The sequence below is a fragment of the Ralstonia sp. SA306 genome (genome assembly GCF_054792405.1).
In genome coordinates this window covers 172,674-230,344 of the sequence record NZ_CP096452.1, presented here as the reverse complement: position 1 = coordinate 230,344, position 57,671 = coordinate 172,674, and the positions used below count along the sequence as shown (strand labels likewise).

The window sequence follows — 57,671 nt, the reverse complement described above, 5'->3', positions numbered from 1 at the left end:
GGCCACGACGACCACGCCAGCAGTTGCGGCAGGCACAGCGATGTGATCCCGAGCGCCGCAAACGCGCCCGTGTTGCCCAGACCCAGCGCCGTGCCAGCACGCTGCGCACCGGCCAAGGTGGCCAGTTCGGTATAGCCCACGCCATGCCACGCCGATACGCAGATGCCGCCCGCCACCACGGCCGCTACCAGCGCAACGCGCATGACCGACAGATCGATCGACAGTGCCGACGTCATCCACGCCACGCCGGCCAGCACGACAAACAGCCCGGCGCTCAACCGCGCGCAGGTAAGCAGATAGGCGCGGCGATTGCCGTGACGGTCGGTCCAGCGCCCGCTCCAAACGCGCATGACGGCCGCCCCGCCCTGCACTGCTGCCATGGTCAGGCTGAGCGTGAGCACATTGGCGTGCGCAAAGTCGCGCAGGAACACCGTGGCGAAGGCGACCACCGCCCCTTGCGGCACGCACAGCAGCCCAATGGCCAAGGCCATGCGCAACAGCGTCGGATCGCGCAGCGGGCCCGTACCGCCAGGCGCCGCTGTGTGTGCAACCGCATTCACCGTGTCCGGTGCGTCATGCACCCACAACCACGTCAGCGCCGCAGTCAACGCACACGCCGCCGCCAGTACCCCATACACGGCGGCAAACCCGGCGTGCGCGGCCAGGCTCGGCAGCACCAGGGCGCCAATGCCGCCGCCCAGCGGAACGGCGGTCTGGCGGATGCTCATGGCCAGCCCCCGCTCGCCTTCGCGAAACCAGCCCATGACGGCGCGCCCGCTTGATCCGTTCACGCTGCCACCCAAGAGGCCCACACTCAGCATGCCGCCCACCAGCCACGCCAGCGGCGGCACGTGGCCATGCAGCGGCGCCACGCAACATGCCATCACGAACAGCGCCAGCGCGGTCAACCCAAGCCCCGTCAGCAGCACCGTGCGGTCGCCCCAGCGGTCGGTCAGCAAGCCCCACGGCAACTCGCTGATGGCGATGCCCAGTCCCAACGCGCCCAGTGCCACGCCCAGCTCCGCATTGCCCAGGTGATACGCCGAGCGGATGAACACGGCAGTCGTCGGGATGCCTGAGAACGCTGCCGAAAAGCTCGCATTGGCCGCCACGCCCACACCCAGCACCTTCCAGCGGTGATGGCGCGACATGGGCGTCGAAGTGGCCGGTAAGCACATCGCGGTTGTCATGATCGTTTCTCCAGAAATGCGTTTGACAGCAGCAGTCTGGCGGAGCAACATCAGGCCTAAATGACGTTAATCCCTCATTTCAAGACATCATGCGCAGAATCGGCTTTTTGGTGTTTCCGGGCTGCAGCCTGCTCGATTTCACCGGCCCGCTGACGGCCTTTGACGTGGCGAATCGACTCGCGCCGCAGCCGGCATATCGCATCGACGTGCTGTCCGAAAGCGGCACGCTGGTGCAGAGCGCGCCCGGCCTCGTCATGCAGACGCAGGGCCTGGACGATCCGGTCTTCGATACGTTGATCATCTCGGGCGGCAACGGCCCGCGCGAAGACGCGTTCTCGCCGCGGCTGATCGCCTTCGTGCGGGAAGCGGCCGAGCATTCGCGACGCATGACAAGCGTGTGTTCCGGCGCCTTTGCGCTGGCGGCGGCGGGCCTGCTCGATGGCCGGCGCGCAACCACACACTGGCGCATGGCAGCGCTGCTGCAGCGGCGCTATCCGCGCGTGCAGGTGCAGAGCGATCACATCTTCATTCACGACGGGCCGGTCTGGACGTCGGCCGGCATCTCGTCGGGCATCGACCTGGCGCTGGCGCTCATTGAGGAAGACCTGGGGGTCGACGTATCGCGCGCCGTGGCCCGCGAGCTGGTGGTCTACCACCGGCGGCCCGGCGGGCAATCGCAGTTCTCGACCTTGCTGGAGCTGGACCCGGCATCGAGCCGCATTGCACGTGCGCTGGGCTATGCGCGCGAACACCTGCATGAAGCGCTGGACGTCGACCGCCTGGCCGAAGTCGCCCACCTGAGCCGCCGGCAGTTCGACCGCGCCTTTGTGGCAGAGACCGGCCAGACGCCGGCCAAGGCCATCGAAAAGCTCCGTGCAGAGATCGCCCGGCCGCGCGTGGAAGCCGGTGACGAATCGCTGGAACAGGTCGCGCGCGCCGTGGGCTTTGCCGATCCGGAACGCATGCGGCGCGCGTTCATCCGCGTGTTCGGGCAGCCGCCGCAATCGGTGCGGCGCTCGGGGCGGTCTGGACGATCGGGACGATCGGGCCACACACGCCTGGTGGCCTAGCACGCCGCGCCCATGCATCCGCTACCCTGACGCGCTTGAAATCCGTCACCTCGCATTCGCACCGATGTCCGACCATCAAGACTTGCCCCTGCTCTACAGCTATCGCCGCTGCCCCTACGCCATGCGTGCGCGCCTGGCGATGCTGCAGGCCAATCGGCGCTTCCGGACGTTTGAGATCGTCATGCGCGACAAGCCTGCCGAACTGCTGGCGCTGTCTCCCAAGGGCACTGTTCCTGTCTTGCATTTGACAGACGGCAGCGTGCTGGAAGAGAGCCTCGACATCATGCGCTGGGCCTTCAACGCACGCGACGCCGATGGCTGGTGGAGCCGCGCGCAATCCGATGACAACCTCGCCCTGCTGCGTACCAACGACGGCGAGTTCAAACGCCAGCTCGATCGCTACAAGTACCCCGACCGCTATCCGCACGAGACCACGCCCCGCGAGACGGCCCGTGCTCGGGCAACAGAAGCCCTGCTGATACCGCTGGAATCACGCTTGCTGGATCAACGCTATCTTGGCGGCTCGACACCGTGCGCAACGGATCTGGCGATCTTCCCGTTCGTGCGGCAGTTTGCTGCGGTAGAGCCGGACTGGTTTGCCGGTCAGCCTTTGCCGGCAGTGCGGGCCTGGCTGGCCGAGTGGCTCGGCAGCCGCCTGTTCGAGGTCTGCATGACGAAGCAGCCCGTGCAGGCCGTTGCTGTGTTTCCCGAGTATCAGCATCCGAATTGATCACCTGATCGACTGATCCATCGATGGAGGCGTGTGTGCAATGAACGAACCACAGACTGCATCCCCCGACAGCACCGCAGCGCGCGTCGCATTGTGGCGCGCCTTGCATGTGCACAGCGATGCACCGCCGCACGTGCTGGAAGACGAGGTGGGCTTGAAGTTGCTGGACCCAGAACCCGGCTGGCAACAACGCGGTGACATGGACCCGCAGTTCACGCGTCCGTTTCGCGCGTCCATTGTGGCGCGTGCGCGCTTTATCGAAGACCTCGTCATCGAGCAGGCAGTCCGTCGTTTGAGCCAGTACGTGATTCTCGGGGCGGGGCTGGACAGCTTTGCGCAGCGCCGGCCCGATGTGGCATCGCGCATGACGGTGTTTGAGGTCGATCAGCCGGGGCCGCAGGCCTGGAAGCGGCAGCGCCTGGAAGAACTGGGCTTCGGCGTTCCGCATTGGCTGCGCTTCGTTCCGGTGGATTTTGAGGCGCGCGAATCCTGGCAGGATGCGCTGGTCGCCGCCGGGTTTGATACGGGCAGGCCGGCCATTGTGGTGTCCACGGGCGTGAGCATGTATCTGTCGAAAGAAGCGAATGCGGCCACGCTGCGGCAGGTGGCGTCGCTTGCGCCGGGCTCGATGCTGGCGATGACGTTCCTGCTGCCGCTGGAGATGGCGGACCCGGACGTCCGGCCTGGCCTTGAGATGGCGGAGAAAGGTGCACGCGCGAGCGGCACGCCGTTCATCAGCTTCTTCACGCCGCCCGAAATATTCGCGCTGGCCCGCGAAAACGGCTTTCGCGATGCCCAGCACATTTCGGCAGACATGTTGACGGACCGCTATTTTGCAGGCCGCGCCGACGGCCTGCGCCCGCCGCGCAATGCCGAAGAGCTGCTCGTGGCCACGGTCTAGCCGCGCACGCGTCTACCGCTCGCGCAGCGGGCCGGGCAGTGCCTTCAGGCCAATCCACAGCACCCCAATGACTACGTTGACGGGCACGCTCAACGCGCTGGGCACGTAGAACAGCACCGACAGGCCCGGCGTGTTGAGCCCCAGTTCCAGCACGCCGCCCAGGGCGTAGAAAAGCAACCCGCACCAGAGCCAGCGCCGCATATAGGCCAGCAGCCAGTGCGCGTGCGCCTGGTTGAAACGCCACGCGGCCGAGCGCTCGAACAGGTTGCCGCGGCTGGCGTCTTTGAACAGCCAGCCGAAGAAGAAGTAGCGGTACAGCAGCGTGCGAAAGGCGAGCTCTTGCATGATGGCTCCCTCGGCCAAACCAGCTTCAGGCAAGCAAGTTTGGCTCCAAAATCGCGCGGGCGCCATGCCCTCCAGCGCCGGGTTGATCATGAAGCACCCGGCCGTGCCGCCCCGTCTTTCAGCTTGCCAACTTCTTGAAGGTCTCCAGCACTGCATCGCCTTTGAACGGCTTGACGATCCAGCCCTTCACGCCGGCGGCCTTGCCGCGGTCTTTCATGGCAGGGCTGCTTTCGGTGGTGAGCATGATGACGTTGACCGTCTTGTTGCCCAGCTCACCGCGCACCTTTTCGACCATAGTCAGGCCGTCCATGTTGGGCATGTTCACGTCACTGATGACGAGTCTGAGGCCGGGGTTGGCCTTGATCTTGGCCAGGCCGTCCTTGCCGTCCACGGCGGTGTCCACCGCCAGACCGTGCTTCTTCAGAAAACCGGCCACCTCATCGCGGACGGTGCTCGAATCGTCGACAACCAGAATCTTGCTCATGACGCTTTCCTCGTTCTCAATCTATCCAATCAAAACAATTCCAACTCGCCGCCGGATTCCACTTCGCCGCTCACATCGGCCACGAAATCCAGCGGTGCATGGGCACACACGCACACGGTAGCGTCCACCCGCACCGTGTCGTTGATGGTGACCGCATAGGCGGCCACGTAGCCTGGCTTGAGCACGTCCAGATACGGCAGGCAGCGCGCGCTCACCACATAGGGCGTGGACATGCCAAGGTCGGGAAACACCTGCAGCAGTTCCTGGTTGAGCGCGCCGCAGCACAGGTTACCGATCTCCAGACGCGCCTCTTCAAAAGAACGCCCCGTGCCTTCACCAGTGAAGTAGGCGCGCGTGGCGTCGGAGTCATCAAAGCGCAACACCAGCAGCAGGCGGAAGGCGATGGACGAGATGGTGAGGATGAGGGCGTCCTCGCCACTCAGGGTGTCACCTTCGGCCGCGGTGCTGATATGGCAGGTGTCTTCCAGCTGCCGCGTGAGCCGCGTACGTGCGGCCTTGCGGAAGATGCGATCGAAACTGTCTTGTGCGTTGCTGCGGATCACGTCGGGCCTGCCTAGTGAAGCTGGTGTTGAAACTGGCTGGCCAGCGCCTCGACGCTCGACAGCGACGCGGTGATCATCTTGCCGCCCGCCTGGATGTCCTGGAACGTGGCGGTGGTGGTCAGATCGTTCAGGTGCAGGCTGTTCCGGTAGCTCTTCGACAGTTCTTCCGAACGCGCAGCCAGCGCGCGCACCTCGCTGGCCACCACGGCAAAACCCCGGCCCGCCGTGCCCGCACGCGCCGCCTCGATGGATGCATTGAGCGAGACGATCACGACATGCCGCACGATGGACTGCAGCTCCTGGTTCTTCGCGTGCATGTCGTGGTTCTGCTCCATGAGCGAGATCATCTGCTCATGCCAGCGCTCGAACGTCAGCGCCAGGCCCCGCAGGCGTGCGGCTTCTTCAGCAATCTTCGTGGCGCGGCTCGCCCACTGTTCCTTCGCTGCCGTGGCCGACTGCAGTTCGGTACGCAGTTGCTCGATGACTTCCAGTTGATCGGAAGCGGCATCGCGCATCTGGGCGACGGTGGTTTCCAGTGCGGCAACCTCACGCATGCCCGTTTCCACCAGCGCGGCGTGCCTTGCAAGCTCGACCGACAGATCAGCGATGCGGCCATCGGCATCGCCCAAGGTGCGCGCCATCGCACTCACCTTTCGTTGCCGGATCAGCCACACCAGCACACCAGCCACGGAGCCGCCGGTGATTACGGCCAGAACAATCGCCCCCATCACGATGCTTCCTTATCCAGATCCATGCGCACTGCCGGTTGCGCGCCGAGCGCAGCGTTCACGCTGTCGACTGCAAAACGTTCGGGCAGGCACACCACCGTCTGGAACTGGCGAAACGCAGCACCCTTGTTGTCGTCGGTAAAGCGCAGTTCGATGCGGCCATGCTCGCGCTTAAGGAACTCCAGCACGGCGTCCATGCCGACGCCGCGTCCGGACACTTCTGTCACCTTGTCGGCGGTCGAGAAGCCCGGACGGAAGATGCACTGCGCGATGTCTTCGTCGGTCGCGTGTTGGCCTGCGCCGATCCAGCCGCGCTCCATGGCGATGGTGCGGATGCGGTCGAGCGCAAGGCCCCGGCCGTCGTCACACAGCGTGATCTGGAGCATGCCCTGGTCCACACCGACGTCGATGTCGATCGTACCGGCAGCCGGCTTGCCGTGGGCGATACGCTCTTCCGCCGGTTCGATGCCGTGGTCGATCGAGTTGCGAAGCAGGTGCATGAACACGTTCTGCAGGATGCCGCGCGCCTCGGTGCGCACGCGATAGCCGTTGTCGTCGATACGCACGGCCACAGGCTCCTTGCCCAGCTCTTGCGCCAGCGACGGCAGCGATTGCAACGCGCCGGACAACAGCGCGTCCACCGTCTCGCTGCCCAGCAGGCGCAGCAGTTGATAGACCGAATCGCGCATCGCCACGAGTTCGTGCAGGCTGCCCGGGTTGGCCGATTCCAGCAGGCGCAGGCTTTCTTGAATGCGCAGCATCGCGTCGGGAGCGGCTTGCGTGGCATGGCCTGACACCGCATCGCCCTTGCGGCCGAGCTTCACCTCATTGAGGCGGGCGTAGTTTTCGATGGCCTCGCGCACACGCGTCAGCTCTTCCATCAGCCAGTCCTGATCCCATGTGTGTTCGGTGTCAGGTTCGCGCAGCGCGTGGTAGGTCTGCTCGGTCTCGTGCACCACGTTGGTCAGATGCTGCAGGTTGTACGTGCGCGCATTGCCCTTGATGGTGTGCATGTTGCGGAACAGCGCCGCAATGGCCGCGCTGTCCGCCTGCGAATACTGACGGATGATCCGTTCGTTCTCGTGCACAAAGGTCGTGGAGCTGTCGATGAAGTGCTGGAACTTCTCCTGGCTCACCGCCAGGATCTCGCCGATCATCTCCAGGTTGCGGCGCTGCTCGCTGGCCTCGGCGGCCAGCTTGCGCAGCTCGGTTACATCGCGCACGCACAGCATCAGGCGCAGGATGGTGTCGCTCTCGTCGGTAATGGCCGACCACGTCAGGTCGAGCGTCTTCACGCGCCCATCCGGCATGCGCTTTTCCACCTCGCTCGCCAGCAAATGCTGGTTGAACGCGAAGTTGATGATGTCCTGCCCAAGGCAGGCATCGACCGCCGCCTCCACCTGCGACAGCGCATCGGCGCCCAGGCTGGTATCGGCAAAGATCAGCTCCATCAACTTGCGGCCGGCGATCTCCTGCGTCTCAAAAATCGATTCGAGGTAGATCGAGTATTCCTCGTGCACCACGCCGCCATCGACCACGGTCAGGATGCCCTGCTGCATGTTCTGCAGCATCGCCTGGATGTCGGCCGTCTTCTGCTTGAGCAGCGCGGCGTTCTCCTGGATCTTCTCGATCATCTGGTTGAACGCGACAACAGAATGGCCGATCTCGTCCATGCGGCCCACCGGCACACGGCGCGTGAAGTCCTGGCTGGTGGCGATCTCGCTCATCTCAGCCTGCATTCGCGTGAGCGGACGCGTGATCTGGCGATACAGCAGCATGCCGATGGCGGTGAGCAGCACGATGGCCACGCCGCTCACCACGCCGATGGTGGTGGCTGTGTTCGCAAGCTTGCCGTTCAGGCCGGCGATGGCCTCGTCCTTCTCACGGTTTTTCTCGATGCGCAGCGTTTCGACAATCTTTTCCAGCACGTCGCGGTAGCTGGCCACGTTGGCAAACAAGAAGGCCTGTGCCAGCTCGTCCTTGCCCGCGAGCTTCATGTCGGTGGTCTGCTGGATGGCCTCGACGTAGCTGTCGACGCTCTCCTTGGCCTGTGCAACCAGGCCTTCCTGCGCGTGGCTGTTGGCGCGCTTGGCTTGCACGTCCAACGCAGCGCGCAGCGCCGCTTCCTTGGCCTTCAGGTCGTCCCGGGCTTGCGCAACGATGTTGCCGTCGGGCGCATACACCAGCACCATCGTCGCAAGCTGGACATCCTTGACGAGCGATACAAGATCAGCCGATGCCAGCGCGCTTGGCACCACGCCCTCCGTCACCTGGCGGACTTCTGCCGCGCTGCCCCGGGTCTGGTAGACCGCGTATCCGCCGATGGCCGCCAGCGCGGCAAACATCAGCACCACCAGCAATGTAATGCGATGACGAATGGTCATTTGAAATTCTCTCGATTCAGCCACCCCCTGAAAGAAGGGTGCCTCAATATGTTTTCCTAAACTCCGGAGGCGCAATTATTGAAGTCGAAAGATGACCAATCGATGACTGTCGCATCAACCATCCGGGCATTGCGGCATTGAATTTTCGTGGCACAGGCATTGCGGCGCCTACCCTTGCTGCACTTGGATTCCCGGCGAAATCGTTTTACACCCCCACTCAAGTGGGGAATTGCGCAGAAACGCTCAAGTTATTTTTCTCATCGCCGTTAACTGAGCGCCGTTTTATTTTCTTTTTACCTCGCGAATTATTTTTTTGTTGATGCCAAAAGCAAAAAAAACGGCATTTATCGGTTTTTCAGCGCGCGGCCAGATGGGGCATCTCGCCCACCGTTGCCGAGTGGCTACCAGCCCATGTTCCTGCCAGAATGTTCTGCTTGGGCCCACCACGGAGGCAGACACATGAAGAAGAGCACGCAGGACACCGCCGCACCCGCATCCGAACTGATCGACGCACGCATTGCAGAGCTGGGCGACTGGCGCGGCGAGATGCTCGCCCGCCTGCGCGCCATCATCCGGGCAGCCGATCCCGACGTGGTGGAGGAATGGAAATGGAGCGTGCCCGTGTGGTCGCACCATGGCCTGATCTGCACCGGCGAGGCCTACAAGCAGACGGTGAAGATGACGTTTGCCAAGGGCGCCTCAGTGCCTGACCCTTCCGGCCTGTTCAATTCCAGCCTGGACGGCAACACTCGCCGCGCCATCGATTTCCGCGAGGGCGACAAGGTGAACGAGAAAGCGTTGAAGGCGCTCATCCAGGCAGCCATTGCCGTGAACAAGGCCGGCGCCAAACGCTGAAGAACGCGCAAGCTCGTGCGGGTCGGGCCGGAGCCGTTAACATACGGCCCGCCTGATCAACCAACGGAGCAACCGCAGTGATTCAACCGACCAGCGTATTCAAGGACAACCTCGCCCAACTGCCCGCCATTGACGGCATCGAACGCATCGATCTGGTCGACGGCCAGGGCGCAGTGGTGGCCGATATCGAAAACAAGCCGGGCAAGCAAGGTTCGGTGGCGGTGTATCACTACCTGCAGCAGACGTTCGGGCAGCTCGACGCCAAGGCCGCCGAGCACGGCCTGGCCGTGTTTGCCGAGCACACCATCGATGCACGCAACCGCCCCGGCGCCCACCCGAATGTGGACCGCCTGCTGGCCATCGCGGCGGGTGAGCCGGCCCTGCGCATCAACGTCGTAAAGGCTGGATGACGCATCGCTGATGCGCGCGGCAAGTAGCGAGTGAACCACCTGTTCTCTCGCTGCACTGCACACAGCGGCATCTGAAAAGCCGTGCGCCGCGCACGCTGATTGCCAGCCATGGGCACGCGGCGTAGCATGAGGCAGCCCTTCTTCGGGAGCCGCCTCATGCCTGCCCAGCACGAAGACAAGGTCCGCCAGCACATGGCGGATGCAGTGGCCCTGGCGCGCGAACGTGCGCCCGATATTGCCGACCTGTTCGAGCCGTTCCTGCGGCATTACTACGGTCTGGCAGACCCCGAAGACGTGATCTCGCGCAGCGTTGCCGACCTCTACGGCGCGGCGATGGCGCACTGGCAACTGGGCCAGAAATTCGTGTCGGGGCAACCGCGCGTGCGGGTCTACAACCCGAGCCTCGAACAGCACGGCTGGTACTGCGGTCACACGGTCGTTGAAATCGTCAACGACGACATGCCGTTCCTGTTCGACTCCGTGACCATGGAGATCAACCGGCAAGGGCTGGCGCTGCATTCCGCCTTCCACCCGGTCTACCGCGTACAGCGCGATGGCGCAGGCATGCGCGTGGCGGTCTCGGCCGGCGGCGGTGTCCAGCGCCCGGCGGCCCTTGCGGGCGACATGCCCGATACACCCGCCGATGCGGACAGGGAAACCCACGGCGTAGCCCGCTTCGAATCGACCATCCACATCGAGGTCGATCGGTTCTCCGAACCGGACCGCCTGCAGGCTTTGCACGACGGCCTCATGCGTGTACTTGGCGACGTGCGTGCCACGGTGGAAGACTGGAAGCCCATGCAAACGGCCGCCCAGGCCGCCATCGATGCGCTGGCCGTACGCGCCGCGCAGCCCTCCACCGGTGACGTGGAACGTGCCGAGATCGCCGAAACGCAGGCCTTCCTCACCTGGATGATCGAGCGGCATTTCACCTTCCTTGGTTATCGTGATTACGAACTGATCACGCAAGACGATGGCCATTACCTGCGCGGCATACCGGGCACCGGCCTGGGCGTGCTGCGTGAAGCGCTGCGCGACACCTCCACGCCGGACACGACGCGCCTGGCACCGGGCGCGGCCAAGTTCATCGACGCACCCGAGCCCATCTTCCTCACCAAGGCCAACTCGCGGGCCACCGTGCACCGGCCCGGGTATCTCGACTACATCGGCATCAAACTGTTTGACGCCGAGGGCCGTGTCTGTGGGCAGCGGCGTTTCCTGGGGATGTACACGTCGAACGTCTACATGGTGCCGGCTGAAGACATTCCGCTGGTGCGCCGCAAGGTGGCCGACGTCATCCGACGCACGGGCTTCCTTCCCGACGGGCATCTGGCCAAGACGCTCGTCACGATCCTGGAGCAATACCCGCGCGACGAGTTGTTCCAGATGGACGCCGAAGCGTTGCACGACATCGCACTCGGCATCCTGCGGTTGCAGGAGCGCCAGCGCACGCGCCTGTTCGTGCGCCGTGATCCGTTTGACCGCTTCGTGTCGTGCCTTGTGTTCGTGCCGCGCGAGAAGTTCAACACGGATCTGCGCGTGCGCATCCAGGGTCTGCTGCAGGCGGCGTATCACGGCACCGCAGTGGAGTTCACGCCATTGCTGTCGGAATCGATGCTGGCGCGCATCCACATCACCGTGCGCACGCAGCCAGGCAACGTGCCCGACGTGGACGTGGCCGAACTCGAAGACCGCATCGTGCAGGCCGCCCGGCGCTGGCAGGACGACCTGGCCGACGCGCTGCTCGAACGCGGCGGCGAAGAGCGCGGCAATCGCCTGCTGCGCCGCTATGCCGGCGCGTTTCCGGCAGGTTTTCGAGAGGACTACGCCGCACGCCTTGCCGTGCGCGACATCGAACTGATGGAGCCGCTGCTCGGCGCCAATGCCACGGACAACGTGCTGACCATGCAGCTCTACCGGCCGCTCGAAGCGCCACCCGGTGCGCTGCGTTTCAAGATCTACCGCGCCGGCCAGCCAACATCGCTGTCGCACAGCCTGCCGATGCTTGAACACTTGGGCGTGCGCGTCAACGAAGAGCGCCCCTACTGCATCGAACCTGCCGATGCCGCCCCCATCTGGATGCACGACTTCGGCATGGAGACCATCGACGGCAGCGAAGTCAATCTGGACGAAGCCCGCGCACGCTTTGAAGACGCCTTCGCGCGCATTTGGAGCGGCGAGCTGGAAAACGATGATCTCAACCGCCTCGTGCTGCAGGCCGGCCTGACCTGGCGCGAGGTCCGCATCCTGCGTGCATACGCGCGCTACATCCGCCAGATCGGTTCGACCTTCAGCAATACGTACATGGAAAGCGCGCTGAACGGCAACCCGTCGATTGCGCGGGCGCTGGTGCGGCTGTTCCTGGTGCGATTCGACCCTGCCCTTGCCGAGGCCGAACGTTCGCGCGCGAGCGAAACGCTGCGCAAGCAGATCGACGAGGCGCTCGAAGACGTGCCCAACCTGGATGAAGACCGCATCCTGCGGCAGTTCCTAGGCGTGCTGGAAGCCACGTTGCGCACGAACTATTTTCAGAGCCTGCCGGATGCCGGACAGGGGCAGCCCAAGCCCTATCTGTCGTTCAAGTTCGACCCAGCGCGCGTGCCGGGCCTGCCCGAGCCCAAGCCGATGTTCGAGATCTGGGTGTATTCGCCGCGCGTAGAAGGCGTGCACCTGCGCGGCGGCAAGGTTGCGCGGGGTGGTTTGCGCTGGTCTGACCGGCGCGAAGACTTCCGAACCGAGGTGCTCGGCTTGGTCAAGGCGCAAATGGTCAAGAACACCGTCATCGTGCCGGTGGGCTCCAAGGGCGGCTTTGTCGTCAAGCAACCGCCGCCGGCCAGCGACCGTGACGCGTATCTGGCCGAAGGCGTGGCGTGCTACCAGACCTTCCTGCGCGGGCTGCTCGACCTGACCGACAACTACGTCGACGGCCGCGTCGTGCCGCCGCGCGACGTCGTGCGCTATGACGAAGACGATCCCTACCTGGTCGTTGCCGCCGACAAGGGCACGGCCACGTTCTCCGACTACGCCAACGCCATCTCGGCCGAATATGGCTTCTGGCTCGGCGACGCCTTCGCTTCGGGCGGCTCGGTGGGCTACGACCACAAGAAGATGGCCATCACCGCGCGTGGCGCATGGGAATCGGTCAAGCGTCACTTCAGCGAGATGGGTGTCGATACGCAGACGCAGGACTTCACCGTCGTGGGCGTGGGCGACATGTCGGGCGATGTGTTCGGCAACGGCATGCTGCTCTCGCGCCATATCCGCCTGCTCGCGGCGTTTGACCATCGGCACATTTTTCTCGACCCGTCGCCCGATGCGGCCACGAGCTTTGCTGAGCGCGAGCGCCTGTTCAACCTGCCGCGTTCAAGCTGGGCCGATTACGACCGGGCACTGATCAGCCCCGGCGGCGGCATATTCCCGCGCACGGTCAAGTCGATCGCGCTCACGCCGGAGGTGCGCGCCATGCTGGATGTGACGGCCACCGAGATGGCGCCGAACGACCTGCTGCACGCCATCCTCAAGGCACCTGCTGATCTGCTCTACAACGGCGGCATTGGCACCTACATCAAGGCCAGTACCGAAACGCATGCACAGGTGGGCGACCGGGCCAATGATGGCCTGCGCGTGAACGGCGCCGAGCTGCGCTGCAAGGTCGTGGCCGAGGGCGGCAACCTGGGCTGCACGCAGCTCGGCCGCATCGAGTACGCGCAGCATGGCGGGCGCATCAACACCGATGCCATCGACAACTCCGCCGGCGTGGATTGCTCCGACCACGAGGTCAACATCAAGATCCTGCTGGGGCTGGTCGTGACCGACGGCGAGATGACACTCAAGCAGCGCAACACGCTGCTGGCCGAGATGACCGACGAGGTGGGCGAACTGGTGCTGCGCGACAACTACTTCCAGACGCAGGCGCTGTCACTTGCGCGCACGCGCACGGCGCTGTGGCTCGACCCCGAGGCGCGGCTGATGCGGTATCTGGAGCGCGGCGGGCGCCTGAATCGCGCAATCGAGTTCCTGCCTGCCGATGAAGAGATCGACGCCCGCCGGGCAAGCGGCGGCGGCCTGACCACGCCCGAACGCGCCGTGCTGATGGCCTACAGCAAGATGTGGCTGTACGACGTGCTGCTGGGCAGCGATCTGCCCGACCAGCCTTTCGTGGCCAATGGTCTGCCGGACTATTTTCCGCAGCCGCTGCACACGCGTTGCGCTACATCGATCCCCCGGCACACGCTACGTCGCGAGATTCTGGCGACGATGCACGCCAACGCGCTCGTCAACCGGGCCGGCGTGACCTTCGTGCACCGGATGGCCGAAGAAACCGGCGCAGAGCCGCTTGCCGTGGTGTGGGCAAGCCTCGTCGCACGCGCGGTCTACCGGCTCGACGCGCTCTGGCAACAAGTCGATGCCCTGGACGCCCAGGTGCCGCACGAAACGCAAACTGCCCTGTTCACGGCGCTCGCGCAGTTGCATGAGCGCGCGACGTTGTGGTTCCTGCGGCGGCGCGTGGCGGATGTACCAACCGCAGTCGAGCACTTCAGGTCTGCGGTCGATGCGCTCGCACCCGAGATTGACGCGCTGCAGCCTGAGGAATCTGCGCAAGCTGCGGTGCAGCAGCTGCAGGTCTTTACCGATGCCGGCGTGCCGGAAGCACTGGCGCGCGTGGCAACTGGCGTGCCGGCGCGTGTGTCATTGCTCGATATCGCCGAGGTTGCGACCGCCGGCGGCTGCGATGCACGGCTCGCCGCACGCGTGTACTTTGCCCTCGACCAACCGCTGGGTTACGGGTGGCTGCAAGGCGGCATCCTCGGCCTGCCGACGCAAACGCATTGGCAGATGCTGGCGCGCGCAACGCTGCTCGAAGAACTGGGGCAACTGCGGCGGCGGCTCACGCAATCCGTCTTGCAGGATGCGGCGCCCGGCACGAGCGCGGATGCCCTCATCGACACATGGCGCGGCACGCGACAGGAGGCGCTGGCGCGCTACAACCGCGTGATTGCCGATCAGGTCGCGGCCGGCTCGGCCGATCTGGCGATGCTGTCGGTAGGCCTCAAGGCACTGGCTGAGGTCGACGCCTGATGCAGGCCGCTGACGGGCACGCGCCAGTGCGGCGTTGACGCGCACTGGTGGCGTGTCGTGCGAGAACGGCGGCTGCACGACGAAGGCATCCACCACGCCGGGCTGGAAAAACATGCAGTACGTCGATCCTCCGTACTGGAAGTAGCCAAGCTCGCATCGGGTGCGCTTGGGCCACGAACAGCGCGTTTCTGTCTGTATCGATCGCAGGCACATCACTCGCCGTCCTGGACTTTGCGCCCAGGCAACGACTTGCTGCACCGCAATGAGGAAGGATCGTCTAGTGAGACGCGGCCATCGAACGGCGGCCGCTGGTGCGAACGTGTCCGGAAGCCTTGAGCAAAACGTAGCCCTGGAGGGTTACCCGGGCATAGCTGTGGTCGGGGCCACGGCGTTCCAGCGTCACGAGCTGTCGCTCGATGAGCGCTTCGACATCGGCGCGATCCAGGTCGTCGGATTCGGCGCCGTCGTTGACGAGAAGCAGGACGGCAAATTCATGGGGACTCAGCACAGTTGGCTCCAGCTTGTCTGTTGGCCACGGCATGCGTGACGGTGGGTGGGCTTGGTTTTCACTGACACCATGAGCACTGCAAGAGCCACCAAGAACACCGGGAGAGAGCAGCTGGGCTTGCAGGAGAAGCCAGCATAGGCACCCTCGCAGCGGCATTCAAGAGGGCAATTCCATCCTTCTTCCGTCGGCGCCCGCGGCCGCATGGGCGATGACGGTGCATCAACCGTTTGCCGTGCTGTATTGCGCACCGGCGGCAACGATTGCGCATCACAGAAAAGTCCGTCCTCCTCCGTTTGCGCTAAATCAATTGCCCAAAAGAACGCGCCCCGGTGACTCACATCACCGGGGCGCTGAGTGCTGCGCTGGGGGGCGACCTTACAGGTCGTCGTCGACGATGTTGGCACGGCGGCCGAAGCCGTGCAGCGGGTCAATGCGTTCGACGCGTTGGAGTCGCGCGTACGGATCATCCAGTTGTGCATGCGCACCAAATGCATGCAGCGCGCGATGGCGTTCAGTGGCTCGGTCCGCTGCGTGCACTGCAGCACGGCCATGCACCACGGCGGTCACGCTGCCGTAATGGCGGGCCATACCGGGCCGCATCGCGTACGTCTGGGCTGGCGATTGGGCCGATTGCGGCTCGATCCAATCGTTACGGCCCAGACGGCCGCGATAGCCAAAGCGATGAAAGCCGGCGGCATCGGCCGTCACCGCATCCACGGCCTTCACCACGTCGCGCGGTTGCTGTGCAGGTGCATCAACGCGTGCCAGCGAAGGCTCTTCGCGGTCGAGGTTCTCCAGCACGATCGCCTCGCTGACGGGGCGCATGCCCAGTACCGGCTCTTCCGGGTCGTATTCGGGGCTGCGGATGAACGGCGTGGGCGGTGTGGCGGTGCCGGCAGGTGCCGGGCGACCCGCCCACTCCTGCCACGAGCGCACGTGGGTGATATCGCCGTCATCGTCGTGGTCGACCACCAGCAGGCGCGTGTTGCGCGGACGCTGCCAGGCCGGTTGCTGCTGCCCATGCAACGCCCCCCGCGACGCGCGGGCGGAAGCCCCGACGGATGGAGCGGGCACCGCCGGCGCACGTGCAAGCTTGCGGCGAATGGCGCGGTCCAACCGCGACAGGATCATCCACACCACGAGCACCCCGCCCATGCCGGCGATGATGTTGCCGTACATGCGCAATTGCTCGAATGGCAGGCCGCTGGGGCCCACGCTGCTGATGGAGTACCCCACATACAGGCCCAGCAGGCCCCAGATCGAAATCACGAGCACCGGCCGGAAGATGCGGAACCAAAGCACGTGGTGCAAGGTGCCGACGACACCCTTGTCTGAGAACGACTGTCGGATCGAGTTTCGCGAAACATCAATGACAAGCATGGTCATGGCGAATTCCCCTGTTGTTGTTGGATGCCCCGGTCAGGGCTGGTCCAGCGGGCACGGGCACGCGTACGCTGGAAGGCGACGGCCGGAAAGCCGACCACCGTGGTGACAAGGTTCAGGATCCAGAACGCAACCGGATACCAGACAGTGTCGATGAAGTAGCGCAGGATGTTGTCGTCGTAGCGGCGATCAATAAAGCAGCCGATCAGCAACTGCAGCACGCATGTGATGAAAAGCAGCGTGCCGTGCCAGCGCGGGAAGGCTTCCATGCGCCATTCGGGTGGCAGGGTGATGAAGAAGCCGAGCACCGACCACGTGATGACGATCAGCATGTTGTACGCCCACACGACCGACAGTGCGTACTCGAAGAAGATCGGCCACATCATCGATTGCCGCAGGCTCACCATGGCCGGCGCGTACTTGATCAGCGCCTGGATGCCGCCCTTGGCCCAGCGCAGGCGCTGCTTGTACAGGCCGCGGAAGGTCTCGGGCATCAGGATCCATGACAGTGCGCGCGGCTCATAACGGATCATCCAGCCGCCCACCTGCAGCTTCCAGCTGATGTCGATGTCTTCGGTGAGCATGTCGTTGCTCCAGTAGCCGACATCTTCAATGGCGTGCTTGCGGAACATCACGACCACGCCCGACACCGTCAGCAGCCGGCCATAGACCTGCTGCGTGCGCTTGATGAGCCCCACGATCGACGAGAACTCGCCCACCTGCATGCGCCCCAGCAAGGTCGAGCGCGTGCGGATGCGTGGGTTGCCCGTCACCGCGCCAATGGTCGGGTTCTCCATCAGGTGGCGGATCATCCAGGCAATCGCATCCACATCCAGGATCGAATCGCCATCGATGCACATCAGGTACTCGGCGTCGGTCACCTGCGCCGCGGTGGTGAGGCCAATCGCCTTGCCCTGGTTGGACGACTGGTGGATCACCACGAGTTGCGGGTATTCCGCCGCCAGTTCGTTCAGGCGTTCACCGGTGCGGTCAGAACTGCCGTCGTTCACGGCGATGATGTCGTAGTTCGGATACCGCATGCGTGCGAGGTGGCTGATCACCTCGCGCACATTGGCCTCTTCGTTGTAGCAGGGCACGATGATCGACACCTTGGGATAGCTCTTCACCCCCAGGAGTGCCAGCGGATGCCGCACGTTCTGCGTACCCCGCTCGAGCAGGAAGTAATGCAGCAGCCCGCCGATCATCCAGAAATACGACATGAAGAACGGGTAGTAAAAGACAAAGCCCGAGATCCAGCGCTTAGCGGCGAGTGCGTCCACCATGTCAGCCTCCCGCCTTGTTGGTGTGGGACAGCGCTGCCGCTTCGGTCGTCCCGGGCTGCTTGTCTGCGCCCGTCGCGCTGGCCTTCGGCGGTTGGCTCTGCGGGGCAGCACTGCTGTCGAGCTTCTCGACGCTGCGCGTATTGCCGCCGGGCGGCTTGCGCGTCTCGATATACGTCTTGAGCGACATCACATCACGCAGCACCTCGGTATCGGGCCGGCCGGCAATGAAATCATCCGGGTAGTAGCCGTAATTCAGAGCACCTGCCGAGCGCAGCGCGCGCATCTGGTCACGCAGTTCGGTCGTCGGGATCGGCTTGTCCTGATTGCGCCAGTCCACCGCCTGCAGCTCGAAGATGGTCTTCTTCAGCCCACCCTTGTGTTTGGCCACGGCGGCGGTCAGCTTCTTCATCCAGTCCTTCGGGTCCTTGGCTTCCTCCATGTACGGCATGGCTTCGAGCGCCACGTAGTCGTACGCCTCCAGGAAGTCGTCATAGTTCTGCGCCGTCCAGGCCTCGGCCTTCGGATCAAGCACCGGCCCCGAAAAGATGTTGCGCGCGGTCAGCATGTCGCGGCCGTTCTGATAGCCCTGCGCCACCGCGATCAGCTCTTTCGAGAACGAGATCAGCGCAGCGGTCTTGGCCTTCGACCACTTCTGCATCAACTCCGGCGACTGGCGGATCTTGTTGATATCGCCGGGCAGGCCCATGGCCTCGTAGGCCTTGAGCGCGGCGGGGCTGGCATCTTCGTAGTCGTCGAGCACGCCGTCGTCGTGGAAGAGCACGCCGTCGATGATCGAGTTCTTGGCCAGGTCCTCATAGATGTCGCGGATCATCTGGCGTGCCTGCGGATCGAACGGCGACAGTCGCGGCGGCTTGACGGTGCCCGGCTTCTGCGGCGCGCCCGGCAACGACTGCACCAGGTGCGTGGCGGCCGGGTTGTTGGCCGGCAGCTTGTACGACAGCATCGGCAGCCAGGCGTACACCTCCACCTTTGCTCGCGTCTTCAACTGCCACGACACGCGCGAGAACAGGTCCGCACGCATCGGCATGTGCCGGTTCGGGAAGTACACAGCGTCCACGGCGCCGTTGCCCTTCGGATCGGCGAAGGCCTGCAGGTAGACCACACGCGGCGCCAAGTCCTTGATGCGGTCGATCAGCTTGCCGAGGTTCGCTTCCTGCTGCTTCGGGTCCGGGTCGTAGATGTAATCCATGTCGACCTGCACCACGCGCTGCACGGGGTTGATCTCGCCGTGATGAGTCACGGGCTCGCGCAGCGAACGCTCCAGATCGCCGGTGTTGGTGTCGTAGCCCATCAGGCTTCGGCGGATGGCGGTGAGCGGCACGTCCGGCGTGTTCGGACCCGGCTCCAGCGTGAGCATGTACTTCAGGCCCACGTTGGCGGCCTCCTGGTCGAGCATCTGGTTGTGGGCACCATACGGCCACACCACCGTCTGCACCTTGGTACCCGTGTTCTTCTGGATCAGGTCGATGCTGCGCTGCAGGTCAGCATGCACACGCTTGCGGTATTCGTCATCGGTCTCATAGCGGCCCAGATTGCGCAGATATTCATGCGTGGTCGCCGCCGGCATCTCGTTACCCTGGGGGTTGCCCAGCGCGCCGTGGTGCATATCTGCCGTGTGGGTGGCGAACTCTGCCAGGCCGGAGGCCTGCATCTCGCGGATCTGGTTCCAGTTCATGAAGAAGTCCCGCGGCACGATCTGCTTGTCCGACAGCTTGACCTTCGATCCCTGGGGTGCGTTGGTCCACTCCGTTACCAGCCCGAACACCGCCGGAAAGCGGAACTGCTTGAGCAGCGGGAAGACCTTTGTGTAGTGACTTTCATAGCCGTCATCGAACGTCAGCAGGAGCGGGCGCTTGGGCAGCGGCTTGCCGCCATGGCGCGCCTCGTCGATCTGCGCGAGCGTGACCGGGTGGTAGCCGTTGGCCTGGATCCAACTGAACATGTTCGTCAGCATCTTGGTGTCGACGGCAAACCCATCGGGCAACGTCTCGAAGCTGGCGCGCAGGTTGTCGCGGATGTCGTGAAAGCACAGCACGCGGAACGTCTTGCCATCGTCCGGATCGGGCTTGGGCAGGAAGTCCACCTGAACGGCGGCGGCAGACCGAACGGCAGCAAGGAAAGCCAACGTCAGGGCCAGCGCCAGTCTCGGTGCCATCCAGGCGAAGAATCGTCGCAATGACGGTTGTCGGAGAGCTTGCATGGGCATCACAGCGGAATGTTGAGGTTCAGGTACAGGAACTTGCGGTTCTCAGGCTGGCCGTCATAGCTATGGCGACCAAAGCCGATGCCGTAAGACACCTGCGTCTTGCGATTGATTTGCCACACGTGCTCCAGCCGCGCTTCGTACATCGGGCTGCTGCCGAACGACTGCTGGTTGTACATGCCGCCGGTCAGGTACACGCGCTGCGTGAACGACTTGTCGGCGTAGCGCCAGGGCGTCCACGACCAGATGGCCGTGGCCTGGCCGCTGTAGTCGCGCGATGGGCTGAAGTAGTTCAGGCCCGTCATCGTGTTGCGGCTGGTATCGGCCCCGAACAGCACGCCGATGGTGTGCCGCGGCGAGGTGAACACCTGCTGATAGAAGTTGGCTCCCACGCGCTGGCGCAGGTTGTCGTCGGTGTAGCGCGACACGCCATACGTGAGCGAGGCGTAGCGCGTTTCGTCCCAGGTGTAGCGCACGTTGCCGCTGACGGTCTTGCCGGTCACGCCCACCTGGTACGCCTTGTAGGGCACTTCCAGGTCGTCGTTGGTGACCATGCCCGACACCTTCCAGTGGTCGCTCGGAATCCACGCTGCATCCAGGGTGCCGCCGGTCTTGCCCACCGCGCCAACCGATTGGTGCACCTCGCCGTTCACCTCGACGCCGGTGTCGAACCACTGCAGGCCCGCGCCGTTGCGCACACGGCTCTGCGATGCGCCGTCAAACTGCGCGCGGCCGGCAAAGTTGTGGAAGAACAGTCGATAGTGATCGGCAAACGGGCCGCTGTAGGCCTTGGTGTCGATACCGTACTCGTTGTTGGCGAACGCCGAATTGCCCTTGTCCGCCGTTGACTGAATGATGAGCTGCGGGCTCTGATAGACGTCCAGATCCCTGCGCAGCGCACGCACGGAGCCGTTCTCCGGAAAGCGCTCGTCCAGCCCGTTGGCGACATCCTTCGCGGTCTTCAGGTCGTCCACTGCCAGCGATGCACGGCCATAGCCGGCCACCACGCTCAGGTCATCCGGATGCTCGGCCAGCGCGGTCTTGTACATGTCGCGCGAGCGGTACGGCTCGGTCTGCACCATCGCGCCGTCGGCACGTGCGCTGACGAGCGATGCGGCGAACGGTGCTTCGTGGCGCCACTTGTCCAGCTCGGCAATGCCCTGGTGGGTGCGGCCCGTCAGGATCAGGTACTGCGCTTCCAGACGCTTGATGCGCGAGTAATCGGGATTGGGCGTACCGGCTTCGGGCGCCAGGCGCACGTATTCCGGGTTGTCGGCCTTCATCTTGTCGAGCAGCGCGCGAGCCTCTTCAAAACGCCCGGTGTCGAGCATGGCGTAGAACAGGCCTTCCTGAACGTCGCCGGTTTCGATCTCGCCAGGGCTGGCATCCTTGAGCGCGCGGGCGTAGGCATCTGCGGCCTTGTCGGGCGTATCGAGATACGCATAGGCATCCCCCGCGGCCACGCGCGTGTAGGCGGGCACCTTGCCCGTCTGCGACATGGCTTCGTAGCGCTTGACGGCATCTTTCATGCGCCCGCGCGAAGCCAGTGCCACCACTTCGTCCGCCACGATCTGCTGGCGGAACTCTGCGTTTTCTGGCGTATCGGGCACCTTCTTGAGCAGCGCCTCGATCTCGGCTACAGCCTGATCGATGATGACGAAGCGTTCCGGCCCGTTGATGACCTTCAACTGCTGACGCCCCCAGCGGATGCGCTGCGCGGCGGCGGCATGGTCAACGTGCCACGATTCGCTTTCCTTGAACCAGTCCGGGTGCTGGCGCAGGTGCTCTTGCGCCAACGTGGCAGCGCCCTCGCGCGACTCGCGCATGACCTCATCGTGGAAGGCCTGGCGGTCGGTCGGCATCGGGCCGACGGGCGCATTGTCAGGCGCATTGCCGGCGGCGTGGGTCGCTGCTGCATTGGCCGCTTCTGGCGACACCGGCAGCGGTTCGAGCGCGCCGGGGCCTTGAGCGCTCGGGCCCGAAGGCACGGCGGGCGCCTGTGCAGCCGTATCCGGTGCGGGGGCGCCTGGCGGCAGGATCACCGTGGGCGACGGCGGCGCAGATGGTGGCGCCGGGGGCGCCGCCTCAACAGCAGGCATCGGCGACGTGGCAGCCGGCGCGGTTGCCGCGGGCGATGTCGTGACGGATGAATCCGCAGGCGGCACCGCCTGTTGCGCAACAAGGAGCGTGTTGGCCGGAGACGCCGGCACGCCATCACCGCCGGCGATGACGGTCGTGGATGCAAACGTGGCCGGGCCCTTGGCCGCGGCGTCGGTCAGTTGCGTATCGATCAAGCGGCGCGTGGCCGCGTTGGAAGCATCGTCGGTCGCGGCGTGCGCGATCATCGGCACCGTGCCGACCACCACAACGGTGGCGGCAGCAATCGCGCAGCGGCGAGGATGCCATGCCGCGGCCGCGCTGTTGCGCTCGGCCGGCAGGCTCCAGGAGATTGGCTCGTGGGTTGTCATTGTTGTCATGTCCAGTGGGCGGCGCGTGCGGGCGCACGCCATCCGCATTGCATGAAGAGTTGACCGGGCTGAGTCAGCCGAGGCGGGCCGTACCGTTGGCGGTGCGCACCGGGGCGCGCATCGGCTTGGCAGGCGTCACGCCCCCAAAGGCCCGTGTCATGGCGGCCCAGCGCGATTCGGCGCCCAGTTCAGCGCCCGAAGCAGTCACCGATGTGGTGGTCCGCTCGGACGCTCCCGGCTGGGGGGATGAAGACGCCATCACCGCGTCTCGGGCCGGTGCGCCGGCCTGGAGCGGAGTCGGTGTGCGTGCAGCGGTTTGCACGAACACATCTGCGTCTTGCGCATCTCCAGACACCTGGACCGATGTGTGCGCAGATGCAGCGCTGATGGTGGCGGCAGCCCCGCCCTGCAGTTCCAGTGGAATCCCCAGGCGCATGGCGGCGTACACCGCTTCGCTCTTGTTGCGCACGTTCAGGCGTCGATACAGCGTGCACGCGTGCGTCTTGACGGTGGCCTCCGAAATGCCCAGCAGGCGGCCGACACCCTTGACGGAGTGACCGCGCGACAGCAACACCAGCACTTCGTACTGTCGCAGCGAAACATTCAGCCGCTGCGCCGCTTCCGATGCATCCAGCGAGAGCATCGGCATGACTGCATTCGCCGCACGCGGCATCAACGCCGGATACGACTGGCCGCCGGCCAGCACCAGCCGCAGCGTGGCCAGCAAGACTTCGGGCGATTGCGATTTGGCGCAGTAGGCGTCCACACCGCACGTCATGGCGACGTGCGCTTCCTCAGCAGACAGGCTTGCGGCGAGCAGCACCACGCGGCTGGCCTCGCTGGCATCGATGGCCTCGCGCAATTGGGCAGCGAATTGACCAGCGTTGATCGGGCCCTCGGCCTCGTCCAGCCCGATGACGAGCAGATCGGCTCGCTCATCGAACGCGTGCAGTTCGCCGGGGATGCCCGCAGGCAATGCCGGGGCAACGACCTCCAGGCCAAGGGTGGGATGCGCGAGCAACTGCGCAAGTCCGGCTCGTAGCAACGGATGATTCTCCAGCAGGACTGCTTTCATGGTTTCCTCGTTTTCTTGTGAAGCGATTCCGGTCAGGCGCGCGCAGGCCAGCCGCTGCGGGCGAGCACGCATGTGACCGTCGAAACCCCGGGACCGTCCGAGAGAAGCGCCCTGCCACCGGCGATGTGCCGGATCTGGAGAAGCGAATTGCGAATGCCGTGGAAACCGTGGTGCCGTGGGGACCAATCCGGTTCCGGATTCGCTTATTGGAAGAACATGTTCTGCATGTGGCGGAAATGCCTTGCACATGCAGAGTGACCGCACGACATAGAGCAAGCATCGGGCCACCTACGTGCAGCGCAACATCTGCTTACACTTGCGGCACAAATGCGGTCATGAGGAAGGCGGTGAAAACCCACTGTGGCAAAGGATCGCTGGGCGGTGGCATCGATTGGTGCGACGCCGCAAATCCACTCCATTTCTGTAACGATTCAGTTACGAATTCGCGGCGTGTGACGGCAGGCCCGGTCATGCCGTCGGTTGTCCACTGAACGTTTTTACAACCTGTTTTAAAACTTACCGAGCGAGCGCGGCAGGCGCCACATTAGCGGCAGGCCGGCAGCGGATAGATGACCGATGCGCCCCTTCAGGGCTTATGGCGCATGGCAAAGAGGAACAGGCTGTCGATGGCGCCCACCATGAAGATGATGCCCGCCGCCATATGCAGCATCCAGGCACCGTCGGCAAACGGCAGTTGGATCGACGTGTGCGGAATGGCCGCCACCGCGCCGGCCGCCACCGACATGCGCAGCACCGGCACCCACCACGTGCGCTTGGCGGGCGGCAGATCGTCGCGATGGCGCGGCGCGGGGTCGGGTGTCGAAGAAGACATGCGGCAGGGACGAGATGTGATGGCCATGCTGCATTGTTGAACACAACCGATCGAAGCGAAACAGAAAACAGCGCTAGGGAAGACTCGCACTTCCCCTAATTAAAGCTGCCTAGGCCGGATGCGTAGCCAAGTGCGCGAGGTTCTGCAGCATGTCGGTCGTCATCTCCGCCACGCCGTATTCGGGCTTCCAGCCCCAATCGCGCCGGGCGACCGAATCGTCGATGGAATTCGGCCAACTGGCCGCAATCGCCTGGCGGAAATCCGGCGCGTACGCCACCTCGAACGACGGACGATGCCGGCGGATCTCGGCCGCCAGCTGCTCCGGCGTAAAGCTCACGCCTGCCAGGTTGTAGCTGCCGCGCTCGGTGATGCGCTCGGCCGGTGCCTCCATCAACTCGATGGTGGCGCGCACGGCATCTGGCATATACATCATGGGGAGCGCCTCGTCGTGATCAAGGAAGCACGTATAGCGCTCACCCTTCACGGCCGAATGGAAGATGTCGATGGCGTAGTCGGTCGTGCCGCCGCCCGGTGCGGTCTTGTACGAGATCAGGCCCGGATAACGCAGGCTGCGCACATCCACGCCGTAATGCTCGAAATACCAGCGGCACCAGCCCTCGCCCGCCAGCTTGGAAATGCCGTAGACGGTCTTGGGCTCCATGATCGTGCTCTGCGGCGTGTTGTCCGCAGGTGTGGTGGGCCCGAACGCGGCAATCGAGCTGGGCCAGAAGATGCGCTCAAGCTGATGATTGCGCGCGGCCTCCAGCACGTTCAGCAGGCCATTCATGTTGAGCGCCCAGCCCCACGTGGGCGATTGCTCTGCCGCGGCCGACAGCGCCGCCGCCAGGTGATAGATCTGGGTAATGCCGTGGCGCTCGATGATCTCGCGCAACTGGCCGCGATCGGTCACATCCAGTGTTTCGTGGCGGATCTGCGGGTGGCGGCCCCGGGGCACCATGTCGCTGGTCACGACGTTGCCAGTGCCGTAGCGTTCGGCCAGCGCGGCGGCCAGCTCCGTCCCCAATTGCCCGTTGGCGCCGATGATGAGAATGCGCGGCGCCGTTCCAAAATTCGCGCTGGTCCCGGTGCTCATCAGATGATCCCCAGTTCCTTGCCTGCGGTTTCAAACGCCTTGAGCGCCGCATCGAGTTGCGCGCGCTCGTGCACGGCGCTGATCTGCACGCGGATGCGCGCCTGCCCCTTGGGCACCACCGGGTAGAAAAAGCCGACCACGTACACGCCCAACTCCAGCAGGCGCTTGGACAGGGCCTGTGCCTTCTTGGCGTCGTACACCATGATCGGCACGATGGGATGGTCGCCCGGCTTGATATCGAAGCCCAGCTCGACGATCTTGCGGCGGAAATACAGCGCGCTGTCTTCAAGCTTGTCGCGCAGCGCGGTGTCGGCTTCCAGCAGATCGAGCACCTTGATGGTGGCCCCAACAATGGACGGCGCCACCGTGTTCGAGAACAGATACGGCCGCGAGCGCTGGCGCAGCAGTGCCACCACCTCCTTGCGCGCACTCGTAAAGCCGCCCGATGCACCGCCCAGGCCCTTGCCCAGCGTGCCGGTGATGATGTCGATCTTGCCGAACACGCCGCGGTGTTCGTGCGAGCCGCGCCCCCGCTTGCCGAGAAAGCCCGTGGCATGGCATTCGTCAATGCCCAGCAGCGCACCGAACTCATCGCAAATGGCGCGGATTTCATCCAGCCGCGCGATGGTGCCGTCCATCGAGAACACGCCGTCGGTAAAGACAAGCTTGAAGCGCGCGCCCGCCGCATCGGCCGCCTTCAGTTGCGCGCGCAGATCATCCAGATCGTTGTGCTTGTAGCGATAGCGCTGCGCCTTGCACAGGCGGATGCCATCGATGATGGACGCGTGGTTCAGCTCGTCGCTGATGACGGCGTCTTCCGCGCCCAGCAGCGTTTCGAACAAGCCACCGTTGGCATCGAACGCCGAACCGTAGAGGATGGTGTCTTCCGTGCCAAGAAACTTCGCCAGCCGCGCTTCCAGCGTCTTGTGCAGGTCTTGCGTGCCGCAAATGAAGCGCACCGAACTGAGGCCGAAACCGTGCGTGTCGAGCGCTTCGTGCGCAGCCTTGAGCACCTCCGGGTGCGACGACAAGCCCAGGTAGTTGTTGGCGCAGAGGTTGATGACCTCCTTGCCGTCAGCCGTGCGGATCACAGCGCCCTGCGGCGAGGTGATGATGCGCTCGGTCTTGTAGAGACCGGCTTCCTCGATCGCCTCCAGTTCGCGGCGGATGTGCGCGTAGAAGGCGTCGGTGGAAGCATTGGCTTGCGTTGTCCCCATGGTGCTGCTCCTGTAGACTGCGTTGATCGATAAATCGAACATGTTCGATATATCGAATAATTCGTTCAATTTACAAGATACCAACCGATGGCACAAGCCCCCGCCACCGATGTCCTTGCCGACGGCCCGCCCGCCGTTGGTGCCAAGCTGCAAGCGCTGCGCCAGGCGCGCAAGCTGTCGCTCGATGAACTGTCGCGGCGCGCGGGCGTGTCCAAATCCATGCTCTCGCAGGTCGAGCGCAATCTGGCCAACCCGACCGTCGCGGTGCTGTGGCGCCTGGCCAGCGCGCTTGGCGTAGGGCTGGCAGATTTTCTGTCGCCCGAAGGCGCGGCCGATGCGGCGCCCGCGGTGACGGTCATCCCCGCTCACTCCATCCCAGTCATCAAAAGCCCGGATGGCAAGTGCGAATTGAAGATTCTTGGCCCTGTGGACCTGGCGGCGCGCTTTGAATGGTATGAACTGGCGATCCAGCCCGGCGGCGTGCTCGCGTCAGAGCCGCACGAGCTGGGCTCGAAGGAGCACATCTCCGTGCTCAGCGGCACGGTGAACGTGCAATCCGGCCCGAGTGAGAAGAAGGTGCGGCACGGGGAATCGGCGCGCTACCCGGGGGATGTGCAGCACGCCATCTCAAACGCCGGCAAGACGATGGCGACGGCGTTGCTGGTGGTGGAATACGCGCAGTAGCCGCTGCAGCTTGATGCTGCCTAGGCTGCCTGCAGTTGAGGCGCCCGCCACACGCGCGGCAGCAGCACCCCGAGCATCAGCCCGCGCAACGCCATAAACCCCAGCATCGACAACCACAGCCCGTGGTTGCCCCACAGCGGCTGCAGCGTGACCGACAAGCCCCAGAACGCGGCAGCCGCCACGGCCATCGTCACCAGCAGTTCACGTGTGCGCGTCGCGCCGATGAACACCCCGTCAAACTGAAAGCCCCATACCGACACGATCGGCAGCAGTGCCGCCCACACCAGATAGTGGCGCGCGGCTTCGCGCACGGCGGCCTGATCGGTCAGCACGCCAATAATGCCGGCGCCCGCCAGCGCGTATGCGGCGGCAAAAAGCCCTGCGCCCAGCACCGACCAGAACGTCGACACGCGAATCGCCATGCGCAGCGCGGCGCGGTCCCGCGCGCCCATGGCGGCGCCCACCAGCGCTTCTGCGGCGTGCGCAAAGCCGTCCAGCCCGTAGGCCATGAAGGTCAGGAAGTTGAGCAGCAGCGCGTTGGCCGCCAGCACCACGTCGCCCTGCTTGGCGCCCGCGTGGGCGAACCAGCCGAAGGCTGCCAGGAGGCACAGCGTGCGCAGGAAGATGTCGGTGTTCAGGCCCATCAGGCGGCGCCAGGCGTCGCGAGCGAGCAATTCGGCGCGCGTGAGCGCCGGCAAACCCATCGGCCGTTGCAGCCAGAGCAGCAGCATGCCGAGCCCAAACCCGGCAATGTCAGCCAGCGCCGTTGCCGCGCCAATACCGCCCACGCCCATGCCAGCCCCCAGCACCAGGGTCAGCACTGCCACCATGTTCACGGTGTTGATGAACACCTGCAGCAGCAAAGCACGCCGCACCTGCTGGCGCCCGAGCAGCGTGCCGAGCACCACGTAGTTGGCCAGCGCAAACGGCGCCGACCAGATGCGCGTGTGGCAATACACCTCGGCCATGCGGGTGACGGATTCGCTCGCACCAAGCAGCGCCAGCGTGATGCGGATCGCCGGCACCTGCAGCACCAGCAATGCCGCTCCAATGGCGAATGCCAGCAGCAGCGCGCGCACCACGCTGGCCCGCAACGCTTGCGTGTCGCCCGCGCCGTGCGCCTGCGACACCAGCCCCGTGGTGCCCATGCGCAGGAAGCCAAACCCCCAGAACACGAAGTTGAAGAAGACCCCGCCCAGCGCCACGCCGCCAATGTATTCCGGCCCCGGCAGATGCCCGGCCACGGCGGTATCCACCGCCGAGAGGATCGGCTGCGTCAGGTTGGCCAGCACGATGGGAAACGCCAGCGTCAGCACGCGCCTGTGCCACTGCGCAGGTGACGCAGGTGCAACCGAAGTGGCGAAAGAGGACTCCATGCGGAGAAAAAACTGCGAGGAACGATGAAAAAGGCGGTGCAACCGCTCACGATTTCGCTATCATTGCGCCCCATTGCGGGCTCCGGAATCGGGCGGCAAGTGCGGCACCCCGCACAACGCCGTCGATGACTATACGCGAATCCCCCCGGAAGGCAGACACCGTGTTTTGCCTTTCATCGCGGCCGGACGGGTGCGGTTGATGCTACGCATCATCCGGCACACGCATGTCCCAGGCTGGTGACACCCACCACATGGGACGGCGGGCGGCGCCCAAACAGCGTCGCCTCGGTAGAACTAAGCGGACTGGTAAGCAACCGCGATGCCCTGTCGAACTTCCGACTCGCCGGGGCGGAGACTCCTCTTGGAAAAAAACGTACAACGCAATCTGGGCGCCTGGGCATTGATGCTGACCGGGCTGGGCTCGATCATCGGTTCCGGCTGGCTGTTCGGCGCCGGCCACGCTGCAAAGGTGGCGGGCCCCGCTGCCATCTTCACCTGGATCATCGGCGCAGTCGTCATCCTGGCCATTGCCCTGACGTATTCCGAACTGGGCGCGATGTTCCCGGAATCGGGCGGCATGGTGCGCTATGCGCGCTACTCGCATGGCTCACTGGTGGGCTTCGTGGCGGCATGGGCCAACTGGATCGCCATCGTCACCGTCATCCCCATCGAGGCCGAGGCCTCCATCCAGTACATGAGCAGTTGGCCGTGGCCCTGGGCGCAGTCGCTGTTCCAGCACGGTGAGCTCACGCCGCCGGGGCTTGTGTTGTCGGCGGTGCTCGTCGTCGTGTACTTCCTGCTGAACTACTGGGGTGTGAAGGTGTTTGCCAAGGCGAACAACGCCATCACGATCTTCAAGTTCATCATTCCGGCCGCAACTGCCGTGGCCCTGGTTGCAGCGGGCTTTCACCCGGGCAACTTTGGCACGGGCACGGGCACGGGCACGGGCGCGAACGTGGCAGGACAGGGCTTTGCCCCGTACGGCTGGTCTGCGGTGCTGACCGCCATTGCCACCAGCGGCATCGTGTTTGCATTCAACGGTTTCCAGAGCCCGATCAACCTTGCGGGCGAGGCACGCAACCCGGGCCGCAACGTGCCCATCGCGGTGATCGGTTCGATCCTGCTGGCCGCGGTGATCTACGTGGCGCTGCAGGTGGCCTTCCTGGGCGCGGTGCCGCCTGAGTCGCTCGTCAATGGCTGGCACGGCATTGATTACCACTCGCCGTTCGCCCAACTGGCGATTGCGCTGAACCTGAACTGGCTGGCCGTCGTGCTGTACGTCGACGCCTTCGTCAGCCCGTCGGGCACCGGCAGCACGTACATGGCCACCACCACACGCATGATCTACGCGATGGAGCGCAACAACACCATGCCGGCCATCTTCGGCCGCGTGCACCCGCTGTTTGGCGTGTCGCGTCCGGCCATGTGGTTCAACCTGGCGGTGTCGTTCATCTTCCTGTTCTTCTTCCGTGGCTGGGGCGCGCTGGCTGCCGTCATCTCGGTGGCAACGGTCATCTCTTACCTGACGGGCCCGATCAGCGTGATGTCGCTGCGCCGCACGTCGCCGCAACTGCATCGCCCGCTGCGTCTGCCGGGGCTGTCGCTCGTCGCGCCGTTCGCGTTTGTGTGCGCATCGCTCATCCTGTACTGGGCCAAGTGGCCGCTGACGGGCGAGATCATCGTGCTGATGCTGGTGGCGCTACCCGTGTACTTCTACTACCAGGCCAAGGCCGGCTGGCCCGACTTCAAGACGGAACTCAAGGGCGCGTGGTGGATGATCGCCTACCTGCCGACCATCGCCGCGCTGTCGTACTGCGGCAGCACGGAGTTCGGCGGCCACGGCTACATCCCCTACGGTTGGGACATGGGCATCGTGGCAGTGCTCTCACTGTTCTTCTACCACTGGGGCGTGGCCAGCGGCTGGCACACGCGCTATCTGGATGAAGTCGAACACGTACATGACGACGTGCAAGCGCACGACACCAAGCGTGCGCCGCGCGCCGTGCCGCAACGCGCCTGACACCGCTGTTGCTCGCAAGAAAAAACGCCCGACCGGTTCTGCCGGCGGGCGTTTTTTTCGTTGCAGCAGTGACGCCTTAGCGAGAGCCCCGGCTGCGAAAGCTCAGATCGCGTCTTTATCCGAACCGGCTTTGATGAAATCGATGAACGCCCGCAGCGGAGCCGGCACGAGCCGTCGCCCCGGATAGTAGAGATACGGCCCGGGAAACGGCCGCCACCAATCTTCGAGCACGGGCTCGAGCGCCCCGCTCGCAAGATGCGGGCGCAGCCAGTCTTCGTACAGATGCACGACGCCGACGCCGGCAACAGCGGCGTCCACGACAAGATCGGTCGCGCCGCCAATACGGACGAGCAGCGGGCCCGACGGGTCCACGTTGACCACTTCACCGTCACGCTCGAATTCCCACGGCGGCATCGCGCCGCTCGCAAACCGCCCGCGCATGCAGGCGTGGTCCAACAGGTCGCGCGGATGCGTGGGGCGGCCGCGTCGATCGAGATAGCCGGGTGCCGCCGCCGTCGCGAACCGCTGCGTTCGCGGCCCGATCGGAACGGCGATCATGTCCTGTTCGAGCCGCTCGTCATAACGGATGCCCGCGTCGCAGCCGGCGGCAAGAATGTCGACGAAGCTCTCTTCCGCCACGACCTCCAGCCGGATCTCGGGATAGGCCTCAAGAAAGCCCGGGATGATGGCAGGCAGCACGAGCCGCGCGGCGCTCATCGGCACATTGAGCTTCAGGGTGCCTGCCGGTCTTTCGCGGAAATTGTTGACGACGTCCAGCGCGGCTTCCACCTCGCTCAAGGCCGGCCGCAGGCGGGTAAGCAGGCGCTGCCCCGCTTCGGTTGGCGAGACGCTGCGCGTCGTGCGGTTCAGCAGGCGCACACCAAGCTGCGTCTCAAGCCGACGCACCGCCTCGCTCAGCCCCGATGCGCTCGCGCCCATCAGCCTTGCGCCCTCGCGAAAGCCCTTGGCTTGCGCCACCGCCACGAAGGCATTCAGATCACCCAGATCGACTTGCATTGTTCGCCTTTTCGCACAGCCCGTGCGGATTATGTCCCCTTATCGCGCACCGCGCTTGCGCCTAATCTGCCGTCACCTCGTCTTTCACACAGGAGTGTGACCATGTCTCCCATCATTCAGGCCGGCACGTTTTCCATCGGCAGCCATCGCGTGCATCGTCTCGGCTACGGCGCCATGCAGCTCGCCGGCCCCGGCGTCTTCGGCCCGCCCAAGGACCGCGACGCGGCGCTTGCGGTGTTGCGTGAAGCCGTTGCCTCGGGCGTCAATCACATCGACACCAGCGACTTCTACGGCCCGCACATCACGAATCAACTGATCCGCGAAGCCTTGCATCCCTATCGCGACGATCTGCTCATCGTCACCAAGATCGGCGCCAGGCGCGACGCCCAGGGCGCGTGGCTGCCGGCATTTTCAGCGCAGGCGCTGACCGAAGCCGTGCGCGACAACCTGCGCAACCTCGGTCTGGATGCTCTGGACGTGGTGAACTTGCGGGTCATGTTCGACACGCATGGCCCCGCCGAAGGATCGATCGAAGCGCCGCTCACGGCCCTGGCCGAACTGCAACGGCAGGGGCTGGTGCGGCACATCGGGCTGAGCAACGTCACGGCCAACCAGATCGCGGAAGGGCGGCGGATCTGCGAGATCGTCTGCGTGCAGAACCACTACAACCTCGCGCACCGAAACGACGACGGCCTGATCGACGCACTGGCCGCCGACGGCATCGCGTATGTCCCGTACTTTCCGCTAGGCGGGTTCAACCGGCTGCAATCGTCCACGCTCAACGATGTGGCGACGCGGCTCGGCGCGACTCCCATGCAGACGGCCCTCGCATGGCTGCTGCACCGGTCACCGAACATTCTGGTGATCCCGGGCACCTCGTCGGTCGCCCACCTGCGCGAGAACCTCGCTGCGGCAGCGATTGCGTTGCCGGAAGAGGCGATGCGCGAACTCGACGCCGTTGCACTTTCCACGGACGAGGCCGCCTGATCCCACGTCCTGCGTCCCGCGTATGGCGTCTGCGGCGCCCGGTCGATTCCGTCCGGGCGCTGCTCTATCATTGCCGACGACTTGACTGCGCGGGACGATCATGGAGCTTCGGCATCTTCGCTATTTCATCGCTGTTGCCGAGTTGCGCAGCGTGCGGGCTGCCTCGGAGCAGTTGCACGTCACGCAGCCGGCCATCTCGCGACAGATCCAGGACCTCGAAGACGCCATCGGCGCGGCACTGTTCGAGCGCACGCCGCGCGGCCTGAAGCTGACGGCCGCGGGCACGGCATACCTTGACGAAGCCCGCGACATTCTCACGCGCGTCGACGCGGCAAACCGTCTGGCGCGGCGTATTGCAGACGGCGTACACGGTCAACTGCGGATCGGCTTTGTCGAGAACGCCGCATGGATCGGCATCGTCTCGCAGGCCTTCAGCACCTTCCAGCAGACCGCACCCGACGTCGCGCTCGAACTCACCCCGATGAACACGCCGGAGCAATTCGACGCAATTGCGGCGGGCCAGCTCGACGGCGGCTTCTGTTACCGCCTCGGCACGTTGCCTCAGGGCATCACGGGCGTGCCCGTGCTGGAGCAGAACGTCGTGCTTGCGGTGCCGCAAGGTTGGCCTCTCGGCTGCAAAGACGCCGTGCTCGCCAGCGAGCTTGCTGGCAAGCCGTTCATCGCGTTTCCACGCCGGATCTATCCGGCCTATTACGACCGGCTGCTATCGGCCTGTGCCGAACGCGGGCTCACGCTGGATATCCGCCAGGAGGCCTCGACGGAAACGGCCATCCTGTCGCTGGTGTCTGCTGGCATGGGCGCGGCCATCGTCAATGCCGCCAACCGCCACCGGCCACCTGCGCGCGTGCGCTTTGTCGAACTGCGCGATCTCTCGGTACCGCTGCCGCTGGAATTCTGTTTCCTTTCGGCGCACACCAACGCGGCGCTCAATCGCTTCATCGCGCAATTGCAGTAGCCCCGGAGCGGATTCCAGATGCGATGCCTGCAAGGCATCGCCTGCCGCAGAAATCGGCATTGGCCGCGCTTTTCGGCGTCGGCGATAGTGAAGACACCCTTTCTTCACGCTTGCCGCCATGACAACTGCTGCTTCGCTCATCGCCACCAACATCGACTTCGAACGCATCGGCTTCCAGACCGGAACGCTGCGCCTGCCCTGGTCGCACGACCGCTCCGCGTATGGGCATATCCCGATCCCGATTGTGGTGTGCAACGCCGGCGCAGGTACGGGCCCGACCGTGCTGCTGACGGGCGGCAACCACGGAGACGAATACGAAGGCCCCGTCGCTCTGATGAAGCTGCTCCAGCGGCTGCCGTCGATGGCGATGCGCGGCCGGCTGATCGTGATTCCGGGCCTGAACTTCCCGGCCTTCATCAATGGCTCGCGTACCTCCCCGATCGACCGGGGCAACCTCAACCGCATGTTCCCGGGTGCGCGCAACGGGCAGCCGACCGAGATGATTGCCCACTATGTCGAAACCGAACTGCTGCCGCGTGCGGATGTCGTGATCGACCTTCATGCCGGCGGCGCATCGTTCGACCATCTTCCGACGCTGCTGGCGTCTCCGCCCGTACAAGCGGAACGACGCGCGCTGTATCTGGATCTGGTGCGCGAGTTCGGCGCGCCGCACACCATGATCATGGATCTGCTTGGCGAAGACCGGACCTTCGCCGCGGCCGCCGAGCGCCACGGCAAGCTCTTCTTCTGCGGCGAGTTCGGCGGCCATGCCGGCTGCGACGCCGGCAACCTCGCAATCGTCGAAGCGGGGTTGCAGCGTGTGCTGCATCGGCTCGGCGTGATGACGGAGCCCGCAGCGTCGGCGCCGAAGCAGACACGCTTGCTGCGCGTGGAAGGTGCGCGCCACTACGTGTACGCGCCGCATGCCGGTGTGTTCGAACCGACCTTCGCGCTGGGCAACCAGGTTCGCGCGGGGCAGTTGGCGGGGCGTCTCTTCGACCCACACCGCCCATGGGCAGCGCCCGAAGACATCGCGTTCCGCGGCGACGGCACGGTCATGTGCATGCGCACATTTGCACGTGTCGAACCGGGCGACTGCATTGCACTGCTCGCCTCGGAAGCCAATCTCGACTGAGCTGGCAACCATTCGATTCACATCACCACATAACAAGACAAGACGGAGACCCACCATGCCTAGCCAAACCTTTTCAACGGAGCCGCCCGTCGGCGTTCCGCCACACAGCATTACCGCAAATGTCGGCCACCCCGCCTACATCGTCCTGCTGTTCTTCGTGTGCTTTGCCTTCTCGTATCTCGATCGGCAGGTCGTCAGCATTCTGGTGCAGCCGATCAAGCAATCACTCTCGCTGACCGATACGCAGATCGGGCTGCTGCAAGGCTTGTCGTTCACCATGTGCTATGCGACGGCGGGCGTGTTTGTCGCCCGGCTCGTCGATCGGGCCAATCGCGTCAAGCTGATCGCCGCGTGCATTGCCATCTGGGCCATCTCGACCACCGCCTGCGGATTCGCGACGAATTTTCCGGAGCTGCTGGTCGCGCGTGCGGGCACGGCTATTGCCGAAGCAGCATTGAGCCCGGCCGCGCTGTCGATCTTCAGCGACATCTTCGCGCCGCGCCGGGTTGCACGAGCAAGCAGCGTCTTCATGCTTGGGCCGTACGTGGGTGGCGGCCTGGCGCTGTTCGGCGGCGGCATGCTGCTGTCGGCGGCAGCGGCGGGCGGCGGAAATGCCTGGCTTGCCGCGCACGACATCGCGCCTTGGCAAGCAGTGTTCATTGCAGTAGGCCTGCCCGGGCTGGTGCTGGCCGCGCTCGTTGCCCTGACCGTGCGCGAGCCACAACGGCGTGAAGTGCTGGCCCACGCTGCACGCGCCGAAGACGAGGTGCCATCGCTCAAAGACGTGCTGAGCGAGCTGTTCGTGCGCAACCGTTTCTGCCTCGCCTATTTTGCCGCGTATGTTGCGCTGATCACGCTGTTCTATTCGCACGCGGCGTGGTTTCCAACGCTGCTGATGCGCCGGTTTGGTCTTGCGCCGAATGTGGTCGGCCAGATGGCCGCGCCCGCTTACATGATCGGTGGCATGCTCGGCGTCGCATGTGCCGGCATGCTGGCCACGCGCGTCACCGACGAGACCGCCTTGCGGCGCGTGCTGGGCTTCTCGGCATGCGCTGTTGCCGTGTTGGTGCCCGCAGCCATTGCGATGCCGCTCGTCAGCAACAGCGGCGTGGCGGTGCTGCTGTACGGAATGTGCGCATTTGCGGCCAGCATTGCGATGGGGTTGGCACCCGTGCCGCTGCAGATTGCCATGCCAAACCGCATGCGCGGCCGATCGCTTGCCTTGCTGGTATTCATGACCAACGCGATCAGCGGCGGTGTCGGCCCCCTGTCCGTCGGCTACCTGAACGAGCGCCTGGGGCAAACTGGCACCAGCCTGGGAATGGCGCTTGCGGTGGTCGGCGGGGTGTCTGCGCTGGCCAGCGCGGCGCTTTACACGATCGCCACGCGGCGGGTGCCCGCTGCCAACGCCCGCTGATTTTTCGGAGAATCGTCATGCTGGTGACATCCGCTTCCCCTGTCCATCACGTTGGCGCAGCATCCATCACGCGTGTCGACGAGACCGACTTTGCGCTGCCGCCGGAACGCCTGTTCCCTCTCTGGAATGAAGACGCGGGTCGCGCGCTTGAAGACCGCTTTGCCACCGAGAGCCTTGATCTGACCCACCGCCGGGTGCCGCTGAAAACGCACCTGTGGGTCGTGCAGGTCGACGGACTCACCATCGTGGTCGATACCGGCATCGGCAACGGTAAGGCGCGGCCGTTCAGCGCATTATTCGACCGGCTCGACAATCCAGTGATGGAGCGTTTTGCAGCCGCCGGTTTTCGCCCCGAGCAGGTTGACTACGTGCTGCTGACACACCTGCATGTCGACCATGTCGGCTGGAACACGCATTGGCAGGACGGGCGGTGGGCGCCCGTCTTCCCCAACGCGACGTATGTGTTCGACCAGCGCGAGCGCGACTTCTTCGCCATGCCTCAAGGCGAACTGCGGCGGATGGTGTTCGAAGACAGCGTGCTGCCGCTGATCGAAGCCGGGCAAGCGCGCGCGGTGGGTGACGCAGGTGAAGAGATTTTCGACGGCATTCGCTTGCTGCCCACGTTCGGCCACAGCTTCGGCCATATGGCGATCGAGATGCGGTCGCGCGGTGAAACAGCGCTCTTCTCTGGCGACGTCATGCACAGTGCGATCCAGGTGCACTTGCCAGAGTGGAATTCGATGTTCTGCCTTGATCAGGCCCAGGCGCGTGATTCGCGGCGCTGGCTGTTGGACCGGGCGGCTGAAACGGATGCGACGGTCTTCGCCGCCCATTTTCCGGAAACGTCGGCGGGCAAGGTGCGGCGGGCGGGAAGCGGCTTCGAATGGCGCTACGCGCAGGCGCAGGTGTAGTACTGGCAACCGCCCGCCACGGGCAACGGCGTGCTACGTAGATTGTGCAAACGCTTGGCGGGCCCACCGAGTCATCATCGAAACGCGATGGAACCCGCCGTCTGCAGCGCCACCGCTATGCCGCCTTCATCAGCCCTTCCATCGCCTCGCGCACATAGGCGATCAGATCCGGACCCATCCACGGGCTGGCGGAAAGCTCCGGCTCCCGCTCCGTTGCAAGGCGCACCTTGGCCTGCGTTTGCGGATCGTCCCCGGCATATGAGCGGAACAGCTCGATCCAATGCCGCGCAAGCTCCTGCATGGCCGGCGCATGCGGTGGCGTGCCCTTGGCCAGATGCTGCCGCACCTCGGCAATCAACGTCGGCCACTCGTTAGCGCGCTTGCCAAAGTGTGCGCGCATGAACTGCAGCTCTTGCGCCGACAGATACTTCGCATAGATCGCCAGCTTGGTTTCGTTCGCCGCCTCCATGATGAAGTCGAGCATTTCCAGGCTGATGCCGGTGCGCTGCTGCAACGCCGGCTCGTTGATGTGCATCGTGTGCAGCTTCGCCGTGAGAACCGGGTCCAGTGCCGCGTCCTGCGCGAGCAGTGCCATCCATTGCTTTGCAAGGGCCTGCGCCTCGCTGCTGCGTGAGGGCACCTGGCGCGTCATCGCATCCTGCACGGTCGATACCAATGCCGCCCACCGTTCATGACGGGCCGTATCGGCGTCCATGCGTTCGGCGCGGGCACGCTCTTCCTGCGAAAGATAGTTGTCGTACATGGTCATCCATTCCAAGGTTGTGAGCCACTCGGTCAATTCGGGCTCCTCCTTGCGCACGAGCTGGCCGTGCAGCCGCGACAGCCGATCGCGCAGCACGCTGGTTTGCGTGATCTGCTGATCGAGCATCGCAATCTGCCGTTCCACGATCGTGGTCAGGGGAATGTCCGGATTGGCCAGGAAAGCCCCGACATCGGCCAGCGACATGCCGAAGCGCCGCAAGGCCTGGATCTGGTGCAGACGGGCGACGTCAGCCTTGTCGTACAGCCGGTAGCGGCTGTCGGAGCGGGCCGAAGGCGTGAGCAGGCCGATGGTGTCGTAGTGATGCAGCATGCGCACCGAGAGGCCGCAGCGTTTGGCGAGATCGCCCACTTTCAACAACATCGTGGCTCCTGTCTTCTGGCTTGGATGCAGGCTAGGACCTCACACAGTGTGAGGGTCAAGCGCGGCGTGAATGGGATCGAAATGGACAGCGCCCGATGAAGACGCAGGCGTATCGAGCATACTGAACCACGCCCCTCTGTGGTGGGGACAATGTCCCGCGAACCCGCGCCGCTGCGTGCGTCACAAAAAATTCATTCAACTCTGTGTTCAGCGGGTCGTTTAGCGGAATGTCCGATCTTGCGTCTACCGCCAACGTCATGACTTTCTCACCGCTTCCCCTGCCTGCGGGCATTGCGCCCGAGATGCTGCGCACGGTGTTCCAACCGATCTTCCGCTTGTCGACCACCGAGGTGCTCGGCTACGAAGCCCTGCTGCGCGGGCCGGTGGGTTCGGCCATGGAGTCGCCCGCGGCGCTGTTTGCCGCAGCGTCGGACACAGCAGGCACGATTGCCCTGGAGACCACCGCTGCGCGTCTGGCCATCGCCAATTTCTCGGCGATGCGGCTGCCGGGCAAGCTGTTCCTGAACTTCAGCGCGCAGGGCGTACGCCAGTTACTGGAAGACCATGCCCGCCTGCTGCATGCCATTGCCGACCACGACCTGCACCCCTCGCGCATCGTCATCGAACTGACCGAGCAAACGCCGATCGATGATCTGGCCAGCTTTGCCGAGGCACTGTCGGTGGCACGCGACTTTGGCCTGCAATGCGCGCTTGACGATTTCGGCACCGGCAATGCCAACCTGAACCTGCTGATCGAACTGACGCCAGACTTCATCAAGCTCGACAAATATTTCCTGCGTGACATTGCCAAGCACCCGGCCAAGCTGGACATGGCACGCACGCTGCAACAGACACTCAAGGGCAGCGCCACCAGCATCATTGCCGAAGGGCTGGAGACCGAAGACGAACTGGGCGTGGTGCGCGATCTGGGCATCCGCTTTGGGCAAGGTTTCTTCCTCGCACGCCCACAGGACAAGCCCGCGAGCGACATGTCGAGCCACGCGGCGCGCGTGCTGCAGTCTTCGCAGATTGCGGTGTTTCCTCAGGCTGTGCGCGTGGGCTGGCGCGCCATCACGGCCAGCAAGCTGCTGCGCGTGGCACCCACCGTGCCCCTGCGCAGCAGCAACGACGACGTACTGCACCTGTTCAACCGCCACCCCGATCTGCACGCCGTGGCGCTGCTCGATGAAGACGAGCGTCCGCTCGCGCTCGTCGCGCGCCGAGCCTTTATCGACCGCTATGCGATGCCATATCACCGCGAGCTGTACGGCAAGAAGCCGGCGTTGGCGTTTGCCAACCGGCAGCCGGTGCTGGTGGAAAAATCCGCTTCGCTCGAAGACATGTCCGCGCTGCTGATGAGCGAAGACCAACGCTACCTGACCGACGGTTTCATCATCACCGAGCATGGCCGCTACCTGGGCCTGGGCACCGGTGAAGAGCTGGTGCGCACCGTGACGGAAATCCGCATCGAGGCCGCACGCTACGCCAACCCGCTCACATTCCTGCCGGGCAACATTCCGTTGAATCTGCACATTGAACGTTTGCTGGAGGCGCGCGCAGAGTTCTATGCCTGCTATGTCGACCTCAACCACTTCAAGCCCTTCAACGACCAATACGGCTACTGGCAAGGCGACGAGATGCTGAAGATGGCCGCCGCCGTGCTGGCCACTGCCTGCGAGCCCACGCGCGACTTTCTCGGCCACGTGGGCGGCGACGATTTCCTGATCCTGTTTCAGAGTGCCGACTGGCAGGCGCGCATCACGCAGGCCATGGCGGCGTTCAACGCCAACGCGCTCGCCATGTATACGCCGGCAGACCGCTCTGCGGGCGGCATCCACGCCGAAGACCGCAAAGGGCTGCCAGCCTTCTTCCGCTTTGTGACGATGGCGGTGGGCGCGCTGCACGTGTACCCCGGTGCCGCGCGCAGCAGCGACGACATCGGCACTGCCGCCGCACTCGCCAAGCGGCGTGCCAAGCAAAGTGACGATGGGTTCTACCTTGAAGCCATGCAGCCTTCCGCCGCGGCAATGCGCGCAATGGCCTAGACAACGCTACAGCGCCGGAATCAGCCCGAGCAGCGCGGCCTTCACCACGGCATGCGTCTTGTTGGCAGCATTGAGCTTGGTGATGGCGTTGCGGATGTGAAAGTTCACGTTGCGCTCGGTCATCTCCAGGATGGCCGCGACTTCGGCCGCCGTCTTGCCTTCGGCCGTCCAGTGCAGTGTCCGGCGTTCAACCTCTTTCAGGCGCGTGGCGGCATCGGGCAAGACCTTTTCTGCCATCAGCGTGCTGATGCTGTCGTGCGCGCGCTGGCTCAGCCAGATCATTTCGGGCTCGCGGGCGGCCAGTTCATCTTCGGTGATAGGCGTGGCGCTGCGGACCACGCTGAAGGTGCCGAAGATGCCGGTGTGATCCCGAATGGTGTGCGACCACCCGTGGTTGAGCCCGTGCCGGCGCGCGTCCATCCAGAACGGTGCGTCTGCCGTGGCGATGCCGGACCACAGCATTGGCTTGACGCAGCGCTGCCCAAATTGCAGCACCGGGTCGATGGCCAAGTAGCCGCGCACCCGGTAGTGCTCGCGCCAGTGCTCCGGGTAGGTACTCCAGCAGATGGTGTTGAAGCGCGTGATCGGAATGGCTGCACGCAGGGCGTAGGCGCAATAGTCGAAACCCAGTAGAGCCACCGCCTGTTGCAGGCAACGGATGACCGCATCGGCATCGCGCAGGGCGTTCAACTCGCGCAGCAATTCCGCACGCCAGGATGTTGCGCAGCCGTGCGGCAATTGGTTGTGAACGCCCATCCCATTAGCCCCCAGAACACACGCTAAATCGCCATGCCCGCGCCCATTCACGCCAACTGGCTTTCCTCATTTCAAAACGGGCGGAAAGCGTGATCAGCCTTGCGTTTTGCTGAGGGCAATCGTTGGCGTGCTGGAACTATACATAATCCAAAACGAATTGCGCGCCAAGCATAGCCTATGCAATTAGTAGTTTTTCTCGAATATTGGAATAGTGCAATACAGTGATAAATGAATGGATAGTCAAACGGCTTTGCGCAAAAACACGCCCATTATTTAAATCGGATATTTATGCGCGAGATGTCCGCAATCGCCATTGCAATCTGTCTACCTGGTCGGCCCTTCTTACAAAGTCCGGGGAGGCGGAATTCGTATCGTCCGTTTCCACCATTGCTCGCGGTTCCTGCCTAGGTGCGTCTCCGTACGCATCGTCGCGTTGCGGTGCCGAAAACGCCGCAAAGCGTGCGCCGGCGCCACATTGCAGTGGTGCGAAAGCGCGACACCCAGCAAGGACCACACCGCCGCCCCGCGACGAAACGCCGCAGTAAAAATAACAATATCGACGTTGCACGTGCAGATTGACCGACGTTCGGAAAAATTGACGTGTCAGATTTACACACGCGTGTGGCGATTCGCTACCACGGCAGCGAATTAGGGCAAGAAGGGCTTTCTTATTGGGGTTTCACAGTGTCAGCGAAACCCTTACAGTCTGGTCCGCGACTCGCCCTCTCGATGTAGTCGAGACCCCGACAAGAAACACGACGGTACGAAGCAACAGGGTTTTTGGCGCGTCTTCATCCTCGTCACTCCCCCGGTTTGTGGCGCTTTTTCCAACCCGGATTTCCCGGAATTGGCGGAGCTTTGCCCAAATTCAAAAAAGTGACGCGGACTTAATGCGGCGGTTGTCCCGCCCCACTGACCCATTTGCATAGGAAGTCCCGTTTCATGCGCTCCACTCTGATTTCTCTTGGCCTTGTCGCTACCGCCGCCCTCGGTCTGTTCTCTGCCGGTGCCCAGGCCAACTGCGTTGCCAATCCGCCCACGCAATCCAACACGACCTTCCCTGCCAGCCTGACCGGCAAGCTCGCGTATCACAGCTACGTCAGCTACGGCGACGGCACCAGTCAGCTCTTCATCTACGATTTTTCGGCACGCACGCTGCAGCAGGTGTCGAAGGCGGCCTGGGGCATCCAGGACCCGATGAATGCGGTGTTCAGCCCCGACGGCAAGTGGATCGCCTTCATGGGCATCACCAACAACGCGTGGAACGTGTTCTTCTGGCAGGTCGGTTCGACCAGCATGCCGATCAACCTGACCAACAGCACCGGCCAGACGCGCAATGAAGACCCGAAGTTCAGCGCCGACGGCAAATCGCTGTTCTTCAAGCAGAACGGCGATGTCATGCAGGCCGCGCTGTCGTACACCAGCTCGGGCCCCGTCTTCACTTCCACTGTGAATCTGACGCGCACGGCACCGACGCTGGAAAACTCGATGCCGTTTGCCACGCCGGACGGCACGGCCGTCTACTACACCACGGGCACAGGTTCGGGCATGGGCCTGTACAAACAGACCGCGGGCAGCACCACCAAGGTGGCGTTCGACACGCCGGCGGGCCTGGCGACGTACTACCCGATCGTGCGCGCCGACGGCACCGTCTTCTATGCCCGCTGGCACGACGCTACCAGCCAGGCCGACCAGATCTACACCAAGGTCAACCCGAGCGACACGCCCAACCAGCTCACACTCAACGACTGCAACAGCAACAACTCCGACCCGTCGCCCGTGAACGGCACGAACTACGTGTTCTTCTCGTCGACGAGCGCGGGCGGCTACCAGCTCTACCTGGGCGATGCGAGCAACGGCCAGCGCTGGAGCCTGTCGCAGTTTGGTGTGAACTCGGACACGACCAAGGCGAAGCTCGGCTCGAACTACTACCCGGGCACGCCGACGGCCGCCGCACAGGCTGTCACACTGCTCTCGCAGGGCAAGCCGGCCAGCGCGTCCACCAGCTACAGCGCAAGCTTCGGCCCCGCCTACGCGTTTGACGGCAACACCACCAGCACGCGCTGGGATTCAGTGGAAGGCGTTGCCGGCGCGCAATGGTTGATGGTGGATCTGGGCTCGACCCGCACCATCACCGGCGTCGACCTGTACTGGGACGCCGGCGCCAAGGTGTACTACATCCAAACCTCGAATGACGGCGTGACCTGGACGAACATCTACTCGACGTCGAGCGGTGCTTCGTGGGGCCACACAGCGCTGGCCAACCTCAAGGGCAGCGGCCGCTATGTGCGCATGTACGGCACGCAGCGCGCCACGCAATGGGGTTACTCGCTGGACGAGATGCAGGTGTGGGGCTACTAAGCAGCAGCACCGGCATCATCTGACATGACAAACGCCCCGGTGGCTTCGGCCCCCGGGGTGTTTGTCATTGGTGCGATGGGCGCGCCGCATTGGGGCCTACCCCTAAATTGTCAAAAGCTGAACATTCAGCCTGTGCAGGGCTCGGCACGATGGCGTCTCCGCTCCACGCCAGAGGATCACGATGCCCTCCCGCACACCCCCGAACACCCCTGCGCACGGCATGAGCCGGCGCGATTTTCTGACGCTCGGCACCGCCGCTGCCAGCCTTGGCGCACTGGGCGTGAGCCTGCCGGAAGGCGCGCAAGCCGCCGCGCATGCCGCCGACGCCAACTGGCATGCCGGCCAGCTCACGCATCTGATTCCGGCGGCGAGCCACGACCGCTTTCTCATCAAGGCATCGTTCCAGGCACCGCTTGCGCGTGCGCCGTGGCTGATGGTCAACGGCAAGCGCGTCGCCGGGGAGCAGACCGATGCCGCCGGCCGCTTCTGGCGCTTCGATGCGCGGGGCCTGCAGCCCGCGACGCAATACACGCTGCGCATTGTCGATGCGGCCGGCAAGCCGCTGGCCGACGCATGGCCGCTGCGGACTTTTCCCGCACCCGATGCCACCCCCGCGCGCCTGCGTATCCTGGCCTACACCTGCGCCGGCGGTTATGACGGCCCGCCGGTGGCGGGCAAGACCGCGTGGCTGGACATGAGCGCCCGCCGTCGCCTGCTCGCGCGCGGCATGTCGTTCGCGCCCGACACCGTCATCGCCAATGGCGACCACATCTACTGGGATCTGCAGACCTCGCAGAACAAGCCGTTCGCACGCCAGGTGCGCGAACTGATGTGGGCAAAATTTGGCGGCGCGCTCGACACATCGGTGCCAATGTCGCACCCGAAGAACGAAGCCATCTTCACGCGCGTGTGCGATTACCAGATCAGCGGCCTGTACGGCACCACGCTGCGCTCCACGCCGGCGTATTTCCTGACCGACGACCACGACACCTTCGAGAACGACGAGTTCGACGACAAGGTCGCCACACTGCCGCCGGAGCCGTACGGTCTGGTGGGCGCTGAGCTTACGCAACATCGCTACTACCCCGAGTTCCTGCCTGACGCGAACCGCCCCGTGTGGCTGCCCGGCGGTGACAAGGCCGGCATGCCCACCGACACCAACAGCGCCTTCGGCACGCTGCGCTACGGCGCGCTGCTCGAAGCCGTGCTGTACGACTGCCGGCGCTTTCTGGACAACAAGGGCATCCACGCACGCGTGGTGCCGCAATGGGTGGAGGACTGGCTCGTAGCCCGCACGCGCGCCGAAGACACCGCGCATTTCTTCCATGTGCCGTCGCTACCGTTTGCGTATTCGTCGGGCAAGCTGGGCGATTGGTATCCGGACCTGCTGGACAGGAAGACCGGCCGCCTCGTCGCCAACCAGCCCAAGCCCGGTTGGCAGGCCGGTTGGCACTCGCAGCACCAGCGCCTGGTGGCAGCGCTTGCCGAGCAGAAACAACGTGCGGCCGTGATCGTGCAGGGCGACTTCCATGCATCGGCGGCCGGGTCCATGTCGCGCTCGGGCGATCTGACATTCGCGCATCCGGTGCATACGGTCATGACCGGCACGCTCGGCACCGGCGACCTCGCCTTCCCTTCGGCATTCCGCAGCATCGAAACCACACCCGCACTGTCCGTCGCCATGCAGGAGGCGCTGCGCCCGACGGAGAAAAATGGCTTTACCATCATCGACGTGACGCCCGAGAAGATGACTTTCTCGCTGTTCATGTGGCGCCCGCCCGAACCAGTGGAAGCCATCGATACACTGCAGCCGGCGCTGGTGTACGAGGTACCGCGGCTGGCGTGACAAGTCAGCGCAACAACAGGGAGACGCATGGCGAAAATCTGCATCGTGGGGGCCGGCTCGATCGGCTGCTATCTGGGTGGCCGTCTGCTGGCAGCCGGTGCCGATGTTTCGCTGGTCGGCCGCGCGCGCATCGGCAACGCGCTGCGTGAGCACGGCCTCACCTTGACGGACTACCGCAACGGCCGCTGGCAGGTACCGGCGGCTGAGGTGCGCTACGCGACCGATCCCGGCGCGGCCGCCGATGCCGATCTCGTGCTCGTCACGGTCAAATCTGCAGCCACGCAGTCCGTGGCCGATGAGCTGAAGCCCCTGCTACGCGCAGGCGCCATCGTCATCAGCTTCCAGAACGGGCTTGGCAATGCCGACGTGCTGCGGGCCACCCTGCCGCAGCACACCGTGCTGGCCGGCATGGTGCCCTTCAATGTGATGCAGCCTGGCCCCGGCGCCTTCCACCAAGGCACGGGCGGTGAGCTGGAAGTGGCAGCGTCACCCTTGCTGCAGCCGTTTCTCGGTGATTTCCTCCGCGCGGGTCTGGCGCTCACGGAACGGACCGACATGACAGCCGTGCAGTGGGCAAAGCTGCTGCTCAACCTGAACAACGCCATCAACGCACTGGCCAACCGGCCACTGAAAGAAGAGCTGTCGCAGCGTGCATATCGGCGCTGCCTCGCGCTGGCGCAAATGGAGGCGCTGCGGCTGCTGTCGCGCGCGGGCATCCAGCTCGCCAAGCTGACGCCCATACCGCCCGCCTGGATTCCACGCCTGCTCGCCACACCCGATGCGGTGTTTGCGCGGCTGGGCGGCAAGATGCTCGCCATTGATCCGCTCGCGCGTTCGTCCATGTCCGACGACCTTGCCGCCGGACGCACGACCGAAGTCGACTGGATCAACGGCGAAGTTGTGCGCCTGGCGGAGCGCCTGGGGCAACGCGCCCCCGTGAACGCGCAGCTGTGTGCGATGGTGCATGCCGCCGAATCTGCTGCCACGCGCCCAAGCTGGTCAGGCAGTGATCTGCTGGCGGCCTTGCGGGCTGCGGGTTAGTCGGCGCCGGCCTCGCTCGCGTCCAGCAACAACGTCATGTCCTGAATCTCGATGTGGCCATAGCGCAGGCGGATCGCACCGAGCTTGACCAGCGCCTGCAGCTCCTTGCTGAGCGTCTGCCGGCTGATGCCCAACATCATCGCCAGCGCGTCTTGCGAGGTGGAGATGCTCGCGCGGCCTTCTGCCGATTGCGACACATCGCCGTGCGCCAGTGAAGCAATACGCCGCGCCACACGTGCCCGCGTACCGTGCAGCGCCGCGCTCGCCAGCGAGCCATACGCCAGGCGCAAGCGCGTCGCCACCAGCCGCGCAATCGCTCCGGCAAATGCGGCATCGCGCATCAGTGCTTCAAAGCGCGCCACGCTCACCCCCAGCACGTCCGAATCTTCCAGCGCGATTGCGCAATGGCCGCGCGGTTGTTGATCAAGCGTCGACACCCCGCCAAACCAGTTGCCAGGTTCCACCAACGTGAGGATGGCCTCATCTCCGTCAGCGTTGAAGATGGAAAGTTTGAGCGCGCCACTGGCCACGCCAAAGAAGGCATGCGAACCGGCGTCCATCGGATCGCCCTGGCGAAAGAGAAATGCGCCGGCTGCGATGTGCAGGGGCACCGCAGCTTCGAGCAGCGCATTGGCCACGTGGGGTGGCAGGCTCTGGAACCATGGGTTGGTGGTAAATGCGTGCGTCACGATTCTGTTCCCGCCCCTCAAGCCCGCCGCCCTAGCACCCATCCGACCGACAGCACATACCGGCTGCCACCCACCACGCGCGTCACGCTGTGCTCGCACGCATCGGGGCGGAAAAGCTTGATGCGCCGCGTCTGGAAGATCGGGCTGGCACAGACGAACTCGCCGCCCGCCCTCGGTGACTTCAGCACGATGTTCAGCCGATAGTGCCGGCCGTTCGTTACGGGGTCGGTATGCGGCGGAATTTCTGAACCGTCCGGATAGCGGATCAGGTAGCTATCAAACGGGATGGGCCACAGCGCGGTGGCCAGCAGCATCTTGTCGTAGCCGGTGCCCTGGCGTCCGCGCTGCCAGCGGAAGGCTGTGCTGAAGAATGCGCGCAAGGAAGACATGGAAGCGGAGCAGCCCGATGGAATCCGGGCATGGTAGCCGGGAACTATCGGCGCTTGTCGAATTTCTTCCAGTACCCGAACGGCTCCTGATGGCACTCGTAGTCCAGCTCGGCCACACGCGTGTGCAGGCGTTCCTGCGCCTCCTGCACGGCAAGGTTGTAGACCACCGGGCCGATCTCTTCCAGAAAGAAACTCAGCAGCGCACCGGCCTGAATGTTGCCGATGCGCTCTTCCATGTGCTCGGTGAAGTAACGCTGGATGGATTGCACGGCCTCTTCGCGGACGTCGCGGTCAAGTTCGATGGGCATGCGAGGGGCTCAGTGGCGGATGGAACCGCCAGCTTACTGCCCGCGGCCATACGCATCCAGCAGCTTGAGCGTGACACCGTTGGTCCAGCCGAAGCCGTCCTGCAACGGGTATTCCCCTCCGCCACCGCCCGTGCCCGTTCCATCCACGATGTATTTCTCGACGAGCTTCTGCTGGCTGGCGTAGAGCTGCTCGACGCTGCCGAGAAAACGCTCGCCGATTGCCTGCGCGAGTGGCTGCCAGCCGTATCGCTGCGCGCCGCGCAGCGCGATCCATTGCAGCGGCGCCCAGCCGTTGGGCGCATCCCACTGCTGGCCTGTCTTGAAGGTGGTGGTGGACAGCCCGCCCACCTGCAGCAGCGCCTGCTGCGTCCACTGCAACGTCTTCCACGCGCGATTTGGCCGTGCGGCGCCCACAAACAGCGGATACGTCATCGCAGCAGACTTGTTGTCGCGAATGCGGCCGAGCTGCCAGTCGTAGTCTGCGTAGTAGCCGGCGGGGTGCCACAGGTAGCGCTCGATGGCGACGGAACGTTTTCCGGCGCGCACTGAATACTCGACCGTGCATGCAAAATCGCGCGCCGCTGTGCAGCCGCGCGCGATGGTCTTCTCCAGTTGGAACATCAGGCTGTTCAAATCCACCGGCACGATCGACGTGGTGCGAATGGTGCCCAGCGTGGCGTTGTCGCCGAACCAGCGCGAGCTGAAATCCCAGCCGCTTTCGGCCGCTGCGCGCAGGTCGCGCCAGACTTCGTTGGCGGGGCGTGCGGGTGTTTGCTGCGCGGTGGTCATGTCTTGCAGATAGGACTCGGGGCGCGGGGTGTCCTGGTCGTCCCAGTAACGGTTGAGGACAACGCCGTCGCGCATGACGACGACGTTGTTGCTCGCCTGCCCGACGGGCGTGGTGGTGGCGCCGCGCATCCAGTACGCATACTCCTTGCGCAGTTGCGGCAGGTAGCGCTTGAGCGCCGCGTCGCCCTCCTGCTGAGCGGCCAGCTCGACCATCAACGCAAAGAACGGCGGCTGCGAGCGGCTGAGGTAATACGTGCGATTTCCGTTGGGAATGTGGCCGAACTGATCAATGGCATAGGCGAAATTGTCTAGCATGTTGTCGACCAGGTCTTCGCGGCCAGCCTCCTGCAGACCCAGCATGGTGAAGTAGGTATCCCAGTAATAGCCCTCGCGAAAACGGCCGCCGGGCACGACGTACGGCTTGGGCAGAGGAATGAGCGAGCTGTTGTCAGGCGCGGTGGTCGTCGTGCGCGTGAGCGCCGGCCAGAGCCAGTCGATGTGTGCGCGCAAGGTCTGCCCTGCAGGCGGTGTCACGGGCGTATCCACCGGTGGCGTGAAGTACTGATCGACAAACGCCTTGAGCGAGAAACCCGGCACGTTCTTCTGTGCCTGGTAGGCCCGCAGGATGACGGCCGGTGCGGCTTTGGGCACGGCATCGACAAACGTCTTCTGATCCGGATACACCTGCGCGGTCTGCACGGCCACGAACAAGTCGCCGTAGAGCTTGTCGGGCGACGGCGGCAGCGCGGCACCCACGCCCACATCGGCCAATGCGGACGACGCCGCCAAACCGAACGCCAGCCATGCAGCAACATTGGCCGCGCGGCACCGGATCAAAAAGTGAGCCTGTCGATGCATCGTCATCTCCTGCCTGGTGGACGGAAAGCCAGTCCAGAAAAGGAGACGCGGACAGCGTTGTCAAATCGACAGGTTTTGCGCAAAACGGCGGCGTACCGAAGCGCAAGAGATGGCGCCGTATTGAGCGCTGCGGGCAAGCAACTTGCTGATGCGCGGCGATGCTTGGCCCGCCCGTCGGGCCCGTCGGTCCTACGCTGGAACCTGCTCTACCCGCGCACGACCTCGTAGCGCATCTCCACGAAGGTGTTCTTGTAGGGCACTGCGGAAGTGAGCTTGAGCGCGGGCTGCACGATGCGGCGTGGCAACAGCGGCAGTCCGGAGCCCAGGGTGACAGGCATCACCTGCACGATGAGTTCATCAAGCAGCCCTGCATCGAGAAACTTGCCGGCGAGTTCACCACCACCAACGATCCAGAGATTGCGTCCGCCGGCTGCCGCGAGCATGTCGCGGTGCACGGGCGCCACATCACCACGCACGAAGCGGATGTCTGCACCTTGCACCGCCGGCAGCGTGCGCGATGTGAAGACCCACGCGGGCTGCACGTAAGGCCATGGCTGGGCTTGCCCCGCCGGGCCGGGCTTGGTCAGTTCGCGCAGCAGCCATTCGTAGGTGGACGCACCCATCGCCAGCGCGCCGACGTCGCGAATGAAGCCGTCGTAGCTCGTGCCTTCCAGCGAGCCAAACTGCATCAGCCAATCGAGCGAGTGATCCGTCGTGGCGATGAAGCCGTCCAGGGTGGTAGCGGCGTAGTACTGCGTCTTCGACATGGCGGGCTCCCGTTGAAATTTAGGAGCGAGATGTTACGCCGCACGAATTGCCATTGCCTTGCGCAGCGCTACGCCACCGTAACGACGTTGCCAGCATCGGCAGCGCAAATCCGGTTGCGCCCCTGATGCTTGGCGTCGTACAGCGCGCGGTCTGCGCGTGCGCTCAGCCGGTCGAACGATTCGCCGGGTTGCCACGCCGCCACGCCACCGCTGATGCTGTAGCGGCACGGCTGCGCACCAGCCATGACAACTTGCGCGGCGGCAGCTTTGCGCAAGCGGTCTGCGAGATGCATGGCGTTGCCGCTGTCAGTGTCAGGCAGCAGCAGCGCAAACTCTTCGCCACCGATGCGCCCGAGCACGTCGGTCGGCCGCAGTTGCACATGCGCCATCTGCACGAACGCGCGCAGCACCGCATCACCGGCGGCATGACCGAGGCTGTCGTTGATGCGCTTGAAGTGATCCAGATCGAGAATCAGTAATGCGAGCGGCTTGGCGTGTCGCTGCACACGGCCGACATGGCGGCGCGCCAGCGCCTCAAAGCCCTGGCGCGACAGCGCTCCGGTCAGGAAATCGCGGTTGGCCGCATCGCGCGCGTCGGCCAGCAGCGCATCATGCACCATCAGCATGGCCGACATCGACAGGATGGGCATGATCGCCGCCGCCACCACGAGCAGCAGCACGCTGCCGGCGCTGGCAAACATGCTCGGGCTGGAAGCCGCACCCAGCGTCAGGAAATAGACACCGCGTACGAGCTGACAGGCGCCGAACACGAGCGCAATGATGGCCGTGACCCGATACGGATAGGTCGGTCGACCAGCGGGCGAATGGCGCACCAGCATCCACGCCAGTGCCGTGCAGAATGCGGCGGAAAACAGCGTGGTCGAAAACACCCGCATGGGGATGCTGTCGACGGCGTAGCGCCAATAGATGACTGCCACCCCCACCGCCGCCACGCCCGCCAGCAGGACCGGCCACTGTGGCCGGCGGCCGAGAAACCGCGCACAGCCCGCGTAGTAGGCAGCACCACCCAGCGCCAACAAGACATTGGCCACAACCACCGAGAGGCTGTCAGGAATCTTCCCGCGCAGCAGGATCAATGGCAACGCCAGCACCACAGCCAGATTGGCACCAAACCATTCGGCAATGCCGGCCTTGCCGGCGCGCAGCAACGAACCCAGCAGCCCCAGGAGCACAAAGCTCATCAGCGCCGACGTGGCAATGGCGACGCCTGGATCCAGCATGAGCACTCCCGCAAGTCTTCTGTGGCGGGGATTCTACGAAAAGCGGCGCATTGCGGACATCACCGGGTGGTGGGGCACAACCTGGGCCGAAAGCCGCAAATCAACGCAGCCGGTGGCTTCCATCGTGTGATGACAACCCTTGCATGAAGGAACCGCCGCGCAAGGTCAGGCCTTCGGCCCGAGATCGTCTACCGCATGTCCGCCGGCGGGCTGCAACGCAGCTTCGGCGGCGTCCACCTGTGCGGGCTCGGCGTCGATGGTCAGCAGAAAGCGCCCGCCGATCACGACATTCTGGAATTTGCGTTCGTAGGTCTCGGCGTTTTCGCCGCCGGGCTCGTAGTCGCCGCAGAGGAAGTTGCCGCACAAGGCACCTGCCTCGTCGCCCTGGTGCGACAGCGCGACGCGCTCCAGCGTGAGGCCGGTGTTGAGCACGGCTTGGCGGGCTGCCTCAGCAGCAGCATGGTCTGTGAAGATGCGGACGATGGTTGGCATGGGGTTCTCCTCGTCGTGGTGAACCCAAAGTTGACGCATCGGCCGTGCCCAGCGGCACGCCGGGCGGGTGGCTCAGAACAGCGCCATCTGCCGCATCCCAAACCCGATCGCCTCTTCCACCCGCATGCGCGCGTGCGTGAGCGACCCCTCGATGCCCGAGAGCGTGCCGGCCAGCCAGCGGTAAAGCAGCGGCGCCTGACCGCGCGGACTCAGGTGGATTTCACCGAGCTTCTTGCCGCGCTTGTCACGGTAGTAGTGGGAGCGGTAGCCGCGTTCCCAATGCGTGATCGGGCCGCGCCATCGGCGCAAGCGGCGGGGTTTGGTGGGGGACGTTTCGGCTGGTGATGCCGACGCTGGTTCCTCCCAGCCGAAAGCGGGTTTGGCAAACAGCGGCAAACCTTCCAGATCGGGGTAGAAATCCATCGTCGTATGCTCAGCTAGCCGCGCCGCCGCAGGCTTTGCAGACAAACACGGCGCGCAGCCCGCATGATACCTGGGTTTATGGCAGACAGCACGTGCAAACGGCCTAACGGCGGGCATCGGAACAACGTTGCGCACGTCGTCCGATCAGCGCTTCGGTATGATGGCCGTTCCCAGTTTCATGACACGCGGCAATCGACCGGTACCTAGCATGAAGAACGCCCTTAACACGTTGATGACACCCCGAATCGCCTGCACCCTGTTGTTGGCGGCAAGCTTCGCCACCCAGGCCCACGCCCAGGAAGGCGCCTTCGTGCCGCTACTCCGCCATGTGGCCGATCGGCTGGTCACCGCTGACCAGGTTGCGCTGAGCAAATGGGACAGCGGCCAGTCGGTCTACGACCCGGCGCGCGAGGACAAGGTCATCGCCAATGCCTCGGCGCAGGCGCCCGCCTACGGCTTGGCGGCGGCAGACGTGAGCAACGTCTTCACAGACCAGATCGAGGCGAACAAGGAGGTGCAATACGCCCTGCTGAACGACTGGCGCCGGGCCGGGGCTGCGCCCACCGCGCAACGGCAGAGCCTGCCGGATGTGATCCGCCCCAAGCTGGACGGGCTACAGAAATCCATCCTGCAAGCACTGCGCGACGCTGCCCCCGCACGCGGCCAGGCGGATTGCCCGGTGCAGGTAGCAAACGACATCGGCCGTGTCGTGCATGAGAAATCGCTCGACACCCTGCATCGGATTGCACTGGACCGTGCAACGGCAAGGCTCTGCAGCCCCCGCTGATCCCATGAAAAAACGGCGCGGTCCTGAAAGGGCACGCGCCGCAGCATCCGTCACGCTTGTTAGGGAAATCAGGGCGTGGGCGTCCAGCTCGCGCCGTTGCCATCCTTGAAGCTGGCGAACACCTTGGCGGTGGTGTTGAGCCCGCTCAAATCAATGGCGCTGGTGGCATATTGGGTATCGCGACCCGACATGCTCAACGCATTGCCGGCCGCGTCCATGCTGAGCCATTCGCGCCACCCTGCGGTGGCGGTTGGTGTTCCGGGGTACGGTGCCATGGCGCCGTTGGTGTTCGGATCTTCCCAGCCGCCGCTTGCGATGTGTGTGCCCATCTTCGTGCTGATGTACGCAACTGTGTCGCAATACAGTTGAGCATTGCCGAAACTGCCGGTGCCCGTGTATTGCTGGGTGCAGTAGCTGTTCGCGGCCTGGGTGGCACCGGTCAGGGATCGTGCGAGATAGGTGGTCCCCGCAGGCACCGTGACATCCGCGGTCAACGCGCTGTTGAGCACCACGAAGCCCGGGTAACCCGTGGCCGCACGGGCCTGGATGATGGCGTTGGCGCTATAGCTGCCGCCCGAGCCTGCAATCGGGTCAAACGTCGTATGCAGCTCGCTCTGCTCGAACAGTGCCGCATAGGGCGAGCCCCAGATGAAGTCGACGTTTCCCGCAATGTAGGACTTGTAGTACCAGACCCAGCCCTTGGTCTGGATCGTATCCTGCGCGCTCAGGAAGTTCATGAAACTTGCCACCATGCGGCTGGCGGTCAGGGTTGAGGTGTTGTAGTAAAGCGCCTCGGCCTGGTTGTTGAAGTTCGACTGTCTGACGTGCGAGTTCTGCAACGTGAAGTTGGTGAGCTTGAGCAGGTCGGAGCCCTCCACCAGAAGGACGGAGCGGCCGCCCCCCAGGGCGCGCCGGGTGCCGCTGCCTTCCGTCGTGAGCGTTGTGGCCGGTGCTGTCTTGCTGCCGCCGGTGCCCGGGTTGTAAGACTCCGAGTTGTCCTGGTAGACGATGGTGCCCGCCTGGCTCTGGCCCGAGATCGTCAGGTTATTCACGTTGCGCAGGAACAGCTGCTCGTTGTAGCTGCCATCCTGGATCGTGATCGTCTTGCTGGCAGACGCGTTCGCGCTGCTGTTGCGCATGATCCAGTCGAGCGCACCCTGTACGGTGCGGAAGTCCGCCGTGCCGGTGCTGGCGACGGTCACGGCCGTCTGGGATGCCGGGGCGGCCTTGGTCGTGAAGGTCCACGCCGTAGGCGAGGTGATGCCCGCAAAGGGGGTACCGTTCATCTTGCCGGCCAATACACCGTTGTCGACGGTGACGTAGTACTTGGTGCCGTTGCTGAGCATGTTGTCATGCAGGCGGATGGTGGCCGTGTTGCCGGAAATCGTGACCGGCGTGTAGTACACATACCGCCACTGGGTCAGCCCGGTGTTGTTGCCCAGCGTGTCGATCTCGGTGTTGGCGGCCGGCATGTAGGTCTGCGTTTCGCCGCCGGCGGTGACCGGCGCTCCGCTGATATCGATCTGGTCGACCTGCACGCCCGTCGTGGCATTGAAGACCTTGACCAAGCCGGTTGCGCCCAAGGTGGGTGTGGCGTCAAAGCTGAGTTGCAGCCGTGTGTCGACATAGGCGGCGGTTTCTCCATTGGCGGGAACCAACCCGACCGCGTTCGTCGAGCCTGACGACGAACCACCGGAAGACCCCGATCCGCTGGAAGCCGCCGCGACAGTCACTGACGTACTGCAACTGCCCTGAGCCGCGCAGCCCGACACCCCTTCGCCGGACGTCGAGACAGAACTGGTGAGGCTACCGGCGGCTGTGGCCGTAGCCGTCAGGGTGACGGTCGCGGCGGCTCCGGCTGCGAGCCCCGCAGGAATCGTGCACGTGAGCGTGCTGACCGCCGGGCCGCATGTTGCACCCTGCGCGTTCACCGCGATACCGCCGACGTTGCCGGGCACGGTGGCCACCAGCGAAACGGTATCCCCGGTAGCGCCGCTTCCATTGTTCACGGCGGTGATCGTCCAGATCACACGATCGCCAACGGCGGCGCTCGTCTGGCTGGCGGTCTCGGACACATTCACAGAAGCGAGGTTGGCCGTTGCAGCCGAGCCGCCGCTTCCGCCGGTGGTGCTGCTGGCAGTGTCGGTGCCACCATCTCCGCCGCAGCCCGCCAACAGCAGTGCTGGCAGGGCTGCAACCACAACTGCGTGCTGGAACATTCTTGTCATTGTTGTCTCCTCTTCTTCTTTTGGTATGAGCGTGACGCAGTTGCGCTCAGTGAATCGACATCGGCGCATTCACTGCGGGGAAGTCCACGAACGCGCTCGTGCAGTCATAGGGCGCCGGCGTTGCCGTCCGGTTATCGAAGATATGGACGTGGTTGATGTCCTGGCCCGCGAGCAGCAGGCTGGCAAACGACACCGGCCCCGAACCCATCGTCAACTCCGCATAGGACGGCACGGGATTCGTCAGCTTGGTCGTTGCCCAACCCGGCAGAGAATCAAAGACCACGTTGTCGAAGACGACGTTGTAGAGATAGTTGAACTGGCTCTGCGACTGGTAGCCGCGCAGCAACAAGGCCGCGTTGGCGCCGTCATAGACGGAGCCGGCCACATCCAGGTAGCGGAAATTGCGCACCGTGATGTCGTGAAGGTTCGGGTAGAGCGCCTTGGCCGAGCCCGAAGCGTCGCCGTAGTACGGGTCCATCACGATCGGCTGTTGCAGACGCCGTGCGCACACACCGTCAACCGTCACATTCTTGACTTCACCGCCACGGCTATCGTCGGTCTTGATGCGAAAGCCGCTGGTGGCGCCCATGTCGAAGCCGTCGATGGTCAGGTCGCGGATCGTGATGCCGTTCATGCCGCTGTCTGTTTCGCTGCCGAGCGACATGCCGTGCGTGAAATAGAAGCGGTTGTGCAGGATCTGCACGTTGGAAACGGGGCCCGTGGTGCTGGCGTGCGACTTGATGGCGATGCCGTCGTCGCCATTGCTGATGTGGTTGAACGCAATGAGCACGTTCTGCGATTGGCCCGGGTCGATGCCGTCTGTGTTTTTGACGGTGGCAGGCGTAAAGCAGGTGCTGGGCGTGGTGGTATTGGGCGAACCTGAGACGACCGGCATCGTGTTGGCTGCGCATTGGTAGCCTGCCACGGAGTATTCGAGCGAGGGCGTCAGGATCTTGGTGCCCCAGGCGGTCACGCCGCTGACGCCGCTCGTGACAACGTGGAACTTCGGCGCGTTCTGCAACGTAATCCGATAGAGGCTGAAGTTGCTGCCGCCATTCACCTGGATCAGGCGCGGGTTGTTCTGGCTGGCGTTGCTCATGGTTTTGGTCAGCGCGCCGACATCCCACCACGTGAGCTTGTTGGCATACAGGCCGGAGGTGAGCACCTCGCCGCCGCGGCCGTCGATCACGCCGTCGCCGACCACACCGTTGCCATTGGGCGTCGTGGTGATGAGCGCGTTGCAGCCGTTGTCGCTGCTGGCGGTTTCGCCGCAATTGTTCTTGCCGCTGATCTGGTAGTCAGACGGCTTACGCGAGGCGAACAGCGTCACCCCCGCGTCGACCCACAGCGTGACGGACCCCGTCAAGACGATTGGGCCACTGAGGAATGCGTTTTGGCCTTGGCTTCCCTTGACGAGCTTCACTGCCTGCCCGGCAGGACAACCGTTGACGGCCGCCTGAATGTTGGCGGTGTCGGGCTCAGAGTTGGCCGGCGGCGCATCCACCGACGCGTCGAGCAGCCCCTTGCTGTTCTTGGTCAAGCTCGCGCTCAAGGTCGCACACACCGTAGTGGGTAGCGACGGCTCCTTGCCTTGCACGGCCGGATCAGAAAGCGCCGTGGCCGGCCAGAGCGCAGTGGAAGTTGTCGTAGATGTACCGGTGCCGACTCCAGGGCCGGTTCCAGGGCTGGTCGCGACACCACCACCGCTGCTGGCGATGTCGCTGCTGCTGCCATCACCGCCCCCGCAGCCGGTCAACGCAAGGCTGACAGATAGGCAGATCAGGCCGATGCAGGCACGCGCTGGCCGCACCGCTCTTGAATGGGTCATCGTGTTGTTCTCCTCGTTTTCTTCGTATGGGTGTGAATTCAGCGCGCATGCGAGCCGCTCGCAGGCGGACCAGCACGCGTTTGGCGAAGGCGGGCGCACGTGGGAATACGAGCGCCGAATGGGCGGATCAGCACGCGCCGGTATTGCGCCGTAACGTGCGTCGTGAAGGCGCGAAAAGCGTATGGGCGCGAGTTGGCGCCCACCGCCGGTGGCGGGGGTGTTCCATGCGTCTCCTCTCTGCTTTCTTGTTTTGGCGTCTACCGGAGGACTGCGTCTTTGCGAGCAGGCATGTCCCCGGTCAGCCAGTTTCTGATATATCAAAATCTATTAATTG

47 protein-coding genes (1 of these 47 only partly in view) are annotated in these 57,671 nt (G+C 64.4%); 18 read left to right on the top strand and 29 right to left on the bottom strand.

The window, feature by feature from the left end:
- Positions 1-1,190: the 5' portion of an MFS transporter gene (locus M1D44_RS17635; protein WP_316683589.1), read on the bottom strand. The gene continues 70 nt to the left of window position 1, outside the view; only the first 1,190 of its 1,260 coding nucleotides appear in the window; it begins with the start codon at positions 1,188-1,190; its stop codon lies beyond the left edge, outside the window.
- Positions 1,191-1,279: 89 nt separating this feature from the next.
- On the opposite strand from M1D44_RS17635, the gene M1D44_RS17630 reads away from it, so the two are divergent.
- The 3 genes from M1D44_RS17630 to M1D44_RS17620 all read left to right on the top strand — a co-directional run bounded on the left by M1D44_RS17630 (position 1,280) and on the right by M1D44_RS17620 (position 3,891).
- A complete protein-coding gene (locus M1D44_RS17630) occupies positions 1,280-2,260 on the top strand; it encodes a GlxA family transcriptional regulator (protein WP_024977502.1) in 981 nt (326 codons plus the stop codon).
- 64 nt (positions 2,261-2,324) lie between these two features.
- On the top strand, positions 2,325-2,990 hold the full coding sequence (locus M1D44_RS17625; RefSeq protein ID WP_316853529.1) for a glutathione S-transferase: 666 nt from the start codon (positions 2,325-2,327) through the stop codon (positions 2,988-2,990).
- A 40-nt stretch (positions 2,991-3,030) separates the two neighbouring features.
- On the top strand, positions 3,031-3,891 hold the full coding sequence (locus M1D44_RS17620) for a class I SAM-dependent methyltransferase (protein WP_316853528.1): 861 nt from the start codon (positions 3,031-3,033) through the stop codon (positions 3,889-3,891).
- A gap of 12 nt (positions 3,892-3,903) precedes the next feature.
- On the opposite strand, the gene M1D44_RS17615 is transcribed toward M1D44_RS17620, so the two are convergent.
- The 5 genes from M1D44_RS17615 to M1D44_RS17595 form a co-directional block, all read right to left on the bottom strand.
- On the bottom strand, positions 3,904-4,236 hold the full coding sequence (locus tag M1D44_RS17615; protein WP_024977499.1) for a hypothetical protein: 333 nt from the start codon (positions 4,234-4,236) through the stop codon (positions 3,904-3,906).
- Positions 4,237-4,354: 118 nt separating this feature from the next.
- Positions 4,355-4,720, bottom strand: coding sequence for a response regulator (locus M1D44_RS17610; protein ID WP_112186947.1), 366 nt, complete (start codon positions 4,718-4,720; stop codon positions 4,355-4,357).
- A gap of 29 nt (positions 4,721-4,749) precedes the next feature.
- The gene (locus tag M1D44_RS17605) at positions 4,750-5,283 is read right to left on the bottom strand and encodes a hypothetical protein (RefSeq protein WP_316853527.1); all 534 of its coding nucleotides are present in this window, start codon (positions 5,281-5,283) and stop codon (positions 4,750-4,752) included.
- 11 nt (positions 5,284-5,294) lie between these two features.
- Complete coding sequence (locus M1D44_RS17600) at positions 5,295-6,011, bottom strand: methyl-accepting chemotaxis protein (RefSeq protein WP_316853526.1); 717 nt, start codon at positions 6,009-6,011, stop codon at positions 5,295-5,297.
- Positions 6,011-8,395: a HAMP domain-containing protein gene (locus M1D44_RS17595; RefSeq protein ID WP_316853525.1), complete on the bottom strand. Its 2,385-nt coding sequence runs from the start codon at positions 8,393-8,395 to the stop codon at positions 6,011-6,013. Before M1D44_RS17595 ends, M1D44_RS17600 begins: the two co-directional genes overlap by 1 nt.
- Positions 8,396-8,854: 459 nt before the next feature.
- Here M1D44_RS17595 and M1D44_RS17590 point away from each other — a divergent pair, with 459 nt between their 5' ends.
- From M1D44_RS17590 to M1D44_RS17580, 3 genes are all read left to right on the top strand, one after another.
- Complete coding sequence (locus tag M1D44_RS17590) at positions 8,855-9,250, top strand: DUF1801 domain-containing protein (RefSeq protein WP_316683583.1); 396 nt, start codon at positions 8,855-8,857, stop codon at positions 9,248-9,250.
- A 77-nt stretch (positions 9,251-9,327) separates the two neighbouring features.
- The gene (locus M1D44_RS17585) at positions 9,328-9,660 is read left to right on the top strand and encodes a DUF2322 family protein (protein ID WP_024977493.1); all 333 of its coding nucleotides are present in this window, start codon (positions 9,328-9,330) and stop codon (positions 9,658-9,660) included.
- 156 nt (positions 9,661-9,816) lie between these two features.
- Positions 9,817-14,739: an NAD-glutamate dehydrogenase gene (locus M1D44_RS17580; RefSeq protein ID WP_316853524.1), complete on the top strand. Its 4,923-nt coding sequence runs from the start codon at positions 9,817-9,819 to the stop codon at positions 14,737-14,739.
- A gap of 277 nt (positions 14,740-15,016) precedes the next feature.
- Here M1D44_RS17580 and M1D44_RS17575 read toward each other — a convergent pair whose 3' ends face one another.
- The 9 genes from M1D44_RS17575 to kbl all read right to left on the bottom strand — a co-directional run bounded on the left by M1D44_RS17575 (position 15,017) and on the right by kbl (position 26,822).
- Positions 15,017-15,247, bottom strand: coding sequence for a hypothetical protein (locus tag M1D44_RS17575; protein WP_024977491.1), 231 nt, complete (start codon positions 15,245-15,247; stop codon positions 15,017-15,019).
- Between the two features lie 375 nt (positions 15,248-15,622).
- Positions 15,623-16,633, bottom strand: a complete 1,011-nt coding sequence (locus M1D44_RS17570; RefSeq protein ID WP_316853523.1) for a poly-beta-1,6-N-acetyl-D-glucosamine biosynthesis protein PgaD — start codon at positions 16,631-16,633, stop codon at positions 15,623-15,625.
- Complete coding sequence (gene pgaC / locus M1D44_RS17565; RefSeq protein WP_024977489.1) at positions 16,630-17,913, bottom strand: poly-beta-1,6-N-acetyl-D-glucosamine synthase; 1,284 nt, start codon at positions 17,911-17,913, stop codon at positions 16,630-16,632. The genes M1D44_RS17570 and pgaC overlap by 4 nt, the downstream gene beginning before the upstream one ends.
- Before the next feature lies 1 nt (position 17,914).
- Positions 17,915-20,089 (bottom strand): poly-beta-1,6-N-acetyl-D-glucosamine N-deacetylase PgaB, encoded by a 2,175-nt coding sequence (pgaB, locus tag M1D44_RS17560; RefSeq protein WP_439004616.1) that lies wholly within the window; start codon positions 20,087-20,089, stop codon positions 17,915-17,917.
- Positions 20,090-20,139: 50 nt separating this feature from the next.
- The gene (gene pgaA, locus M1D44_RS17555; RefSeq protein ID WP_316853521.1) at positions 20,140-22,605 is read right to left on the bottom strand and encodes a poly-beta-1,6 N-acetyl-D-glucosamine export porin PgaA; all 2,466 of its coding nucleotides are present in this window, start codon (positions 22,603-22,605) and stop codon (positions 20,140-20,142) included.
- A 73-nt stretch (positions 22,606-22,678) separates the two neighbouring features.
- On the bottom strand, positions 22,679-23,680 hold the full coding sequence (locus tag M1D44_RS17550) for a LuxR C-terminal-related transcriptional regulator (RefSeq protein ID WP_112187229.1): 1,002 nt from the start codon (positions 23,678-23,680) through the stop codon (positions 22,679-22,681).
- Positions 23,681-24,266: 586 nt separating this feature from the next.
- Entirely contained in the window at positions 24,267-24,512 is a 246-nt protein-coding gene (locus M1D44_RS17545; protein ID WP_037032073.1) for a hypothetical protein, read from the bottom strand.
- 109 nt (positions 24,513-24,621) lie between these two features.
- Complete coding sequence (locus tag M1D44_RS17540) at positions 24,622-25,605, bottom strand: NAD-dependent epimerase/dehydratase family protein (protein ID WP_024977908.1); 984 nt, start codon at positions 25,603-25,605, stop codon at positions 24,622-24,624.
- On the bottom strand, positions 25,605-26,822 hold the full coding sequence (gene kbl, locus M1D44_RS17535; RefSeq protein WP_316853520.1) for a glycine C-acetyltransferase: 1,218 nt from the start codon (positions 26,820-26,822) through the stop codon (positions 25,605-25,607). Before kbl ends, M1D44_RS17540 begins: the two co-directional genes overlap by 1 nt.
- Before the next feature lie 87 nt (positions 26,823-26,909).
- On the opposite strand from kbl, the gene M1D44_RS17530 reads away from it, so the two are divergent.
- Positions 26,910-27,506: a helix-turn-helix domain-containing protein gene (locus tag M1D44_RS17530; protein ID WP_316853519.1), complete on the top strand. Its 597-nt coding sequence runs from the start codon at positions 26,910-26,912 to the stop codon at positions 27,504-27,506.
- Positions 27,507-27,526: 20 nt separating this feature from the next.
- Here M1D44_RS17530 and M1D44_RS17525 read toward each other — a convergent pair whose 3' ends face one another.
- Positions 27,527-28,882 carry an MATE family efflux transporter gene (locus M1D44_RS17525; RefSeq protein WP_024977911.1) on the bottom strand — a complete coding sequence of 452 codons (1,356 nt, stop codon included), beginning with the start codon at positions 28,880-28,882 and terminating at the stop codon, positions 27,527-27,529.
- A 361-nt stretch (positions 28,883-29,243) separates the two neighbouring features.
- Here M1D44_RS17525 and M1D44_RS17520 point away from each other — a divergent pair, with 361 nt between their 5' ends.
- On the top strand, positions 29,244-30,902 hold the full coding sequence (locus M1D44_RS17520; RefSeq protein ID WP_316853518.1) for an APC family permease: 1,659 nt from the start codon (positions 29,244-29,246) through the stop codon (positions 30,900-30,902).
- A 102-nt stretch (positions 30,903-31,004) separates the two neighbouring features.
- Here the strand turns inward: M1D44_RS17520 and M1D44_RS17515 are convergent, their stop codons facing one another.
- Positions 31,005-31,919 (bottom strand): LysR family transcriptional regulator, encoded by a 915-nt coding sequence (locus M1D44_RS17515; RefSeq protein ID WP_024977913.1) that lies wholly within the window; start codon positions 31,917-31,919, stop codon positions 31,005-31,007.
- 102 nt (positions 31,920-32,021) lie between these two features.
- Between M1D44_RS17515 and M1D44_RS17510 the strand changes: the two genes are divergently transcribed.
- The 5 genes from M1D44_RS17510 (at position 32,022) to M1D44_RS17490 (ending at position 37,345) form a co-directional block, all read left to right on the top strand.
- On the top strand, positions 32,022-32,906 hold the full coding sequence (locus M1D44_RS17510; protein WP_316853517.1) for an aldo/keto reductase family oxidoreductase: 885 nt from the start codon (positions 32,022-32,024) through the stop codon (positions 32,904-32,906).
- A gap of 100 nt (positions 32,907-33,006) precedes the next feature.
- Positions 33,007-33,882, top strand: coding sequence for a LysR family transcriptional regulator (locus M1D44_RS17505; RefSeq protein WP_316853516.1), 876 nt, complete (start codon positions 33,007-33,009; stop codon positions 33,880-33,882).
- Positions 33,883-34,000: 118 nt separating this feature from the next.
- Positions 34,001-35,017 carry a succinylglutamate desuccinylase/aspartoacylase family protein gene (locus M1D44_RS17500; RefSeq protein ID WP_316853515.1) on the top strand — a complete coding sequence of 339 codons (1,017 nt, stop codon included), beginning with the start codon at positions 34,001-34,003 and terminating at the stop codon, positions 35,015-35,017.
- A 55-nt stretch (positions 35,018-35,072) separates the two neighbouring features.
- Positions 35,073-36,434: an MFS transporter gene (locus M1D44_RS17495; RefSeq protein WP_316853514.1), complete on the top strand. Its 1,362-nt coding sequence runs from the start codon at positions 35,073-35,075 to the stop codon at positions 36,432-36,434.
- Between the two features lie 17 nt (positions 36,435-36,451).
- A complete protein-coding gene (locus M1D44_RS17490; RefSeq protein WP_316853513.1) occupies positions 36,452-37,345 on the top strand; it encodes an MBL fold metallo-hydrolase in 894 nt (297 codons plus the stop codon).
- A 115-nt stretch (positions 37,346-37,460) separates the two neighbouring features.
- Here M1D44_RS17490 and M1D44_RS17485 read toward each other — a convergent pair whose 3' ends face one another.
- Positions 37,461-38,489, bottom strand: coding sequence for a MerR family transcriptional regulator (locus M1D44_RS17485; RefSeq protein ID WP_316853512.1), 1,029 nt, complete (start codon positions 38,487-38,489; stop codon positions 37,461-37,463).
- 257 nt (positions 38,490-38,746) lie between these two features.
- Here M1D44_RS17485 and M1D44_RS17480 point away from each other — a divergent pair, with 257 nt between their 5' ends.
- Positions 38,747-40,534 carry a phosphodiesterase gene (locus M1D44_RS17480; RefSeq protein WP_200869054.1) on the top strand — a complete coding sequence of 596 codons (1,788 nt, stop codon included), beginning with the start codon at positions 38,747-38,749 and terminating at the stop codon, positions 40,532-40,534.
- A gap of 6 nt (positions 40,535-40,540) precedes the next feature.
- Here M1D44_RS17480 and M1D44_RS17475 read toward each other — a convergent pair whose 3' ends face one another.
- Positions 40,541-41,290 carry an autoinducer binding domain-containing protein gene (locus tag M1D44_RS17475; RefSeq protein ID WP_316853511.1) on the bottom strand — a complete coding sequence of 250 codons (750 nt, stop codon included), beginning with the start codon at positions 41,288-41,290 and terminating at the stop codon, positions 40,541-40,543.
- Between the two features lie 942 nt (positions 41,291-42,232).
- Between M1D44_RS17475 and M1D44_RS17470 the strand changes: the two genes are divergently transcribed.
- The 3 genes from M1D44_RS17470 to M1D44_RS17460 all read left to right on the top strand — a co-directional run bounded on the left by M1D44_RS17470 (position 42,233) and on the right by M1D44_RS17460 (position 46,538).
- Positions 42,233-43,651, top strand: coding sequence for a discoidin domain-containing protein (locus M1D44_RS17470; protein WP_316853510.1), 1,419 nt, complete (start codon positions 42,233-42,235; stop codon positions 43,649-43,651).
- 181 nt (positions 43,652-43,832) lie between these two features.
- Complete coding sequence (locus tag M1D44_RS17465) at positions 43,833-45,497, top strand: alkaline phosphatase D family protein (protein WP_316853509.1); 1,665 nt, start codon at positions 43,833-43,835, stop codon at positions 45,495-45,497.
- Between the two features lie 27 nt (positions 45,498-45,524).
- On the top strand, positions 45,525-46,538 hold the full coding sequence (locus M1D44_RS17460; RefSeq protein WP_316853508.1) for a 2-dehydropantoate 2-reductase: 1,014 nt from the start codon (positions 45,525-45,527) through the stop codon (positions 46,536-46,538).
- On the opposite strand, the gene M1D44_RS17455 is transcribed toward M1D44_RS17460, so the two are convergent.
- From M1D44_RS17455 to M1D44_RS17420, 8 genes are all read right to left on the bottom strand, one after another.
- Positions 46,535-47,227 carry a Crp/Fnr family transcriptional regulator gene (locus tag M1D44_RS17455; RefSeq protein WP_316683574.1) on the bottom strand — a complete coding sequence of 231 codons (693 nt, stop codon included), beginning with the start codon at positions 47,225-47,227 and terminating at the stop codon, positions 46,535-46,537. The two genes, M1D44_RS17460 and M1D44_RS17455, sit on opposite strands and share 4 nt — an antisense overlap.
- 17 nt (positions 47,228-47,244) lie before the next feature.
- Positions 47,245-47,616, bottom strand: a complete 372-nt coding sequence (locus M1D44_RS17450) for a 2OG-Fe(II) oxygenase family protein (RefSeq protein WP_024977922.1) — start codon at positions 47,614-47,616, stop codon at positions 47,245-47,247.
- A 44-nt stretch (positions 47,617-47,660) separates the two neighbouring features.
- Positions 47,661-47,924 (bottom strand): DUF2164 domain-containing protein, encoded by a 264-nt coding sequence (locus M1D44_RS17445; protein WP_024977923.1) that lies wholly within the window; start codon positions 47,922-47,924, stop codon positions 47,661-47,663.
- A 33-nt stretch (positions 47,925-47,957) separates the two neighbouring features.
- Entirely contained in the window at positions 47,958-49,571 is a 1,614-nt protein-coding gene (gene treA, locus M1D44_RS17440; protein ID WP_316853507.1) for an alpha,alpha-trehalase TreA, read from the bottom strand.
- 206 nt (positions 49,572-49,777) lie between these two features.
- On the bottom strand, positions 49,778-50,338 hold the full coding sequence (locus M1D44_RS17435; protein ID WP_024977925.1) for a dihydrofolate reductase family protein: 561 nt from the start codon (positions 50,336-50,338) through the stop codon (positions 49,778-49,780).
- A 68-nt stretch (positions 50,339-50,406) separates the two neighbouring features.
- A complete protein-coding gene (locus tag M1D44_RS17430; protein WP_024977926.1) occupies positions 50,407-51,579 on the bottom strand; it encodes a GGDEF domain-containing protein in 1,173 nt (390 codons plus the stop codon).
- 165 nt (positions 51,580-51,744) lie between these two features.
- Positions 51,745-52,071 (bottom strand): hypothetical protein, encoded by a 327-nt coding sequence (locus M1D44_RS17425; RefSeq protein WP_024977927.1) that lies wholly within the window; start codon positions 52,069-52,071, stop codon positions 51,745-51,747.
- 72 nt (positions 52,072-52,143) lie between these two features.
- The gene (locus tag M1D44_RS17420) at positions 52,144-52,494 is read right to left on the bottom strand and encodes a hypothetical protein (RefSeq protein ID WP_024977928.1); all 351 of its coding nucleotides are present in this window, start codon (positions 52,492-52,494) and stop codon (positions 52,144-52,146) included.
- Between the two features lie 208 nt (positions 52,495-52,702).
- Here M1D44_RS17420 and M1D44_RS17415 point away from each other — a divergent pair, with 208 nt between their 5' ends.
- Positions 52,703-53,281 carry a chorismate mutase gene (locus M1D44_RS17415; RefSeq protein WP_428984659.1) on the top strand — a complete coding sequence of 193 codons (579 nt, stop codon included), beginning with the start codon at positions 52,703-52,705 and terminating at the stop codon, positions 53,279-53,281.
- A 68-nt stretch (positions 53,282-53,349) separates the two neighbouring features.
- On the opposite strand, the gene M1D44_RS17410 is transcribed toward M1D44_RS17415, so the two are convergent.
- Positions 53,350-55,509, bottom strand: a complete 2,160-nt coding sequence (locus tag M1D44_RS17410; protein ID WP_316853506.1) for an Ig-like domain-containing protein — start codon at positions 55,507-55,509, stop codon at positions 53,350-53,352.
- A 46-nt stretch (positions 55,510-55,555) separates the two neighbouring features.
- The gene (locus tag M1D44_RS17405; RefSeq protein ID WP_316853505.1) at positions 55,556-57,337 is read right to left on the bottom strand and encodes a glycoside hydrolase family 28 protein; all 1,782 of its coding nucleotides are present in this window, start codon (positions 57,335-57,337) and stop codon (positions 55,556-55,558) included.
- Between the last annotated feature and the right edge of the window lie 334 nt (positions 57,338-57,671).

Coding starts and splice junctions, on each gene's coding strand:
- M1D44_RS17630 (WP_024977502.1), top strand. CDS start 1,280: ATGCGCAGAATCGGCTTTTTGGTGTTTCCGGGCTGCAGCCTGCTCGAT.
- M1D44_RS17625 (WP_316853529.1), top strand. CDS start 2,325: ATGTCCGACCATCAAGACTTGCCCCTGCTCTACAGCTATCGCCGCTGC.
- M1D44_RS17620 (WP_316853528.1), top strand. CDS start 3,031: ATGAACGAACCACAGACTGCATCCCCCGACAGCACCGCAGCGCGCGTC.
- M1D44_RS17615 (WP_024977499.1), bottom strand. CDS start 4,236: ATGCAAGAGCTCGCCTTTCGCACGCTGCTGTACCGCTACTTCTTCTTC.
- M1D44_RS17610 (WP_112186947.1), bottom strand. CDS start 4,720: ATGAGCAAGATTCTGGTTGTCGACGATTCGAGCACCGTCCGCGATGAG.
- M1D44_RS17600 (WP_316853526.1), bottom strand. CDS start 6,011: ATGGGGGCGATTGTTCTGGCCGTAATCACCGGCGGCTCCGTGGCTGGT.
- M1D44_RS17595 (WP_316853525.1), bottom strand. CDS start 8,395: ATGACCATTCGTCATCGCATTACATTGCTGGTGGTGCTGATGTTTGCC.
- M1D44_RS17590 (WP_316683583.1), top strand. CDS start 8,855: ATGAAGAAGAGCACGCAGGACACCGCCGCACCCGCATCCGAACTGATC.
- M1D44_RS17580 (WP_316853524.1), top strand. CDS start 9,817: ATGCCTGCCCAGCACGAAGACAAGGTCCGCCAGCACATGGCGGATGCA.
- M1D44_RS17570 (WP_316853523.1), bottom strand. CDS start 16,633: ATGACCATGCTTGTCATTGATGTTTCGCGAAACTCGATCCGACAGTCG.
- pgaC (WP_024977489.1), bottom strand. CDS start 17,913: ATGGTGGACGCACTCGCCGCTAAGCGCTGGATCTCGGGCTTTGTCTTT.
- pgaB (WP_439004616.1), bottom strand. CDS start 20,089: ATGGCACCGAGACTGGCGCTGGCCCTGACGTTGGCTTTCCTTGCTGCC.
- pgaA (WP_316853521.1), bottom strand. CDS start 22,605: ATGACAACCCACGAGCCAATCTCCTGGAGCCTGCCGGCCGAGCGCAAC.
- M1D44_RS17550 (WP_112187229.1), bottom strand. CDS start 23,680: ATGAAAGCAGTCCTGCTGGAGAATCATCCGTTGCTACGAGCCGGACTT.
- M1D44_RS17545 (WP_037032073.1), bottom strand. CDS start 24,512: ATGTCTTCTTCGACACCCGACCCCGCGCCGCGCCATCGCGACGATCTG.
- M1D44_RS17540 (WP_024977908.1), bottom strand. CDS start 25,605: ATGAGCACCGGGACCAGCGCGAATTTTGGAACGGCGCCGCGCATTCTC.
- kbl (WP_316853520.1), bottom strand. CDS start 26,822: ATGGGGACAACGCAAGCCAATGCTTCCACCGACGCCTTCTACGCGCAC.
- M1D44_RS17530 (WP_316853519.1), top strand. CDS start 26,910: ATGGCACAAGCCCCCGCCACCGATGTCCTTGCCGACGGCCCGCCCGCC.
- M1D44_RS17525 (WP_024977911.1), bottom strand. CDS start 28,882: ATGGAGTCCTCTTTCGCCACTTCGGTTGCACCTGCGTCACCTGCGCAG.
- M1D44_RS17515 (WP_024977913.1), bottom strand. CDS start 31,919: ATGCAAGTCGATCTGGGTGATCTGAATGCCTTCGTGGCGGTGGCGCAA.
- M1D44_RS17510 (WP_316853517.1), top strand. CDS start 32,022: ATGTCTCCCATCATTCAGGCCGGCACGTTTTCCATCGGCAGCCATCGC.
- M1D44_RS17505 (WP_316853516.1), top strand. CDS start 33,007: ATGGAGCTTCGGCATCTTCGCTATTTCATCGCTGTTGCCGAGTTGCGC.
- M1D44_RS17500 (WP_316853515.1), top strand. CDS start 34,001: ATGACAACTGCTGCTTCGCTCATCGCCACCAACATCGACTTCGAACGC.
- M1D44_RS17495 (WP_316853514.1), top strand. CDS start 35,073: ATGCCTAGCCAAACCTTTTCAACGGAGCCGCCCGTCGGCGTTCCGCCA.
- M1D44_RS17490 (WP_316853513.1), top strand. CDS start 36,452: ATGCTGGTGACATCCGCTTCCCCTGTCCATCACGTTGGCGCAGCATCC.
- M1D44_RS17485 (WP_316853512.1), bottom strand. CDS start 38,489: ATGTTGTTGAAAGTGGGCGATCTCGCCAAACGCTGCGGCCTCTCGGTG.
- M1D44_RS17480 (WP_200869054.1), top strand. CDS start 38,747: ATGACTTTCTCACCGCTTCCCCTGCCTGCGGGCATTGCGCCCGAGATG.
- M1D44_RS17475 (WP_316853511.1), bottom strand. CDS start 41,290: ATGGGCGTTCACAACCAATTGCCGCACGGCTGCGCAACATCCTGGCGT.
- M1D44_RS17470 (WP_316853510.1), top strand. CDS start 42,233: ATGCGCTCCACTCTGATTTCTCTTGGCCTTGTCGCTACCGCCGCCCTC.
- M1D44_RS17465 (WP_316853509.1), top strand. CDS start 43,833: ATGCCCTCCCGCACACCCCCGAACACCCCTGCGCACGGCATGAGCCGG.
- M1D44_RS17460 (WP_316853508.1), top strand. CDS start 45,525: ATGGCGAAAATCTGCATCGTGGGGGCCGGCTCGATCGGCTGCTATCTG.
- M1D44_RS17450 (WP_024977922.1), bottom strand. CDS start 47,616: ATGTCTTCCTTGCGCGCATTCTTCAGCACAGCCTTCCGCTGGCAGCGC.
- M1D44_RS17445 (WP_024977923.1), bottom strand. CDS start 47,924: ATGCCCATCGAACTTGACCGCGACGTCCGCGAAGAGGCCGTGCAATCC.
- treA (WP_316853507.1), bottom strand. CDS start 49,571: ATGCATCGACAGGCTCACTTTTTGATCCGGTGCCGCGCGGCCAATGTT.
- M1D44_RS17435 (WP_024977925.1), bottom strand. CDS start 50,338: ATGTCGAAGACGCAGTACTACGCCGCTACCACCCTGGACGGCTTCATC.
- M1D44_RS17430 (WP_024977926.1), bottom strand. CDS start 51,579: ATGCTGGATCCAGGCGTCGCCATTGCCACGTCGGCGCTGATGAGCTTT.
- M1D44_RS17425 (WP_024977927.1), bottom strand. CDS start 52,071: ATGCCAACCATCGTCCGCATCTTCACAGACCATGCTGCTGCTGAGGCA.
- M1D44_RS17420 (WP_024977928.1), bottom strand. CDS start 52,494: ATGGATTTCTACCCCGATCTGGAAGGTTTGCCGCTGTTTGCCAAACCC.
- M1D44_RS17415 (WP_428984659.1), top strand. CDS start 52,703: ATGAAGAACGCCCTTAACACGTTGATGACACCCCGAATCGCCTGCACC.
- M1D44_RS17410 (WP_316853506.1), bottom strand. CDS start 55,509: ATGACAAGAATGTTCCAGCACGCAGTTGTGGTTGCAGCCCTGCCAGCA.
- M1D44_RS17405 (WP_316853505.1), bottom strand. CDS start 57,337: ATGACCCATTCAAGAGCGGTGCGGCCAGCGCGTGCCTGCATCGGCCTG.